Source organism: Geobacter psychrophilus (assembly GCF_056821595.1).
Window position 1 is genome coordinate 1,544,656 of sequence record NZ_JBXDTU010000004.1, and the last position, 56,846, is coordinate 1,601,501.

Annotated in this window: 56 protein-coding genes, 1 tRNA gene, 1 riboswitch and 1 other annotated feature (2 of these 59 only partly in view); of the genes, 36 read left to right on the top strand and 21 right to left on the bottom strand. The window is 55.2% G+C overall.

What is annotated here, in order from left to right; genetic code table 11:
- Positions 1-303, top strand: the 3' portion of a protein-coding gene (locus ACOCF6_RS09535) for a tetratricopeptide repeat protein (RefSeq protein WP_482460153.1). 99 nt of this gene lie to the left of the window's left edge; only the last 303 of its 402 coding nucleotides appear in the window; its start codon lies off the left edge, out of view; its stop codon occupies positions 301-303.
- Positions 304-312: 9 nt separating this feature from the next.
- The gene (locus ACOCF6_RS09540) at positions 313-1,980 is read left to right on the top strand and encodes a ribonuclease J (protein WP_482460154.1); all 1,668 of its coding nucleotides are present in this window, start codon (positions 313-315) and stop codon (positions 1,978-1,980) included.
- Positions 1,981-2,064: 84 nt separating this feature from the next.
- On the opposite strand, the gene tyrS is transcribed toward ACOCF6_RS09540, so the two are convergent.
- The 9 genes from tyrS to smc all read right to left on the bottom strand — a co-directional run bounded on the left by tyrS (position 2,065) and on the right by smc (position 12,681).
- Entirely contained in the window at positions 2,065-3,276 is a 1,212-nt protein-coding gene (gene tyrS, locus ACOCF6_RS09545; RefSeq protein ID WP_482460155.1) for a tyrosine--tRNA ligase, read from the bottom strand.
- 122 nt (positions 3,277-3,398) lie between these two features.
- Complete coding sequence (locus ACOCF6_RS09550; RefSeq protein ID WP_482460156.1) at positions 3,399-4,184, bottom strand: TIGR00282 family metallophosphoesterase; 786 nt, start codon at positions 4,182-4,184, stop codon at positions 3,399-3,401.
- Between the two features lie 142 nt (positions 4,185-4,326).
- Positions 4,327-5,892 (bottom strand): ribonuclease Y, encoded by a 1,566-nt coding sequence (gene rny / locus ACOCF6_RS09555; protein WP_482463314.1) that lies wholly within the window; start codon positions 5,890-5,892, stop codon positions 4,327-4,329.
- Between the two features lie 87 nt (positions 5,893-5,979).
- A complete protein-coding gene (locus tag ACOCF6_RS09560) occupies positions 5,980-6,546 on the bottom strand; it encodes a 5-formyltetrahydrofolate cyclo-ligase (protein WP_482460157.1) in 567 nt (188 codons plus the stop codon).
- A 396-nt stretch (positions 6,547-6,942) separates the two neighbouring features.
- Positions 6,943-7,215 carry a cell division protein ZapA gene (locus ACOCF6_RS09565; RefSeq protein WP_482460158.1) on the bottom strand — a complete coding sequence of 91 codons (273 nt, stop codon included), beginning with the start codon at positions 7,213-7,215 and terminating at the stop codon, positions 6,943-6,945.
- A 129-nt stretch (positions 7,216-7,344) separates the two neighbouring features.
- Positions 7,345-7,521, bottom strand: a complete 177-nt coding sequence (gene zapB / locus ACOCF6_RS09570) for a cell division protein ZapB (RefSeq protein WP_482460159.1) — start codon at positions 7,519-7,521, stop codon at positions 7,345-7,347.
- A 118-nt stretch (positions 7,522-7,639) separates the two neighbouring features.
- Positions 7,640-8,707 (bottom strand): signal recognition particle-docking protein FtsY, encoded by a 1,068-nt coding sequence (gene ftsY, locus ACOCF6_RS09575; RefSeq protein WP_482460160.1) that lies wholly within the window; start codon positions 8,705-8,707, stop codon positions 7,640-7,642.
- Entirely contained in the window at positions 8,707-9,063 is a 357-nt protein-coding gene (locus ACOCF6_RS09580) for a roadblock/LC7 domain-containing protein (protein ID WP_482460161.1), read from the bottom strand. The genes ftsY and ACOCF6_RS09580 overlap by 1 nt, the downstream gene beginning before the upstream one ends.
- Before the next feature lie 87 nt (positions 9,064-9,150).
- Positions 9,151-12,681, bottom strand: coding sequence for a chromosome segregation protein SMC (smc, locus tag ACOCF6_RS09585; protein ID WP_482460162.1), 3,531 nt, complete (start codon positions 12,679-12,681; stop codon positions 9,151-9,153).
- 744 nt (positions 12,682-13,425) lie between these two features.
- Here smc and ACOCF6_RS09590 point away from each other — a divergent pair.
- From ACOCF6_RS09590 to ACOCF6_RS09630, 9 genes are all read left to right on the top strand, one after another.
- Positions 13,426-13,863 carry a DMT family transporter gene (locus ACOCF6_RS09590; RefSeq protein WP_482460163.1) on the top strand — a complete coding sequence of 146 codons (438 nt, stop codon included), beginning with the start codon at positions 13,426-13,428 and terminating at the stop codon, positions 13,861-13,863.
- Between the two features lie 108 nt (positions 13,864-13,971).
- On the top strand, positions 13,972-14,157 hold the full coding sequence (locus ACOCF6_RS09595) for a hypothetical protein (protein WP_482460164.1): 186 nt from the start codon (positions 13,972-13,974) through the stop codon (positions 14,155-14,157).
- 295 nt (positions 14,158-14,452) lie between these two features.
- Positions 14,453-15,892, top strand: coding sequence for a tyrosine-type recombinase/integrase (locus ACOCF6_RS09600; protein WP_482460165.1), 1,440 nt, complete (start codon positions 14,453-14,455; stop codon positions 15,890-15,892).
- 95 nt (positions 15,893-15,987) lie between these two features.
- Entirely contained in the window at positions 15,988-16,485 is a 498-nt protein-coding gene (locus ACOCF6_RS09605; RefSeq protein ID WP_482460166.1) for a hypothetical protein, read from the top strand.
- Between the two features lie 119 nt (positions 16,486-16,604).
- The gene (locus ACOCF6_RS09610) at positions 16,605-16,892 is read left to right on the top strand and encodes a helix-turn-helix transcriptional regulator (RefSeq protein ID WP_482460167.1); all 288 of its coding nucleotides are present in this window, start codon (positions 16,605-16,607) and stop codon (positions 16,890-16,892) included.
- Positions 16,893-16,903: 11 nt separating this feature from the next.
- Positions 16,904-17,164: a DUF5659 domain-containing protein gene (locus tag ACOCF6_RS09615; RefSeq protein ID WP_482460168.1), complete on the top strand. Its 261-nt coding sequence runs from the start codon at positions 16,904-16,906 to the stop codon at positions 17,162-17,164.
- Positions 17,161-18,099: a hypothetical protein gene (locus ACOCF6_RS09620; protein ID WP_482460169.1), complete on the top strand. Its 939-nt coding sequence runs from the start codon at positions 17,161-17,163 to the stop codon at positions 18,097-18,099. Before ACOCF6_RS09615 ends, ACOCF6_RS09620 begins: the two co-directional genes overlap by 4 nt.
- 265 nt (positions 18,100-18,364) lie before the next feature.
- Positions 18,365-18,664 (top strand): hypothetical protein, encoded by a 300-nt coding sequence (locus tag ACOCF6_RS09625; protein WP_482460170.1) that lies wholly within the window; start codon positions 18,365-18,367, stop codon positions 18,662-18,664.
- Complete coding sequence (locus ACOCF6_RS09630; RefSeq protein ID WP_482460171.1) at positions 18,661-19,119, top strand: hypothetical protein; 459 nt, start codon at positions 18,661-18,663, stop codon at positions 19,117-19,119. The genes ACOCF6_RS09625 and ACOCF6_RS09630 overlap by 4 nt, the downstream gene beginning before the upstream one ends.
- A gap of 331 nt (positions 19,120-19,450) precedes the next feature.
- Here the strand turns inward: ACOCF6_RS09630 and ACOCF6_RS09635 are convergent, their stop codons facing one another.
- Positions 19,451-19,618 (bottom strand): hypothetical protein, encoded by a 168-nt coding sequence (locus ACOCF6_RS09635; protein ID WP_482460172.1) that lies wholly within the window; start codon positions 19,616-19,618, stop codon positions 19,451-19,453.
- Between the two features lie 161 nt (positions 19,619-19,779).
- Here ACOCF6_RS09635 and bamE point away from each other — a divergent pair, with 161 nt between their 5' ends.
- Both bamE and ACOCF6_RS09645 read left to right on the top strand, forming a co-directional pair.
- On the top strand, positions 19,780-20,085 hold the full coding sequence (gene bamE / locus ACOCF6_RS09640) for an outer membrane protein assembly factor BamE domain-containing protein (RefSeq protein ID WP_482463316.1): 306 nt from the start codon (positions 19,780-19,782) through the stop codon (positions 20,083-20,085).
- 51 nt (positions 20,086-20,136) lie between these two features.
- Complete coding sequence (locus ACOCF6_RS09645; protein WP_482460173.1) at positions 20,137-20,358, top strand: hypothetical protein; 222 nt, start codon at positions 20,137-20,139, stop codon at positions 20,356-20,358.
- A gap of 412 nt (positions 20,359-20,770) precedes the next feature.
- Here ACOCF6_RS09645 and ACOCF6_RS09650 read toward each other — a convergent pair whose 3' ends face one another.
- The gene (locus ACOCF6_RS09650) at positions 20,771-20,965 is read right to left on the bottom strand and encodes a hypothetical protein (RefSeq protein WP_482460174.1); all 195 of its coding nucleotides are present in this window, start codon (positions 20,963-20,965) and stop codon (positions 20,771-20,773) included.
- A gap of 343 nt (positions 20,966-21,308) precedes the next feature.
- Positions 21,309-21,385, bottom strand: a tRNA-Arg gene (locus ACOCF6_RS09655).
- Positions 21,386-21,579: 194 nt separating this feature from the next.
- Here ACOCF6_RS09655 and ACOCF6_RS09660 point away from each other — a divergent pair.
- The 9 genes from ACOCF6_RS09660 (at position 21,580) to ACOCF6_RS09700 (ending at position 29,124) form a co-directional block, all read left to right on the top strand.
- Positions 21,580-21,876, top strand: a complete 297-nt coding sequence (locus ACOCF6_RS09660) for a phasin family protein (protein WP_482460175.1) — start codon at positions 21,580-21,582, stop codon at positions 21,874-21,876.
- 4 nt (positions 21,877-21,880) lie between these two features.
- Complete coding sequence (locus ACOCF6_RS09665; protein ID WP_482460176.1) at positions 21,881-23,566, top strand: ABC1 kinase family protein; 1,686 nt, start codon at positions 21,881-21,883, stop codon at positions 23,564-23,566.
- A 102-nt stretch (positions 23,567-23,668) separates the two neighbouring features.
- Positions 23,669-24,100 carry a single-stranded DNA-binding protein gene (locus ACOCF6_RS09670; RefSeq protein WP_482460177.1) on the top strand — a complete coding sequence of 144 codons (432 nt, stop codon included), beginning with the start codon at positions 23,669-23,671 and terminating at the stop codon, positions 24,098-24,100.
- 213 nt (positions 24,101-24,313) lie between these two features.
- Positions 24,314-24,390, top strand: a riboswitch (cyclic di-GMP riboswitch).
- A 156-nt stretch (positions 24,391-24,546) separates the two neighbouring features.
- A complete protein-coding gene (locus ACOCF6_RS09675) occupies positions 24,547-25,776 on the top strand; it encodes a L,D-transpeptidase family protein (protein ID WP_482460178.1) in 1,230 nt (409 codons plus the stop codon).
- Between the two features lie 24 nt (positions 25,777-25,800).
- On the top strand, positions 25,801-26,145 hold the full coding sequence (locus ACOCF6_RS09680) for an Lpp/OprI family alanine-zipper lipoprotein (protein WP_482460179.1): 345 nt from the start codon (positions 25,801-25,803) through the stop codon (positions 26,143-26,145).
- 108 nt (positions 26,146-26,253) lie between these two features.
- Positions 26,254-27,267 carry a L,D-transpeptidase family protein gene (locus ACOCF6_RS09685; protein WP_482460180.1) on the top strand — a complete coding sequence of 338 codons (1,014 nt, stop codon included), beginning with the start codon at positions 26,254-26,256 and terminating at the stop codon, positions 27,265-27,267.
- 230 nt (positions 27,268-27,497) lie between these two features.
- Entirely contained in the window at positions 27,498-28,178 is a 681-nt protein-coding gene (locus tag ACOCF6_RS09690; protein ID WP_482460181.1) for a type 1 glutamine amidotransferase domain-containing protein, read from the top strand.
- 33 nt (positions 28,179-28,211) lie between these two features.
- Positions 28,212-28,499 carry a sll1863 family stress response protein gene (locus ACOCF6_RS09695; RefSeq protein WP_482460182.1) on the top strand — a complete coding sequence of 96 codons (288 nt, stop codon included), beginning with the start codon at positions 28,212-28,214 and terminating at the stop codon, positions 28,497-28,499.
- 79 nt (positions 28,500-28,578) lie between these two features.
- Entirely contained in the window at positions 28,579-29,124 is a 546-nt protein-coding gene (locus ACOCF6_RS09700) for a DsbA family oxidoreductase (RefSeq protein WP_482463318.1), read from the top strand.
- 134 nt (positions 29,125-29,258) lie between these two features.
- On the opposite strand, the gene ACOCF6_RS09705 is transcribed toward ACOCF6_RS09700, so the two are convergent.
- Positions 29,259-29,909, bottom strand: coding sequence for an outer membrane protein (locus ACOCF6_RS09705; protein ID WP_482460183.1), 651 nt, complete (start codon positions 29,907-29,909; stop codon positions 29,259-29,261).
- Positions 29,910-30,239: 330 nt separating this feature from the next.
- Here ACOCF6_RS09705 and ACOCF6_RS09710 point away from each other — a divergent pair, with 330 nt between their 5' ends.
- The 4 genes from ACOCF6_RS09710 to ACOCF6_RS09725 all read left to right on the top strand — a co-directional run bounded on the left by ACOCF6_RS09710 (position 30,240) and on the right by ACOCF6_RS09725 (position 34,555).
- Positions 30,240-30,656: a PaaI family thioesterase gene (locus tag ACOCF6_RS09710; RefSeq protein WP_482460184.1), complete on the top strand. Its 417-nt coding sequence runs from the start codon at positions 30,240-30,242 to the stop codon at positions 30,654-30,656.
- A gap of 40 nt (positions 30,657-30,696) precedes the next feature.
- Positions 30,697-32,607: an ATP-binding domain-containing protein gene (locus ACOCF6_RS09715; RefSeq protein ID WP_482460185.1), complete on the top strand. Its 1,911-nt coding sequence runs from the start codon at positions 30,697-30,699 to the stop codon at positions 32,605-32,607.
- A 238-nt stretch (positions 32,608-32,845) separates the two neighbouring features.
- The gene (locus tag ACOCF6_RS09720) at positions 32,846-33,070 is read left to right on the top strand and encodes a GSU3473 family protein (RefSeq protein ID WP_482460186.1); all 225 of its coding nucleotides are present in this window, start codon (positions 32,846-32,848) and stop codon (positions 33,068-33,070) included.
- Between the two features lie 228 nt (positions 33,071-33,298).
- Positions 33,299-34,555, top strand: coding sequence for a radical SAM protein (locus ACOCF6_RS09725; protein ID WP_482460187.1), 1,257 nt, complete (start codon positions 33,299-33,301; stop codon positions 34,553-34,555).
- Positions 34,556-34,758: 203 nt separating this feature from the next.
- On the opposite strand, the gene ACOCF6_RS09730 is transcribed toward ACOCF6_RS09725, so the two are convergent.
- Both ACOCF6_RS09730 and ACOCF6_RS09735 read right to left on the bottom strand, forming a co-directional pair.
- Complete coding sequence (locus tag ACOCF6_RS09730; RefSeq protein WP_482460188.1) at positions 34,759-35,145, bottom strand: response regulator; 387 nt, start codon at positions 35,143-35,145, stop codon at positions 34,759-34,761.
- 110 nt (positions 35,146-35,255) lie between these two features.
- Complete coding sequence (locus ACOCF6_RS09735; RefSeq protein WP_482460189.1) at positions 35,256-35,555, bottom strand: hypothetical protein; 300 nt, start codon at positions 35,553-35,555, stop codon at positions 35,256-35,258.
- A gap of 337 nt (positions 35,556-35,892) precedes the next feature.
- Here ACOCF6_RS09735 and ACOCF6_RS09740 point away from each other — a divergent pair, with 337 nt between their 5' ends.
- Entirely contained in the window at positions 35,893-36,015 is a 123-nt protein-coding gene (locus ACOCF6_RS09740) for a hypothetical protein (protein ID WP_482460190.1), read from the top strand.
- On the opposite strand, the gene ACOCF6_RS09745 is transcribed toward ACOCF6_RS09740, so the two are convergent.
- Together ACOCF6_RS09745 and ACOCF6_RS09750 are read right to left on the bottom strand one after the other, a co-directional pair.
- On the bottom strand, positions 36,002-36,400 hold the full coding sequence (locus ACOCF6_RS09745; protein WP_482460191.1) for an Hsp20/alpha crystallin family protein: 399 nt from the start codon (positions 36,398-36,400) through the stop codon (positions 36,002-36,004). The two genes, ACOCF6_RS09740 and ACOCF6_RS09745, sit on opposite strands and share 14 nt — an antisense overlap.
- Positions 36,401-36,452: 52 nt before the next feature.
- Entirely contained in the window at positions 36,453-36,902 is a 450-nt protein-coding gene (locus ACOCF6_RS09750) for an Hsp20/alpha crystallin family protein (protein WP_482460192.1), read from the bottom strand.
- A gap of 219 nt (positions 36,903-37,121) precedes the next feature.
- Here ACOCF6_RS09750 and rpoH point away from each other — a divergent pair, with 219 nt between their 5' ends.
- Together rpoH and ACOCF6_RS09760 are read left to right on the top strand one after the other, a co-directional pair.
- Entirely contained in the window at positions 37,122-37,973 is an 852-nt protein-coding gene (gene rpoH, locus ACOCF6_RS09755) for an RNA polymerase sigma factor RpoH (protein WP_482460193.1), read from the top strand.
- Between the two features lie 408 nt (positions 37,974-38,381).
- The gene (locus ACOCF6_RS09760) at positions 38,382-38,573 is read left to right on the top strand and encodes a GSU3473 family protein (protein WP_482460194.1); all 192 of its coding nucleotides are present in this window, start codon (positions 38,382-38,384) and stop codon (positions 38,571-38,573) included.
- A gap of 98 nt (positions 38,574-38,671) precedes the next feature.
- Here ACOCF6_RS09760 and ACOCF6_RS09765 read toward each other — a convergent pair whose 3' ends face one another.
- The 3 genes from ACOCF6_RS09765 to ACOCF6_RS09775 form a co-directional block, all read right to left on the bottom strand.
- Entirely contained in the window at positions 38,672-40,621 is a 1,950-nt protein-coding gene (locus ACOCF6_RS09765) for an HD domain-containing phosphohydrolase (RefSeq protein ID WP_482460195.1), read from the bottom strand.
- The gene (locus tag ACOCF6_RS09770; protein WP_482460196.1) at positions 40,618-43,584 is read right to left on the bottom strand and encodes a PAS domain S-box protein; all 2,967 of its coding nucleotides are present in this window, start codon (positions 43,582-43,584) and stop codon (positions 40,618-40,620) included. Before ACOCF6_RS09770 ends, ACOCF6_RS09765 begins: the two co-directional genes overlap by 4 nt.
- A gap of 84 nt (positions 43,585-43,668) precedes the next feature.
- On the bottom strand, positions 43,669-45,306 hold the full coding sequence (locus ACOCF6_RS09775) for an ABC1 kinase family protein (protein ID WP_482460197.1): 1,638 nt from the start codon (positions 45,304-45,306) through the stop codon (positions 43,669-43,671).
- Between the two features lie 394 nt (positions 45,307-45,700).
- Between ACOCF6_RS09775 and ACOCF6_RS09780 the strand changes: the two genes are divergently transcribed.
- From ACOCF6_RS09780 to ACOCF6_RS09790, 3 genes are all read left to right on the top strand, one after another.
- Entirely contained in the window at positions 45,701-46,978 is a 1,278-nt protein-coding gene (locus ACOCF6_RS09780) for an acetate kinase (protein ID WP_482460198.1), read from the top strand.
- 86 nt (positions 46,979-47,064) lie between these two features.
- Positions 47,065-47,964: a phosphate/phosphite/phosphonate ABC transporter substrate-binding protein gene (locus ACOCF6_RS09785; RefSeq protein ID WP_482460199.1), complete on the top strand. Its 900-nt coding sequence runs from the start codon at positions 47,065-47,067 to the stop codon at positions 47,962-47,964.
- Between the two features lie 72 nt (positions 47,965-48,036).
- A complete protein-coding gene (locus tag ACOCF6_RS09790; RefSeq protein ID WP_482460200.1) occupies positions 48,037-50,535 on the top strand; it encodes an EAL domain-containing protein in 2,499 nt (832 codons plus the stop codon).
- A gap of 66 nt (positions 50,536-50,601) precedes the next feature.
- On the opposite strand, the gene ACOCF6_RS09795 is transcribed toward ACOCF6_RS09790, so the two are convergent.
- The gene (locus ACOCF6_RS09795) at positions 50,602-51,228 is read right to left on the bottom strand and encodes an OmpH/Skp family outer membrane protein (RefSeq protein ID WP_482460201.1); all 627 of its coding nucleotides are present in this window, start codon (positions 51,226-51,228) and stop codon (positions 50,602-50,604) included.
- Between the two features lie 183 nt (positions 51,229-51,411).
- Positions 51,412-51,635: a binding site (T-box leader), on the top strand.
- Positions 51,636-51,732: 97 nt separating this feature from the next.
- On the opposite strand from ACOCF6_RS09795, the gene ACOCF6_RS09800 reads away from it, so the two are divergent.
- From ACOCF6_RS09800 to gspC, 4 genes are all read left to right on the top strand, one after another.
- Positions 51,733-53,292, top strand: a complete 1,560-nt coding sequence (locus ACOCF6_RS09800) for a 2-isopropylmalate synthase (RefSeq protein WP_482460202.1) — start codon at positions 51,733-51,735, stop codon at positions 53,290-53,292.
- A gap of 159 nt (positions 53,293-53,451) precedes the next feature.
- Entirely contained in the window at positions 53,452-55,824 is a 2,373-nt protein-coding gene (locus ACOCF6_RS09805) for a peptidase U32 family protein (RefSeq protein ID WP_482460203.1), read from the top strand.
- Positions 55,825-56,355, top strand: coding sequence for a thermonuclease family protein (locus tag ACOCF6_RS09810; RefSeq protein ID WP_482460204.1), 531 nt, complete (start codon positions 55,825-55,827; stop codon positions 56,353-56,355).
- Positions 56,356-56,491: 136 nt separating this feature from the next.
- Positions 56,492-56,846 carry the 5' portion of a type II secretion system protein GspC gene (gspC, locus tag ACOCF6_RS09815; protein ID WP_482460205.1) on the top strand. It continues 521 nt past the right edge of the window, so 355 of the gene's 876 nt are visible here — the first part of the coding sequence; the start codon lies at positions 56,492-56,494; its stop codon lies off the right edge, out of view.

The window sequence follows — 56,846 nt, forward strand, 5'->3', positions numbered from 1 at the left end:
CAGTTCGCTCTCGGCGAAGCTGCCCTGCAGCGCGGTGATTTCGCAGGCGCGGTGGCCGGCTATGAATCAGCCATCCATATGTACATTCCCTTCAACGGCACCATTGAAATTGCAGCACAAAAGCTGTGGAGCATCGCTGAAAACAACGAACGGCTGGGTGATATCAGCCGAGCGCTGATCGCCTATCGCTCCCTGCGCAGCTCGTTCTATGCTGACCGCTGGCTGGTGACGCCGGGCATGGAGTGGATCGCCCGTTGCGACAAAAAAATAGCCGCTCTCATCCCGCTCCAGAAAGAAAGGTAATCTGTGGACATGACACCATCATCAACAGCGCTCCAGATCATTCCCCTCGGCGGTCTCGGCGAGATCGGCATGAACATGATGGCCTATGAATGTGGCGATGACATCATCGTCGTAGACTGCGGCCTGATGTTTCCGGAGCCATACATGCTGGGGATCGATTACGTCATCCCCGACATCAGCTGGCTGCAGGAACGCACTGAAAAGGTGCGCGCCATCTGCCTGACCCATGGCCACGAGGACCACATCGGGGCCTTGCCGTTTGTACTGCAGGAGCTGAACGTACCGATCTACGGCACCGCTCTGACCCTGGGGTTTGTGAACGAAAAGCTCAAGGAATACAAGCTGGATGACCGGGTCGATCTGCGGGTTGTAAAACCCCGCGACACGGTTTCTCTGGGCTGTTTCAGTGTGGAATTCCTGCGGGTGGCGCACTCGGTCGTTGATGGCTGTGCCCTGGCAATCACGACACCCGAGGGGGTCGTGATCCACACCGGCGACTTCAAGATCGATCAGACCCCGGTCGATGGCGAATTGACCGACCTGCCCTCCTTTGCCCGCTATGGCGAACAGGGTGTGCTGGCGCTCCTGTCCGATTCCACCAACGTGGAGCGGGAGGGCTTCACACTTTCGGAGAAATCGGTCGGCGAGGCCTTTGACGAGATCTTCCCTACCTGCCAGGGAAGGATCATTGTGGCGGCCTTCTCCAGCAGTATCCACCGCGTGCAGCAGGTAGCCGATGCCGCCGTGCGCTGCGGCCGCAAGGTCCTGCTCAATGGACGCTCCATGGTGGCCAATGTGCGCATTGCCCGCCAGCTGGGCTACCTGCACATCCCCGACGATGTGTTTATGGACCTGAGAGAGCTGCCCTATATGCCCCGCGAACAGGTCTGCATGATCACCACCGGCAGCCAGGGCGAGCCGCGCTCGTCCCTGATCCGTATCGCCATGGATGACCACAAGCAGATCAAGCTCGAGCAGGGCGATACCGTGATCCTCTCTTCGCGCGTCATCCCGGGCAATGAGCGGACCATCTCCGAACTGATCAACCACCTGTACCGGCGCGGCGCCGAGGTTTTTCATGAAAAAACCTCCGAGGTGCACGTCTCCGGCCACGCCTGCCAGGAGGAGCTCAAGCTGATGCTCAATCTGGTGCGGCCGCGTTTCTTCATACCGATCCACGGCGAGTACCGGCATCTGATGGTGCACTCCAAGCTGGCGCAAAAGACTGGAGTCCCCGCCGAGCGCTGCATCCTTGCGACCAACGGCGATGTGGTTTCATTCTACTCCGATACAGCGGCTATCGTTGAAAAGGTCAATTCGGGGCGGGTCTTTGTGGACGGCAAGGGGGTCGGCGATGTGGGCAACGTCGTACTCAGGGACCGCAAGCACCTCTCCGAGGACGGCATGGTGGTGATCATTATCGGCATGAACAAAACCACGGGAGAGGTCATCTACGGACCGGATATCGTATCCCGCGGTTTTGTCTTCGAGGATGAGAGTCAGGAGTATCTTGAAACAGCGCGCTGCCTGGTTGTCGAGGCGCTGGAAGATCTGAGTGAAGAGATGCGCTGCGATTGTGAGGAGGTCAACACAACCGTCCGCCAGGTCCTGCGGCGCTTTTTCAAGAAGACCATCGAACGGCGCCCGGTGATCCTGCCTGTGATTATGGAGATGTAGTTCCAAACACACATTCTTGAACGAAACAAAAGCGGGACCGGCATTGTGCCGGTCCCGCTTTGCATTCAGCGATAACGTATCTGGTTATGAGATCACAATCCTCGCAAACCTGCGCCGGCCGATCTGGACGATATACTCGCCAGCCGCAATCAGCTCCAGATTGGTATCCGAGACCTTCTCGCCATCCAGCTTGACCCCGCCGCCATCGATGGCACGACGACCCTCGCCGTTGGACTTGGTCAGGCCGGCATCGGTCATGGCCTTGGCCAGCAGAATGCTGCCCTCGCTCAGGCTATAGCTGACCTGAGGCATCTCGTCCGGGATCTCGTTCTCCTTGAAACGCTTGACAAAGTTCTCCTCGGCAATTTCTCCTGCACCAGCGCCGTGGAAGCGGGACACTATCTCGCGCCCCAGGGCCTTTTTGGCCGCCATGGGATGCACAGAATGATCTTTGAGGTCGTTTTTTAGCTTCTCCAGCTCGGCCAACGTCATGTCGGAGAGCAGCTCATAGTAACGCAGCATCAGCTCATCGGAGATGGACATGACCTTGCCGAAGATCTCGTCGCCCGTCTCGCTGACGCCGATGTAATTGCCTAAAGACTTGGACATCTTGTTGACGCCGTCCAGACCCTCCAAGAGTGGCATGGTCAGTATGCACTGGGGCGACTGGCCCCACTCGCGCTGCAGTTCACGTCCCATCAGCAGATTGAACTTCTGGTCGGTGCCGCCCAGCTCAACGTCGGCTTTCATGGCCACTGAATCGTAGCCCTGAACCAGCGGGTACAGGAATTCATGGATGGCGATCGGCTGCTGGGTGGTAAAGCGTTTATGGAAGTCGTCCCGCTCCAGCATACGGGCCATGGTGCATTTGGAGGCCAGGGCGATCATGCCACCTGCTCCCAGTTCGTTCAGCCAGGTGGAGTTGAAGACGACCTTGGTCTTTTCCGGATCAAGGATCTTGAAGACCTGTTCCTTGTAGGTCTCGGCATTTCGGAGCACATCCTCGCGGGTCAGCACCTTGCGGGTCTCGGACTTGCCGCTCGGGTCGCCGATCATGCCGGTGAAATCGCCGATCAGGAAATTGACATCATGCCCCAACTGCTGGAACTGGCGCAGCTTCTGGATCAGAACGGTGTGACCCAGGTGCAGATCCGGGGCGGTCGGATCGAAACCGGCCTTGATAATGAGGGGTACACCTGTCTTGAGCGATTTCGCCAGCTTTTCTTCAAGTTCCTTCTCTACCAAGATTTCAACGCTACCGCGTTTGATGACGACCATCTGTTCAGCTACGGACATGTTCAACTCCAAAAACATAGTATCCACAAAGGACACGAATAATCACTAATAAATACAAATAGATATTACGATTGACATTAGTATTTATCACTCATTCGTGTACTTTGTGGACTAAGAAAGTATTAACAGCTCATATTGATGCGTTCGATACTGACCGCCTTGCCGCTGATTTCATCTACCCCGATCACCACACCGTTGATGCGCATATCTTTCTTGGGGATCTCGAACTTGACCGGCAATTGGGTCAGGAACTTGCGGATGGCCTCTTCCTTGCCGATGCCGATGACCGAGTCGAAGCTGCCGGTCATGCCGGCGTCGGACAGATAGGCCGTACCCAGGGTCAGGATGCGTTCGTCGGCGGTCTGGACGTGGGTATGGGTGCCGACCAGCGCACTGACCCGGCCATCCAGATACCAGCCTAAAGCGGCCTTTTCTGAGGTTGCTTCGGCATGAAAATCGACGAAAATAATGGGTGTTTCCTGTTTGAGACGCTCGATTTCCTTATCGGCAGCGCGGAAGGGACATTCCAGGTTTTTCATGTAGATGCGCCCTTCCAGGTTGAGGACCGCCACCTTGACCTTGCCGGGGGTCGTAAAAATGGCGCTGCCGACACCGGCTGCACCTTCCGGATAATTGACAGGACGCAGAATGCGCTTGTCCGCCAGGATCAGCGGCACCTGTTCCTTTTTGTCCCAGATATGATTGCCGCTGGTGATGCAATGCACCCCCATATCGAACAGCTCTTTGGCGGTATCGAGCGTCAGACCGAAGCCGCCGGCAGCGTTCTCGCCGTTGGCGATCACCAGATCGACAGCATGCCGGTCCACCAGGCGGTCCAGTTCCCTGGAGAGCGCCTGGCGGCCCGGTTTGCCGATGATATCCCCTATAAACAAAATCTTTACTGGCATAAAGCCTTTCGGTTGAACGGGAACGGAGGATTTTTCGCAAGATCAAGGCTGTCGAAGGATTGCGCGGAGGCGTACCCCAAGGTACGCCGCACAAGCGGTCCTGAAGACTTACGCAGATATTGCGGAAAAGAGCCGTTCCATTTTAACGGGCATATTCCACTGCCCTGGTTTCGCGGATGACATTAACCTTGATCTGGCCGGGATAGGTCATCTCGGCTTCGATCTTCTTGGCGATATCGCGGGCCATGATCACGGCTGTTTCGTCGGTGACCTGATCACTGGAAACCATCACGCGGATCTCGCGACCGGCCTGGATGGCGAAGGAGGACTGGACGCCTCCGAACGAGGTGGCAATACGCTCCAGCTCTTCCAGACGCTTGACGTAGGTTTCCATCATCTCGCGCCGTGCTCCGGGACGGGCTCCGGACAGGGCATCGGCCGCCTGTACCAACACTGCCAGAACCGTGGTCGGCTTCTCGTCCTCGTGGTGGGCCATGATGGCATGGACGATTTTCGGGGATTCACCGTATTTTCGGGCCAGATCGGCACCGATCACGGCGTGGGAGCCCTCGACCTCATGGTCGACGGCCTTGCCCAGGTCATGCAGCAGTCCGGCACGTTTGGCCTGCTTGACGTTGATGCCCAACTCGGCGGCCATGATGCCGCACAGGAAGGCTACTTCCAGGGAGTGCTGGTACACGTTCTGGGTGTAGGAGGTGCGGTATTTGAGCCGGCCGATCAGCTTGAGCACCTCGGGGTGGATGCCATGTACGCCCAGGTCAAAGGCGGCCTGTTCGCCGGCCTCCTTGATGGAAAGCTCCACCTCTTCAGTGGCCTTGGCCACAACCTCTTCGATGCGGCCGGGATGGATACGGCCGTCGCCGATCAGTTTTTCGAGCGACAGGCGGGCAACTTCCCGGCGTACCGGATTAAACCCGGAAAGAATAACAGCTTCGGGGGTGTCGTCGATAATCAGGTCAATGCCGGTAGCGGCTTCCAGGGCGCGGATATTGCGGCCTTCGCGGCCGATGATGCGCCCTTTCATTTCATCTGACGGCAGCGGTACGACCGACACGGTACGTTCGGCCACATACTCGCCGGCATAGCGCTGGATGGCGAGCGCCATGATCTCCTTGGCCTTTTTGTCTGCAGTTTCGCGGGCTTCCTCTTCGATCAGGCGGATGATTTTGGCGGCATCATGCTTGGCCTCATCCTCCATGACGTCCATCAGCTCTTTCTTGGCTTCCGAAGCAGACATGCCGGAGATGGTTTCCAGCTTTGCCTTCTGCACATCGGCAGCCTTTTTCAGTTCTTCTTCCTTGTGCCCAAGCGACTGTTCTCTCGTAGTAACAGACTGCTCTTTCTTGAGGATATCCAGTTCCTTCTGTTCAAAGATGGCTACTTTTTTGTCGAGGTTCTCTTCTTTCTGCTGCAGGCGCTTTTCAAGGCTCTGGAGATCTTTTTTCTTTTCCGTCATCTCCCGTTCATGGCCGGCCTTTGCTTCTAATGCAAGATCCTTTGCTTTGAGTTCAGACTCTTTGGTGATGGTGTCTGCTTCGCGGCGTGCATCGTCGATCATTTTCGCGGCCAGTTCCTCGGCCTGTCGAACGATGGAGCCTGAATCCTTCTTGTTTGACTTGCTGCCTGCCAAATAGGCCCCGACAACGGCTACCAGCAGTGCAATAACGACTCCGATCAATACTCCCATGTCCATATCAATAACCTCCTTTATGTGAATCCGGGCCATCGGGATGGCGCCGGTTACTTCCTCTGCCCCTCAAAATGCGAAGGTCTGTCAGTGTACTACATGGATGACGCGCCGGTCAGTAACGACCAGTTCCATCCGTATGTCATGCCCCTCGGCCGGAATGGCCCCTTCGATCAGCTGGAAATCGTGGCACAGTCCAATCAGGTGGGCCCTCCTGCCGGGATGCTGCAGGAACCGGTCATAAAAACCCTTGCCGTAACCGATCCGGTGGCCGGAGAGATCAAAGGCAACGCCGGGAACAACAATCAGGTCGGGCTCGTCTGCCAGGTGATCGCAGCCGGTTGAACAGGGTTCCAGGATGCCGAAACTGCCCTCGGAAAGACTTTCCAGGCCTTCAACCTGTCGAAATACCATGCGGTCGTCACAGACGGCCGGATACAGCACCCGTTTGCCGGCTGCGAAAGCCACTGCCAGAATATCGGCGGTATCGGTCTCATTGTGGGCCGGCGCATACAGGGCAATACAGTTGGCCCGCCTGAATTCCTCAAGAGAAACAAGCCGTTGCTGGGCCAACTGGCTGGCGGCTCGCCACTGGTCGTGGCTGAGGGCCCGGCGCCGGGCCAAAATGTTCTGGCGGAGCGTTCGCTTGGGCATAAGTCTTTTAGTAAGTTAGAAATTATTTCTGAGGCATTAATGCAGAAATAATTTCGTTAACTTACGTATCCTGTTTATCAGGGTTAGGGCACAAAAACGGGGTAATGCCCGGAGAGGTGTCCGGGAGGTCGGTCAGGGAGGATGAAAGTGGGGGAATGGCTCGTAAGTGCCGTGGATTGAGGGTGGTTCTCGGGTCCCTGTGCTTGAGCGATTCCTTCCTTTCCGTGATGGATATATTCAGCGGCTTTCAGATGCCGGCAAACAGCACTGCTATGCTGGCAAATCAGTTTTTACCGATTGAGGCTTCTAAGAATATATAATCAAGTCTCCCTGAAGAGACCGTGTAAAACCAGTTATCCCGAAAACAGCAGTGTTGCCTTTCCGGGTTATATATGATCAGTCTATTTCGAGCCTCGCGATGATTCGGCGAAGCCTGTCCGCGACGACCTGTTCCGATTCGCGCATGTCACTCAGGTTGAGCATTTCCTCGGTCGTGTTGAGCAGGGCCAGCGTCAGGACCAATTGGGCATCACCGCTCTTGAGGGCGCTGCCGATCTCCTGCAGCCTGGTATTGACGTAGGTCTCGACCGCCTGAACCCGTTCAGTCGGGGCCGAACTCCTGACCGATATTTCCCGTCCTAGGACCCTGACAACATGGGCTGTCTTCATGCGGAGTCGCCTACAATCACCGACCTAGTTGTCATTGCGAAGGCCTCCGTTGACCTGAACCTGAAAAGGATGGAAAAGATCGTTATCACAGCTATCTTCTGCTTCATCGCAGAATCTAACTCTAATGTACTAAATACCTTCCAGCTTGCCAAGGATTGCATCTACACGTGCTTTGAGACCTTCCCGCTCAGACTGGAGCCGGTGGTTTTCTTCAGCAAGACGGTTGTTTTCATCTTTAAGGGCAGTGTATTTTTCCAGCAGGCCGTTGACCTTGTTTTCGAGTAATTCAAGTAGTTCCTGATTCATAGTTTCCAATTCCTTTCGGGGGACATTACTGTAATCACTTGCAGCCGAGAAGTCAAGTCCTAATTGCGCGAAATCGCGGGGTTCGTTGGCAGCGGAGCGCGTAGAGGAGCCGTCTTTGCTAGACCTGGAAAAGGGCATCCGTGAACTCCCGCGGATCGAAATCACGCAGGTCATCGATCGACTCGCCGACACCGATATAACGAATCGGCAGGGCAAATTCATGGCTGACCGCCACCACGATACCACCCTTGGCGGTTCCATCCAGCTTGGTCAGGGCGAGACCGGTTACGCCGGCCGCCTCCTTGAAAAGACGGGCCTGCGAAACCGCATTCTGTCCGGTGGCGGCATCCAGCACCAGCAACGTCTCATGGGGGGCGCCCGGGATTTCACGGTCGATGACGCGGCGGATCTTCTTCATTTCTTCCATCAGGTTGACCTTAGTATGCAGCCGGCCGGCCGTATCGACGATCAGGATATCTACCTGGCGGGCCAGGGCGGCCTTGCAGGCATCAAAGGCAACCGCCGACGGGTCGGCACCCTCTTTATGACGGATGACATCGACCCCGCTGCGCTCTCCCCAGGCTTCCAGCTGCTCGGCGGCAGCCGCCCGGAAGGTGTCTGCGGCAGCCAGCAGGACCTTGGAGCCCCCGGCGGAATAGCGTGACGCCAGTTTGCCGATGGTCGTGGTTTTGCCGACGCCGTTGACGCCGATCACCAGCAGCACAAAGGGGCGCTGGCCGGTCATATCTAGAACCCCGTGGTGGGCTTCCAGGCGGCTGAGAATTTCTTCCTTGAGCGCTGCACGCAGCGCCTCACCGTCTTTCAGCTCATTGCGGCCCAGCCGTGTCTCCAGGGTGCGAATCAGTTCGACCGTGGTCTTGACGCCAATGTCAGAGGTAATCAGGATCTCCTCCAACTCCTCCAATGTATCGGCGTCAATCTCCTTTTTGCCCAATACCAGCGCATCGATCCTGCCGACCAGGCCGTCTTTGGTCTTCTTTAAACCCAGCTTGAGACGTTCGAAAAACCCGGGCTCCCCCTTCGGTTTTTCCTGGACAGCGGCAGGAGCTCCTGATGGCGCAAGCGGCTGATCGGCAGTCTCAGCCGCTTCATCAACCGCTGACGAAATACCGCCAATCTTGTCCATCAACCCACGGAAAAAACCTTTTTTACCCTGATCTGTCATCAGATCTCCTTCTTCAGTTCTGCAATTGCGCTGCGAAAGTGATACAGCGCCAGGCCGCGCGGACATTTCCTACCAACGCTTACCACCAGGGAATAGTCCTGGTCGATGCAGCCGATGATCAGATGACCATCGGTTGACGTGATCACCACATCCTCGACCTCACCAACCCGGCCGCTGTCATGCAGCTCTTTGAGCCGCGCCAGAATAATGCCCTTGTGAGCGGCGACAAAACGGATATCATAAGGGTCGCAGTGGCAGTATTCCTGCACCGCCTCCCCCTCCCAGTCCACCAGAATGGCACCGATGGAATCGGGTGTGCGGTCAACCAGTGACTTCAGAACATTTAGGAATGGCATATCTCCTCCGAGGTTCATGGCATACGGCTGTCAGCAATGTCGGGAGTGCAGCGCCCCAAGCATTCCAGCCTGTGCCTGTGTATAGTTTCAGTGCAGCCGGACCGACACCACTTTCGATGCTCCCGGTTCTTCCATGGTAATGCCGTAGAGCGTATCGGCAACCTGCATGGTGGCTTTGTTGTGGGTAATGATTATAAACTGCGAGACGGCGCACATCTCGCGGACCATATCGTTGAAACGGCCGATGTTGGCGTCGTCCAGCGGCGCATCGACCTCATCCAGCAGACAGAAAGGGGTCGGCTTAATCAGGAAGATCGAGAAGATCAGCGCTACGGCGGTCAGCGCCTTTTCACCGCCCGACAGCAGGGTCACGTTCTGCAGCTTTTTCCCCGGCGGCTGAACAATGATATCAATGCCGGTTTCCAGCAGGTCCTCTTCGTTGGTCAGCCGCAATTCGGCCTTTCCGCCACAGAACAACCGCGGGAAGACTTCCTGGAATTTGGCATTGACCAGGTCATAGGTTTCCTGAAAACGCTGCCGGGTGGTGCGGTTGATGCGCTGGATGGCCTGCTGGAGGCTGCGCAGCGAATCCTCCAGGTCCTCTTTCTGGGCTGACAGGAAGGTGAAACGCTCCTCCATGCCGGCACACTCATCGATGGCCATCAGGTTAACCTCGCCCATCTCGTCCAGCAGCCGCTGCAGGTCGGTCTGTCGAGTCCTGCGGACGACCTCATCGAATTCGACCGCTTCCAGCCTTGCCACCGCCTCGACCATGGTAACGCGGCTTTTCTCCAGCAGCCCTTGCTCCAGATGTTCGGCATGCATGCTTACGGTGGAAAACCTCAGATTGAGTTCGGCCTGGGACTGACGCACTCCGTCGCTCTCCTCGCGCAGCTGTCTGGCAAGTTTTTCTGCATCCGCCAGAGCGATGCCTGAGGCTTCGTAGGCGCTACGGACATCTGCCAGCCGCGTTTCAGCAGTCATCTGCTGTCGCAGCAATCCTTCCAGCCGACCTGTGCCCTCATTGATGGCAGTCTGCAGCTGCAGGCGCTCGGCAGAACCCTTTTGCGTATCCTCATGGTCAGTTGACATGCGCCGGAGGAGATCCTGAGACTGCTTCTCCAGGTCGGCGATACCGCGCAGATAGGCTTCATGCTGTTCCCGCAGGGTAGCCGACTGCACCCGGATGGTGGTGACCCGCTCGCGAACCGCTGCCAACTGCAGCCGGCGTGTATCGAGCCCGGATTTGAGGCTGGTCACGCCCTGTTCCAACTCCTGAGAGGAACTGCCGACCTCGGCCAGCCGTTCCACGGCCTGCTTCAATTCGGCCTCCAGAGTCTGCCGCTCTTCCTGGAGGTTTTCCGACTCCATAACCTGAACCGTCAGCCGCTCTTCAACCCGGCCGATCTCGTCGGCCGCCTGCTGACGATCCTTTCGCAGACCGGCCAGTTTGAGTTCGGCCTGATGCAGCAGTGCCCCCGCCGCTTTAAGTCCTTCCGCCACTTCCCGGGCTTGCTGCTGCAGGTCGCCCCGCTCTTTTCCCAGCTGCGCGACCTCCTGTTCCAGGGATGCCACCCGTTCCTCTAGGTCCTTGAGCTCCCGTTTCTTATGGATGATGCCCTTCTGGACCTGATCAACGGAACCACCACTGACAATGCCCCCCTGGGAGACCAGGTCACCGCCGCGGGTGACAAAGGAAAGCGCCGGATGCGATCGGGCCAGCTCGATGGCCTGCGGAATGCTCTCCACCAGCATGACGCCACTCAGCAGATGCCGGACCAGACCCTGGCACGAGCCGGAGGTCCTAACGAGATCGGCCAGCGGCGTGGCACCATCCAGGACCACTGTCGGCAGCTGCTCGCATTCCAGGGGTAAGGCCAATCCAACCCGGCCGCCGTTGCTTTCCTTGAGAAACGCAAGCGACCGCAGGACATTGGCCTCTTCATCGCACACAATGCATTGCAGATAGTCCGCCAGGGCCGCTTCAACAGCCGCTTCCAGTTCCGGGGCGGTCTCGATGGCATCCGCCAGCAGCCCGCTAAATCCCGGACGCAGCTCTTTGGCAGCCATCAGGTTTTTGACCCCCTGGCCGTACCCGGCAAAGCGGGCCTCCAGCTCTTTCAGGGAGTGCAGACGGGACGAGGTCAGGTTCAGCTCGTCACGCCGCGCCTGCCAGGCCTTTTCCAGCTCCGGCAAACGGCTCTTCAAATCATCTTCGCGGCCCCGCAGGCCGGCGATCTCTACCTTGAGCGCTTCCTGGCCCTGCTCAGTCCCGCCAACCTCGCTGTCCAGGGCCAGCGTGCGCCGTTGCGCCAGCTCCAGGCGTTCAGCCAGCTGCAGCCCCTCACGGGAATGACGCTCCAGACGCTCGGCCACACCCGCCAACCGTTTCTGGGCGTTTTCCTGGCGGCTTTTGAACTGGGCCGATTCAGCCAGGGCTTCAAACAGCTCCTTGCGACGCCCCTCCAGCAGGCGATTCAACTCTTCCTCGGCCTGCTGATGAACAGCCAGCTCTTCTTCGGCCTGCTGCAGATTATCGTTAATGGTTGCCGTTTCAACCGCGGAGGTATCCCGGCGCAGCTCCAGCAATTCACGCTGCGCAACGCATTCCTTCAGACGGGTATCCAGTTCTCCGGCCTCTAATTCCAGCCGCGACAAACGCCCTTCCAGACCGGCCAGTTCCTTGCGCTGGAACTCCAGCGCATGTTCTGCGGTGCTGAATTCGCTCCTGACGCGATAAATCTCCTCCTGGGCGGCGTTCAGCAGCTTTTCCGCCTCCAGCAGCCCTACGCGGGATTCCTCCATCCTGGATTCGGCCAGAGCCGAGGCGGCAAACACCTCGCGGATGCGATCATTGAGTGCTACCAGCTCTCGCTCGGCAGCCAGACGCTGGGCCTGTGTCTCGCAATACTCGCGGGCGGTGAAGAGCAGTTCGATCTCGCGCAATTCGTCCCGGAATTCGCGGAATTTTTCGGCTTTTTTGGCCTGTCGCTGCAGTGATGCCAGCTGACGGCGGATTTCTCCCAGCACATCCGCCAGGCGCGCCAGGTTATGGCGGGTGGACTCGATCTTCTTGAGGGCCAGCTGCTTGCGCGATTTGAACTTGGTAACACCGGCCGCCTCCTCGATCAGGAAGCGCCGTTCTTCCGGCCGTGAATGGAGGATCTGGCCGATCTTGCCCTGTTCGATAATCGAGTAGGCCCGGGTTCCGACCCCCGTATCCATGAACAGCTCGGTGATATCCAGCAAACGGCAGGGGGTCTTGTTGATCAGGTAGTCGCTCTCACCATCGCGATAGAGTCGGCGGGTGAGCTGGATTTCGGCATAATCCAGATATTTGGCCGGCGCACGCCCGTCCTCGGTCGAGAACACCAGGGATACTTCGGCAACCCCCAAAGGACGCCGATTTTCACTGCCGGCAAAGATCACGTCCTCCATGGATTTGCCGCGCAGGTGCTTGGCAGATTGCTCCCCCATGCACCAGCGGATCGCATCCACGATGTTTGACTTGCCGCAGCCGTTGGGACCGACCACGCCGGTCACCTCCTGCTGGAAATCAAGCACCACCTTGTCGGCGAAGGATTTGAATCCTGATATTTCAAGTCGTTTGATTTTCATGAATTGCGTACTTTATCAGAGGGGATGAAGACATGTCCAGCGGGATATTCTGTAAACAGTAGAGGATATGAGAACGCCCTCTGAAAACAGGTTTCAGGGGGCGGTTTTTTGGATTTCAGTGCCCTTGAGTCGCGATGAAGAGAGTGATCTGCAGGATCACAGAGCGGCCTGCCTTTGCTGTCGAGTCTGCGTCATTGGCCAACCCAGCTAAAGCCGCTCGCTCCCGTAGAAACGGATGATTTGCTGCTGTAGTAGTGCTCCTGCTTTCTCCAGAGCAATTGAGTGGCATAGTCCAGAGTCGTTTTGAGGTCCTGAAGGTTTGCACATGAGTGACGATTGGCGATTCTGTTCAAAACCTTACAGGTGATGACCGGATTTGTGTACCACGGCATATGCCTCACTTCCTTTCTATAATAGTCTGTACTAAATAAGCTGCCTGCCAAGATCAGATGAATTCAATGGGTGCGTGTCTTATATAAAGCATATTATGTGCCAGCTGCGTGGATTGGGCTAACTGCATTGAATTTCAGTGAATCTGCCGGCGCCAAGGGCTGGCCTGTTGGGATTCTTTACAATAATGGTTGTGCTGCTGTCGGGATTTTTTACAGCATGGGCTTCAACCTCTGCCTGACCGCTCTTTTTGCGTGACTGTACGGTGTTGTAATGCTATGGAATTACGCACGACACGGAATCACTATACGCAGGCACATCGCCGTACCAACTGAAATGTAAGGAGCTGTCCGGATGAACCACATCCTGTTGCTTGTGCTGATGTTCTGCGGCGGCATCGCCATCGCCTTCCAGCCCTCCATCAACGGCCGCCTGGCCCAGAAGATCGGTACCTTTGAAAGCTCCTGCATCTCCTTTGCAGTCGGCACACTATTCCTGGTCGTATTGGTGCTGGTCGCCGGCAAGGGGTCATTGAAGGGGGTCGCACACGCCTCCTGGTGGGAACTCTCCGGCGGCGTACTAGGCGCCTTTTTCGTCACCATGACCATCGTGGCCATCCCGCGCATCGGCACCACCGCAGCCATGGCCGCAGTCATCGGCGCGCAGCTGACCACCGGCGTTCTGCTGGACCATTTCGGTTTGTTCGGTTTCCGTACCATCCCGCTCGACAGCAAGCGGGCGATCGGTGTCGCCTTGCTGATGGCCGGCGCCGGCCTGATCATCCGGAAATAGCTGCAGTGCTGCGCCGCGTCAACCAGCCTTGAACAGCAAAAGGGAGGAGGCCTTGTCCCTCTGCTCGCCCCATATACGTGATATACTGTCGGATATGAGGTGATCGCCATGAAACTTCTCAGGACTAAAATATGGGCCTGGTACGATATCGGGCTGTTGAAGGGGTGTGTACTGCTCTTCGGTATAATTGTGGGGGCTTATTTCCATGAGCAAATCATGCCGTATGCCGGGGTGCTGCTTGCAGCAGCGGTCATCCTGGCTATCCGGCCGACCTACGTTTATTACAGGGATTAAACGGGCTTCTGTCCTCATGCGACCATAGCGCCAGAAATAAAAAAGGGGCTACAGATAAACTGTAACCCCTTGATTTTATGGTGCGCCTGGAGCGATTCGAACGCCCGACCTACGGATTCGTAGTTTGCAAAATGGCACTATAAACCCTCCTACTCCGTTCTATCTTCTTCTGTATACTCTTGACAATCAATAACTTGTCACATATTCTTGTTCTACGTAATTCATTGACCCTATATTGACCCTATAAGAATGTTTGACCCTATGTTGACCCTACGCAATGGAATGGAGGGAAGCCATGAAGAAAATCAAGCTGACCGATACCGAAGTTGAAAAGTTACCTTTTGCAGACAAGGGCAAGCAGGTTGATTATTATGATGCAGACCTGGATGGTTTCGGCTTGCGTGTCTCGGCCACCGGCAAGAAATACTTTGTCCGTGCCATGATCGCGGGGCGGCGTGTCAGGGTCATGATGAAGAGTGTCAAGCTGACCACGGCCACAGATGCCCGTAGAGATGGCAGGATTAAGCTTGGAGAAATGGCCGGGGGCATTGATCCGAACGAATCAAAGCGACAGGCACGGCAACAGGCAGAAGAGGGCAAACGGCAAGGAATCACATTACAGAAGGCACTTGATGAATATGTGATAAAAGGCAAGCTGAAACCTCGCACCGTGACAACTTATCAAGACCTGTTCCGGTTGTATCTTTCTGACTGGCTGGATAAGCCAGCGGCAGACATTTCCCGTGACATGGTGAAAGCTCGACACGCCGACATTGCCAGTGGTAAGCGGCAACGGCAAGCACTCACAAAAGAAATTGACAGCAAGAAGGGTCTCAAGGACAAACCAAAGTTGAAAGCAGTTACACCTCTTGACCCGAAGCGCAAAGAGGCGGCAGCTGATAATTGCATGAGGACACTCAGGGCCGTTTTGAATTATGCCTTTGAAGATGAAGAGGGCGGCACTCCCTATGCTAACCCCGTCACCATACTTTCAAGCAGGAAAAGGAAAGCATGGTTCAAGGTTGACCGGCGGCGAACACTTGTCAAAAACAGTGACCTTCCTGCTTGGTATAAGGCTGTGACAGGATTGGATAACAGCATAATGACCGACTACCTGCGTTTCTTGCTCTTCACCGGCCTACGGCGGCAAGAAGCGGCAACACTGACATGGAAACAAGTAGATTTTGAAGAGGGCTGTTTCACGATCACTGACACCAAGAACAAGACGCCCCACTCTCTGCCATTGTCTGACTACCTGTACAAGCTCTTAAAAGACCGGCAAGAGGGCCTGAAAACAGAATTGACTGAAGCGAAAGCGTCACTTGCTGGATTTGATAAAATGAACTTGAGACAACAGCAGGCAGCACATAACAGGCTTGCCCTGGCAGAGTCCCGGCTTGCTTCTCCCTATGTGTTCCCCGGTGAAGGAAAGACGGGGTATATCGTAGAGCCGAAACGTGCTATTGACGAAGTGACAGCAGCCACCGGAATAACATTCTCATGTCACGACCTGCGGCGAACCTTTGCCACCCTTGCTGAAAGTCTTGACTTGTCAAGCTACACGGTAAAGGCTCTCTTGAACCATAAACAGCAGACCGGAGACGTTACAGGTGGATATATCATCCTGAATGTTGACCGACTGCGGGAACCTATGCAGAAGATAACCAACGCGCTTCAAGAACGAATCAAGGTGCAGCATGGACAAGTTATACAGATCAAGGGCAATGCAGCATAGATAGTTTTCGATTTCCGGGGATAGGGTCGCTCCTGAACGCTGGTATCTCCACCAGCTTCCCCGGATTTATCTGGAGACCGTGAGGAGAAACGGACATGACACTACCAGAGAGGCATTGGTTCACTGTTGAACAACTGGCAGAAAGATGGGGAGTACCAGTTGACCGGATTAGACATTATGCCGAAGAAACAGGCCAACTTAACTACGCATGGGGTATGCCAAGCTTAGAAGGTGATCCGCATCCTTGCGTTATAGAAACTTATGGGGGGAGAGACTGTTTTCTGTTGCGAGAAGTTGAACGCTTTGAAAAAGAAAATGGAGTGGTTGTTATCCCTACAGCCAATGAATCTATAACAGCATCAAGTGGGCGCAACCTTTCTGATTCAGATAATCCAAAAGCTGTTGGAACTTTGCTTAAGCTTGTGGCAACTATGGCAATCAAAGGTTACAGCTATGACCCCAAAGAGAAGAAAAGCACCATACCTACTGATATTGTTGATGACGCTAGTTCGTTAGGAATTACAATTGATGTGAAAACCGTTCGTGAGTGGTTAAGAAAAGCTGTTGAGCTTACTGTACGTGAAAATCCATAATGATTACAGCTTGCAAACGGTAATTACCGAATAACAAACGGTAGTTACCGTACAGTGCAAAACATATCTGTTTTTCTCTGTCTCCATAGAAGTTAATCAAACGAGACAGGAGACAGAACATGAAAACGACACAACACTCCACTGCATTATCGCCCCCCGAATCATCCTCGCCGCCAACAGATCAAAACAACAAAGTCATTGCCTTTTCAGTGACCGTACTCACCACCCCCGAAGCAGCAGCATATTTACACATTCAACCAACCACCCTTGAACAGTGGCGCTGGAACGGCAGAGGACCACGCTTTATCAAGATGGGGCGATCCGTCCGGTATCGTATTGCCGACCTTGACGCATTCACAGGTGAAAGAATTTTCGGCAGCACGACTGAAGCACAAGCGGCAGCGTAAGGGGATCGGCCATGACAACGAGTCAACGAGCATTTGAGACTGAGAGTATCGACCTTGCATCCTACCTGGCTGCATACGGCGTAACCCCTATAATTGGACAGGCTCCAAGCGGTTCCCGTGCGCTCTTCACCTTCGCCGAAACACCCGACTTGCTGGCAGCGATTGTTGACTATGAAAGAGGCGCACTGCTCCCGGCCAAGCGCCTACTGAATGTCAGATCATGGTTGTATCGTCAAGCTTCCGAGATGGTGAAGCGAGGTGGGCGGCAATGACTGAATTCAGCACAATTGGTGTTTACGACCTCCGCACAGAGGCAGGGAAAAAGGCAAAGAGTACCGGCCAAAGGTTGAACCAGCGTAATAAATGGAACAAGCAAGAATGTCTTGATTACCTGAAGCTCGGCACTATGCCGGAAAGGTTCACCCCGGTTGTCATCGACAATCAGTTACCCATGTTTGACAGCACGCCCGATACAACCCCCGTTAAAACGTCTGTTGAGCCTGACGAAATTCCCTTTGACGATAGTGACCCTATACAGCTTGAACCACTTAAGACACCGTTAGCAGCAACAGACAATACCCCCGCCCCACTTAAGACCCCTTTACCAGCTGAAAAACCTCAAGGGAAACAGAAGGCCGTGCTTGCCAACGGTCGAAACACAAAGAGTCTTCCATCGTTCGACAAGTGGTTTTGTCAGATATTCCCGAAAGACATTACCTATCCGGCGTGGAAATACCTGTCAAAGACGGCAACCGATGTGGCCAACATTTGCAGGGCAAAGAGCAACAGGGCGGCACATGCAAACGAGAAGGATTCAACAGGACGCCCTGTTTTTTCTTTCACGTTCGCTGAAGCTGAAACCGTATTCAACATACCCTCTAAAACTTTCACTGATGCAATTAAGCGAGTTATTGAAATAGGCTTCATGGAGTGTTCACGGCCTGGAGGATTAGTAAACGGGGCCAGTGTCCCGGCTTTGTATCGACTTTCAGATAAGTGGAAAACATGGGAACCGCCTGAAAGGGATAATTCCAATATAGAGAAAGCAAGGGCAGCAAGAAAACAGAAGCCGAATAAAGGCACCTTAAGTGCGTACGCTAAAGGCACCTTAAGTGCGTACGCTAAAGGCACCTTAAGTGGTGAAGGTGGAAAAGTGACAAATTCCGCTAAAGGCACCTTAAGCGATAACCCCTATTTTCCCACTTAAGGCACCTTAAGACATTCTATATCTCTAGCCATGTACCACCAGAAAAGCAGGGGAAGCATGAAGGAGAAAAGCACGTGAAGAATTGCCAGAAGATCAAAAAAGGAAATCGACCACAGACACCTGATGAACTGTCAGTAATGACGAGTCTTTTATCTGGCCTCAAGAAGATCAGGAAGACAGTCACAAGGAAACATCCGTCCACTTCGTCAGAGTCCGGTAGACACGTTTCCACCACTTACCCCATACCATGACAAGGAGTCATCTAATGAACATACGATTCAACCTCAAAGATGGAGAAAACATTTTGTTACGTGGTGACCAGTTCAATTATGAAATCTGCAAGATCAACCACAGCACCAATGAAGAGACAGAACAGGTAACTGAAAATATTGTGCCGTGGAAATTCTTTCAATCACTTCCTCAAGCCCTGAGCAAATTACTCGACTTGAAAATACGATCCAGTGAAGCAACCAGCTTGAAAGAGCTTGCCTCTGATCTGGAGGCAGCGAGAAATGAAATCATGTCTGTATGGTCAACTACAATCAAAGGAGGGGTAAAGAAATGAGTAAATCAAATCAAGATCGAATTGCAAAGGAAGTGGATTTTTTCTCTACGGGATCAATGCACTACCATCGTGTCGATCGCGTTCGCCTGAATGGTCATGAGTTGGTAAACATCAGCGAGTTCACCTGTCACCCTGATAAGCATGGTTCTGTCATCAGCGTGAAGCTTCAGGACGTGAAACGGTTGGCCGCTGCTCTTACCCTTGCAGCTGAAACTGATTTACCAGATACATCGAGTACAAGACCGCCTGCATGGAAAGTACCTTACCAGAAGCCGAACCCGCCAGCACCATCACGAAAAAAATCAGCAAAGAGGAAAACCCGGGCAAGAACACCCGCCCCCGTATTAAAGCCGAATGCACTGGGGAAAGTGCCAGCTCGCAAACCGGCCAGCGTCATAGTGGTTGATGGTCTCCCCGGCCAGCCTCAGGAGCAAAAACCAGCGCCTCTTGAATGATCATACAGGCATGTGCAAGGCGGCAAGCTCTCAAGACACCCCCTCTTTTCTTGTCGCCTTTTTTTCTCACCAGTTCTTTTGCCTATCGAATCACCTTCATTCTAATTCCTCTCAATCCCTTATCTCATGCAGGTTTAAATATATATTGGTACCGACATTTATTTGACGCTATCTGTTTTGCATTACCCCTCAGAGTTGAACAAATGCAGCATTAACTATATAGTTAAGAGTTTATTTAAAGCGGGTTTTCCGCCCGTTTCAGGCGCTTATCCGCTCTACTCCTTGCCATAATATACCTGACTGTCAAAACAGGCTGAATCCGGCGAAGCTCTCAGAGGGTTATCCTTTCAGTGGGGGTGGCTTCGGTGTCAGGTTTCGCCTGCTCTTGCTCCATTCGTTCCTGCTGTAGCTTCACTGATAGATGTTTCACCACTTCCTCTTGTTGCTCCGGTGTCATCGACTCGATTTGATCCAATAGTTTTGTTGGAAGCTTGAACATGGCAGTTTCCTTTCACCGAATGGTTTGCAGCAATAATTAACTGCCTTCATCTGCATTAATTAGAACCGTATACATATACCCGTTATTATGCGATAGAATTCTAAAATTCAAAACCACTCAGCTTAGGGGGGAATATGAAAAGGTTATTTGTAGGATTGTCGATGCTGTGTTTATGCGGGTGCGCTTCCTCCTCCTCAAACATCAATAGGGTGTCAATAGGCATGAACAAGCAACAGGTAATTGAAGTTATGGGTGATCCGTCTTCAGTAAGCGCCATGCAGGGTAAGGAATATCTGAATTACGCCTTGGCTGAAACGTCAGAGGATATGATACATGGCAGAACCACCCCATACTATGTGCGTCTGATCGAAGGCAAGGTTGATGCTTACGGGCGGCATGGTGATTTCGGAACTACTCAAATGACACCTCAGAAGATCATCATTGAACAAACTATTGAGCGTAAATAATCTCTGACCTGTTTGTAAGATATTTGAAGGCCTGTCACGGAGGTTGTCACCATGTCAGCAAAGATGATTGCAGCGATTGCGGGTGGTTTTGTTTTGCTGGTGGTTGCTTCCGGTCTGTGGCTTTTCCGGTATGCTCCGCTTGGAAGTTTTGAAGGAAATGGCGGTGGTGTGTATGTCTACGATAGATTCAACGGAAATACATTCTGGATGATTGGTGACCAGAGGATTATTGTGAAGTCTGTACCATATAACGCTTCAGTTTCAGTGCGATAATTTCAGCAGAAAAAGAACCGCTCTCTTCAAAATTTCTGGGAATTTTTTCCGGCAGACACATTGCTTGAACTCAACGCCGCCCAATAATCAGGGGGGCAAGCTTTATGTGCGTACAGGAAACAAGCAAGTGGGGGGAGGAGGTACGCAGCGGCAAGGGGGGGAGTGGGGGGGGTCTGATGCCCCCCCTTCTTCCTGGGGGACAGGAGAGAGATTTAGCAAAAGGCAAAGGCAGGGGGTAGAGTGTAACAAGGCTGCACCCTGGCAGAGATCGGCGGTGGCCTCCTGTACCCCTTCAGTGTACCCCGGTGACCTTCTGTCTTGTGATCCGGGCCGAGTGAGACAATGCAGAAATGAGAAGGCCGGAACCTTTGCGGAACCGGCCTTCGTTCTGTGTTTGACTTCCTTTGCTTCGTTACGCGCCGACAGGTATTAGATCCTCAGCTTCAAGTAAGGTCTTTTCAATGTCCTTGAGACAGAGAGACAGACCATTCAATTCAACAGCGGTGAATGAAGGCGATTGCTCAAAATCTTTAACGGCTGTGACCTTAGAGAGAAAGGCGGCTTTGTGGCTGGCATCGGCAATCTTACAGTTCATTTCAACGTTCATAGTGTATTCCTCCTCCTGCTATATGTTTAAATCTGATGACCACCGTAATGAATTAAAAACGGCTTGTCAACACGTAACATGCTGTTTTTGCTCTGAATTATTATTCATAGTCTCTGAATCAGAGAAGCTGAATTTCAACGTCAGTATTGATCCCTTTCAGCAGGGGTTTTCTACCTTGGAAAAGAATTTAATTCAGAAACACTGAATAAAAAAAGAGCCGAAAACCTGTAAATAGGAATTCGGCCCTGAATAATTATTTTCCCTACCTGTGACCCTATATTGACCCTACGAAGGGCAAAAAAAGCAAAAGGGCTACAGAATAAACTGTAACCCCTTGTTTTTATGGTGCGCCTGGAGCGATTCGAACGCCCGACCTACGGATTCGTAGTCCGTTGCTCTATCCAGCTGAGCTACAAGCGCAAAACGATATTGTCCGGTCAAGAAGTAGAATAATTAGCAAATAATCCGAGCTTGTGCAAGCTAAATTTTACATGATGGAGAAATTGACCCGCAACTGGGGAACCGGCCGGCACGTAATGCTACCCGTTTGCATCGTAAAGCGGGTATGCTAGACTATGATAAATGTGACAATAACAGGATCAGGGAGGTATACCATGCTGGAGCTGCTTGAAAAAGTTGTCATGACGACAATCGGTGTAGCGGCCATTACCCAGAAGAAGGCTGAAGAGCTGGTGGCGGAAATGAAGGAGCGCTACAAACTGAGTGAGGATGAGGGGAAACACCTGGTTGACCGGATCCAGGAGATTGCCAAGGAAAACAGGGAAAAGGTCATGGAGATGGCCGAAACCGAAGTAAAAAAGGTCGTCGACCGCCTGGGCCTGGTTTCCAGAGAAGAATTCGACCGGCTTTCCAAGCGTGTTCAGGAGCTGGAATCCAGCTGTAACGACTAGCTCTATGCTCAGGTTTCTGAAGATCAACCGCAACATACGCAGCATCAGGCGCTATCTGAACATCGTTCGCGTGCTCAGCACCTACGGCTTTGACCAGGTCCTCGAGATGCTGGGGCTGGCCGATATGGTGGTACGCAGCCGGCGCCTGTTCCGGCGCTCTCTGCCCGATCTGGCCAGGCTGACGGCCGCCGAGCGGATGCGACTGGCCCTGGAGGAGTTGGGGCCGACCTTTGTCAAGTTGGGGCAGATTCTCTCTACCCGGCCGGATGTCATCCCGCAAGCCTTTGTGCGCGAGTTTGAAAAACTGCAGGACGATGTCCCCAGCTTCCCGTTTGAAGAGGTGCTGGTTCAGATATCCACCGAACTGGGTGGCCCCGTCGAGCAGTTCTTCGCGGCGATCGATCCCACCCCCCTGGCGGCGGCATCGATCGCCCAGGTGCACCGGGCCCGCCTGATCAGCGGCGAGGAAGTGGTCATCAAGGTGCGGCGGCCCCGTATCGTCCAGATCGTCGAGTCAGACATCAGCGCCCTGATGGCCCTGGCCAGTCTGGCCGAGCGGCACGTATCCGGAAGCGAAATCTATGATCCGGTCGGCGTGGTGCGTGAATTTGCCCGCACCATCCGCCGGGAAATGGATTTCTCACGCGAAGGGCACACCATCGAGAAGTTCCGGGACAATTTTGCCAAAACCCCCTGGATGTACTTCCCCCGCGTCTACTGGGCACAGACCTCCCGCGGCATCCTGACCATGGAGTATATTGCCGGCGTCAAGGTGTCCGACCAGGATAAACTCATCGACCAGGGGCTGGACGGAAAACTGATTGCAAAGCGCGGATCGGATGCCTTCCTGGAGATGGTGCTCACACATGGATTCTTCCACGGCGACCTTCATCCCGGCAATCTCCTGATCCTTCCGGACAACGTGATCTGCCTGCTGGATTTCGGTATCGTGGGGCGCCTGGATGAAAGCCTCAAGACCTTCCTGACCGATATCCTCTCGGCCATCGTCAATCGGGATATGGATGAGATCGTCTCGCTGCTGCTCTTTGCCGGCGACATCTCGGACTCCCTGGATATCCGGGCCCTGAAACGCGATCTGTTCAATTTCATCGACGGCTACTACGAAATCCCCCTTAAGGAAATTGAAGTCGGCCGCATGCTGATGGAGTTCATTGAAATCATCACCCTCTACAATATCAGGATACCGACCGACTTGATGCTGCTGGCCAAATCGCTGGTGCTGATCGAGGGAATGGGGCGGTCACTCGACCCGGCCTTTGATATGGTAGAGCATCTGCGCCCCTTCATCGTCAAGGCGCTCCGCCAGAAATTCTCCCCCCGGCGGGTTACCCGCGACATCAATCAGCTCCTCTTCTCGTACCTGAACCTGGCGCGCAACATCCCGCGCGACCTGAAAGAGATCATCAACCGCATCAACCGCAACAAGTTCAAGATCGACCTGGAACACCGCGGCCTGGACAAATTCACTGCCGAGTTCGACCGTTCCATCAACCGCCTCTCAACCAGCATGATCCTGGCGGCCATGATCATCGGCTCCTCGATCATCATGCAGACCGACAAGGGGCCAAAATTCATGGGCTTCCCGGTACTGGCCTTTATGGGGTACACTGTGGCGGGGATCGTCGGTCTCTGGCTGGTCTACGCCATCATCCGTTCCGGCCGGATGTAGGGTGGTTCCGCTTTCATTGCTGAGATGAAAAGACACCCTTGCCGTACCAATCGTTATGATGTAATCTCCATCCATATATTTTGCACAAGGGGGACACATTAGATGGCAAGTCTTAATAAAGTTATGCTGATAGGGAATCTGGGCAAGGATCCGGAAGTGCGTTTTACCGGTTCGGGCCAGGCTGTGGCAGGATTCTCCCTGGCAACCAGCGAAAAATTCAAGAACAAGAGCGGTGAGTGGGAAGAACGCACCGAGTGGCATAACATTACACTCTGGGGCAAACTGGCCGAAATCGCCGGTGAATACCTTTCCAAAGGCAAGACCGTGTATATCGAAGGGCGCCTGCAGACCAGAAAATGGCAGGACAAGAGCGGCAACGACCGTTATACTACTGAAATTGTCGGCGACAAGATGCAGATGCTGTCACCCAAGGGTGAAAGCCGCCGCAACAATGACGTCACCTCCGAACCGACCAATGGCGGCGGCAGCAATTATGAAGAGCCCCCCTTCCAGGATGACGACATTCCCTTCTGACCCAGGAATAACACAAAACTGCAAACAAAACGCCGTAACCATCCGTGGTTACGGCGTTTTTGTCTTTACAGTCTTTTATTGTGTTGGGCACAAAAGTGCACGTTGTAAGGTGACACGCGGGCAATATCCCTCTGCCTTTTTACATTTTTCTTGACAAGTTTCCCTGTTGAGGCAACTATGCTCGCGTATACAGCATAGTTACATACAGTGATAATCCGATAATACTAAACCATTCGCAAGAATGGGACGGAAAGCCTACAGGGTCTCATAGAGACAGCCGGGTCGCCGAAATATCCAAAAGATATTCGGCCCCGGTTTTTTTTGTGCCATCACTTCGTATCCAAGGACCTTAACCCATGTGCCGAATCATTCAGCTGTTACCCTTAACCCATACGCTCCGTCTTATAGCTCTTTTTGCCGTCATAATGACTATCAATGGATGCGCTATGACGAGAAGCGTTCAAGAGGAATACCAGCCTGTTTCACGACATGTGGATGAATACATCGAACGCAATGAATTTTCTGTTGCAAAAGGTGATGATGTTGTTGGCCGGTTGAGATTCATCCGCCTGAAAAAGGGGGATACGCTGCCGGATATTGCCAGGCATTTCAGCCTGGGACTCAATGGGGTCAGTGCAGCTAATCCGGGGGTGGATATATGGGTACCTGAGGCCGGAGAACGTATTATCCTGCCTCTGAATTTTATTCTGCCGGATGCCCCCAGAAAAGGCATCGTGATCAACCTGGCCGCAATGAGGATTTTTCAGTTTAAAGGTAACAGTGAGTCACCGGCGGTAGTGACCTTCCCGGTAGGCGTCGGCACCGAAGAGCGCCCCTCGCCCATGGGGCAAATGCATATTGAGCGCAAGGTACACCGGCCGACCTGGCATGTGCCCACCTCAATTGCCAGGGATCACCTCAAAAAAGGTGATCCCCTCCCCGCTGCAGTTCTGCCGGGACCTCAAAATCCCCTGGGCGAATACGCGCTCTATTTAAGCAAGCCGAGTTATCTGATCCATGGCACCAATAAACCGGCCAGCGTTGGTCTTCGGGCGACCAATGGCTGCTTGCGTCTCTATCCGGAAGATATAAAAAAGCTCTATGAGAACACTCCGGTCAAAACACCGGTGAGCTTTGTTAACCAGCCATATCTCCTGGGTCTAAGCAATGGGGTGGTGTACCTGGAAGTGCATGGGTCCACGGAGGACCTGGACACTGCCGAGCTTGATAAGGTCTACAAAAGATTGCGAACCCTTGAAAAGGAATCAGGGCGCACGCTTGACTGGAGTAATGTCAAGAAAGTATTGGCCGAGGCACGCGGGATTCCCGTTCCTGTCTTCGAATTCAGGCCGGGAAGTGGAAAAGGGGTTGCGGAACCCAAGGAAGTCAGGCACCCGGGCGAATTACTCGGCAGACCGAAGATAGCAGAACTGAAACCGGATGCCTGGTCTGTTGTGGCTGCTGACCTGCGTGACGAGACGGATGCCGTGAGGCTTTCCGCCATTATCAACCACCAGGGTCCGCAAATCCCGGCCAGGGTGATAGCAAAGGACTCCGGCTACCGTGTTGTTGCGGGGCCTTTCACGGATATCAAAGAGGCCAAAGATGCAATCAAACGCTTGAAAATTGATCTGGAACTGGATGCCAGATTGATTGAACCTGTCAGGAAGAAATAGTCGAGAGAGGGGAGGTGAAAAACGATGAAGAAGAATCTTTTGGTGATCTCATTGATGCTTGTTCTTGCTGCTACGTTTGGAGGTTGTGCAACAACAGGTGACCTTGAGAAAGTTCAGTCGCAGCAGATGATGACCGGAGCAAAAGCCGATCAGGCCGCGCAGGATGCTCAGGCTGCCAAGGCGGCAGCTGATGCGGCCACGTTAAAGGCAGAGGCGGCTGCAACCCGGGCAGAAAATGCCCTCAAGATGGCAGAAGAACGGGCGAAGATCGCCGATGAAAAGGCGAATATCGCAGACGAAAAGTCGAAGATGGCAGATGAAAAGGCGAAAAAGGCTGATGACATTTTCCGCAAATCAATGCGGAAGTAAGTCAAGTTCATGGTGAGCTGCTGACTTTGACGTCAGGGCTCCGGAAAGGAAGTGGCAGGGTTTGATGCTCTGCCGCTTCCTTTATGCTTCCGTCAAAGGATGAAGAGGATGAGTGAGTTGAGAATCTTTCCGCCGATTAGAGGCAAGAAGCAACGCAGGATGGCTTGGCATCTGAACCTGTTCTTTGCCTGCATCCTGCTGGCGCCCATGCTGTTTTGCGGCTGCAGTCATAATGATGGATTCCAGGCCAAGGCGACCTTTACAGAAGCGAATGATTTGTTCAGCCAGGGAAACTACACAGCCTCTCTGGGCAGATATCAGCAGATACTTGAAAAAGAGCCCGCGGCGGGAGACCGGGTGCTGTTCGAGATGGGTATTATCCATGCGTATCCCGGGAATGAGCACAAGGATTACCAGAAGTCCCTGGAATGTTTTCAGAAACTCATCAAGGATTACCCGGGGAGTGGATACCGGAAGGATAGTGAGTTGATGGTATTCAACATCACGAATGTCATTCTCAAGGATACAACGATTACAACGCAGCAGAAACATATCGAGACGCTCCAGCAGGAGCTTAAAAGCAACGGGAATGAGATTCATTCACTGCAAAAAAGGATTGAAGCGCTTGAACAGGAGGTTGCAAGCAAAGAAAACGGGATTATTGCACTGAAAAAAGAGGTTTTCTCTCTCCAGAAGGGACCGGTAGACAGGATTCTGATTGAAAAGAAAGATCGACGATTGACGTTGATCTCAAAGGGCAAACTGCTCAAGACCTACCAGATCGCCCTGGGTGGAAACCCGAATGGTCCCAAGGAACGGCAGGGAGATAACAAAACCCCGGAGGGGACCTACGTTATCGATTCAAGGAACAAGAACAGCCGTTATCACCTGTCACTTCATATTTCCTATCCAAACGAAAAAGACAGAAAACGGGCAAGAGAACTGGGTGTTTCTCCGGGCGGCGACATCATGATCCACGGCATCAAGAATGGATTATCGTGGGTCGGTGATTTGCACACAGAGGTTGACTGGACAAAAGGGTGTATTGCCGTTACAGACGAAGAAATCGAGGAAATCAACAAATTAGCGCCAAATGGTACGATCGTTGAGATACGGCCATGAAGACAGGCTGGAGAGCAGTGATTCGCTGATAAGCGTAACCGGTTGTGGCTACGCATTTTTGTCCTTACCGTTTCAATCAATAAGCAGGCATGGCCGCTTCCAAGTTAATTAAAATTCCAGCTACAAAACCCCTCGACAGTGCTACACTCTACATAGCAGTACAATGAAAGTCATCCGCTCGCAACGTAACGGCCAGCGCTGTTTTCGGCCGGATATGAGGAGTAGCACCCATGAAAATTCTGATCGTACTGACATCGCACGACAAACTGGGAGACACCGGCCGGAAAACCGGTTTCTGGCTGGAGGAATTTGCCACTCCCTATTATGTATTCAAGGATGCCGGCGCTGCCATCACCCTGGCGTCCCCGAAAGGGGGACAGCCGCCCCTGGATCCGAAGAGCGCAGAATCAGATTTCCAGACCGCGGCTACGGAGCGGTTCAATGCCGATGCCGAAGCACAGGCAGCCCTGGCGCACACCGTCAAACTGAGTGAAGTTTCACCCGATGACTACGACGCAATGTTTTACCCCGGCGGCCATGGCCCCTTGTGGGACCTTGCGGAAGACAGGCACTCCATCTCCCTGATCGAGTCCATGTTTGTCCAAGGCAAGCCTGTAGCCGCAGTGTGCCACGCACCCGGGGTATTTCGCAACACCAGGCTGCCTGACGGTACGCCGCTGGTGCAGGGAAAATCCGTCACCGGCTTTACCAATTCGGAGGAAGAGGCTGTTGGCTTGACGGGAGTCGTGCCGTTTCTGGTTGAAGATGAATTGCGCAAAAACGGCGGGAAGTATTCCAAGGGTGCTGATTGGCTGCCGTATGCCGTCCGTGACGGCAGCCTGGTCACCGGCCAGAACCCCGCTTCGTCAGAGGCCGTGGCGCAGGCGCTACTGGAACTGCTTAACCTGTGAGGGGCACCACCTTTTGCACAAAGGAGACAATCCATGAACAGCAGAGATGAATACGTCCGCAAGATGCAGGCAAAACTGGAAGAATGGAATACCGAAATCGACACGCTCTCCGTCAAAGCCGGCAAAGTCACGGCCGACGTCAGGCACGAGTATGGTGAGCAGATCGAGGCGCTGAAAGTGAAGCAGGCCGTTGCCCGGCAAAAGATCGAGGAGCTTCAGCATTCCGGCGAACACGCCTGGAAGGATCTGAAGGCAGGCATCGATCTGGCCTGGACCGCCATGGGCGAGGCCATCGACTCGGCCAGATCCCGCTTCAAATAACGCTGCACAGCAGAGGTGAGCCATGAACACAGCCCCCGTGGTAGAGGTTTTCTTCGACTATATCTGACCTTGGTGCTACCTGGGTACCGTGCGTACCGAGCGTTTGCAGCGTGAATACGGGGTCCGGCTGCAGTGGAGCGTTTTTCCGCTCCACCCTGAAACCCCACAGGAAGGGATGGAGCTTTCCGAACTTTTCAGCGGCCGCGAGGCCGAGATAGAGGCCATGCAGGTGCGGCTGTCCAACGCGGCTGCGGCTGAAGGGCTGCCGCTGGCACGGCGGACACGCACCTGCAACAGCCGGCTGGCCCAGGAGCTGGGTAAATGGGCCGAGTCGCGGGGGGCGGGCGACCTCTTCCGCCATGCCGTATACCAGGCCTATTTCGTCGAGGGATACAACCTGGCGCTGGTTGAGGTGCTGCTGCGGATCGCCGGGTCCGTCGGACTGCCGGCCGATGAAGCGCAGGCGGTCCTTGCGGAGCGGAGCTTTGAGGGAGCGGTGGATGCGGACTGGCACCGGGCCGGCGAACTACACTTAACCGCCGTGCCGACCCACCTCTGTAACGGCAAGCGGCTGACCGGATTTGCTCCCTACGATGATTTCGTACGGCTGATCGGGAAAGGGTGATTACGGCAGGTCCGGCATGAAACCGATATTTCATGATCTGCCCCGGGAAGGACATTGAGGGGAGGATTTTGGGTCGTCAAAATAGCCCGCTCGAACAGAGCGGGCTTTCTCATATACTGTTTCCGCAAGCTGGCTTAGAAGTTGTAGCGTGCTCCGATGATGAAGTTGTGGCTGGAAAAGGCCATTTTCACATCGTTGTTAGTGGCTGCGGCTTCAAAGGAGCCTTCTGTCGTGCCAAAATAACGGTACCCGAAGTCAAGTGTGACCTTCGGTACTACATCATAGGCAATACCTACGCCAGCCTGGTAGGCAAAAACAACATCAGCACTGTCGTTGAGGATTCTGCCATCAAAAGTGTGTGCATCGCTTGTCATTAAAACCGCCACTCCGAGTCCGCCACCAAAATAAGGCGTAAATCCAACGAAAGTAGCTGTTTTGATATCATAATAACCGTTGACCATGAAATTTGCGAGACTCACGGTCGAATCATAATTGTCATGCGTTGAAGTAGCAGCCCAGATCTTGTCGGTCGTTACACCTTTTTCGCCTATCTCACCCTCGATCCGGAAGTTATTGGCAAATTTGTAACCACCGACTGCGCTTAAGGTGTACCCTGGATCGTACGTAATATTGGCATCGACATTTGTGAACTTGGCAGTACTGTCATCCGGTAAAATCAGGCCGGCATTGGCGCCGACGTAGAACCCGGGATCAGCGGCAAAGGCGGCAACCGCCAGGGAAGAGATAAACAGACAAGCCAGCGTGGTAACAATGTACTTCTTCATTGCATTCTCCTGAAATTGGGTGCGAACGAATTCGCGGATTAATCCGTGAGACACGGAAATGGTCTGTAACGGTGCCGGAAATGGCACTGTTCTTATTTCAACAAGCAGCCTGCCACTTAACCTACAGCATCCGGATCACAATTCCCACCCTTATCAACATTATAAAACTGCCACGATGGATCACCGGCAGTTGCTTATGTATGTGTAATCCCTGTTTGACGCCCCCTGTTTGAGGGCGTATACATAAGCTTTCGTAATCATTGCTGCTTTGAAGCAGCACGAGGAATGCAAAATGGTTGAACGTTACAATTTTGCGGCAACGACAGGAAGATGAAGAAAGGGAGCACTGTGCAGGTACTTGATGACAATCGCTGTTTCATCTGCGGCAAGGACAACCCTATCGGTTTCAAAGCCGAGTTTACGATAGACCCCGAATGTCGCCGGGCGGAAACCCGGGTGCGGATCGACGAAGTTTTTCAGGGATGGCAGGGGATTACCCACGGCGGCATCATCTCGGCCCTGCTGGACGAGATCTGCGCCCAGGCCTGCATGGGGAGCGGACTGATGGTTGTCACCAGTGAAATGAGACTCCGCTACCGGGCACCGGTCCCGACCGGATCAATCGTAACCGTGATTGGCAAAGTGGTTGGAGAACGCCGCAGGTTGGTGGATGTGAAGGCCTGGCTCGAACTGGACGGCAAGGTCATGGCCGAAGCCGAAGTGACCATGTTCCGAACCGCTGCATAAATGATACGGAAGACGATACTGTGATCATCAAACAAGCACTATGAGTGAACAACCCCAATTTGACATAGTCCTGCAGGAGCAGCAGCGTCTGGCCGACGTACTCACCTCCATCGAAGAAACGGCACGGCAGAACAGGGCCAAGATCGCCACACATAATTCCTATGCGGCTGAATTGAAGAAGGAACGCCTTGATTCGGTCAGCTGGCGTGAAAAGAACTCGTTGACCGAGAAACTTATCGAAAACGAAAAGTTTGATCCCGCCCGGTATCTGACCGCCTTTGAAATGACTGACAGCCCATACTTCGGGGTGGTCGGGATCAACGACAACGACAAACGGATCGGCGCCAAGGAATACCTGATCGGTAAACAGGGCTTCATGTCCCATGACAACCGGGCCTTGGTCGTCGACTGGAGAAAAGCCCCGATCTCGCGCTTCTTTTATGACTACGACCTGGGAGATGAATACTTCGAAACCATTCAGGGTCGTGACCGGGAGGGGTTGATCACCCGGCGTGACTCGGTGGAGATCGTGAAACGCACTCTGCGGCGCATGGAATGCGGCGAGGATCTGTACGAACTGGCCGGTGACAGGTGGGTGAAAAACGCCAGGCAGTTTCATACGACCACCGATACCAAGACGGCCAACCATGACCACCGCATGGTGGATATCGTCTCGCTGATCACCCCTGCGCAGTTCCATATGATTACTGCGGAAGCCACCGACGGCTGTACCCTGATCACCGGCGGCGCCGGCAGCGGCAAGACGGTGGTCAGTCTGCACCGGTTGTCGTGCCTGCAGTTCAACGATCCCCAGCGATTCGCACCGGAGCGCTGCCTGGTGCTGATGTTCAACAAGGTGCTGCGCAACTATGTCCGGCAGACTTCCTCTGACCTGCTCGGCAGCACGAGGGTGGATACCTTCAGCGCCTGGGCCCTGAGTGCCATCACCGCCCTGACCGGCAAGGTAATCAAGCCGGTGCTGGGCGATACCCTGACGGCGCAGAAGAAGTCTGCGCTGCTGTCCGGCCTGCTGGCCCGCTATGTCGCCGAGGTGCAGGAGGCCGAGCCGATCCAGGACCTGTGGCGTTTTTACGGCCAGCCCTATGTGCTGGATGTCCTGTTTGCCGCAGAAAATGGAAAAGAGACCTTTCTGGCCGATCTGCGCCGGCGCTACGCGACCAGAAGCCAGGCGGTGTCGTTTGCCGACCTGAGTGTGCTGCTGCGGCTGTGCCAGCTGCGTGAGCAGGACGGGCCGATTCGTGAGGCCCTCGGCTGGTACGCCCATATCATTGTCGATGAAGGGCAGGACCTTGCACTGCTGGAGCTGGAGGCGATTCTCGCCGCAACGGACAATCGCAACAGTATTACGCTCAGTGCTGACAGCAAGCAGAAGATCCTGTCGTGGGTCGATGCAGCCGACTTCGATATCTTCCACACCAACCTGAAGGAGGTCGGGGTCAGCAACGAGGCCCTCACCGTTTCCTACCGCTGCCCCCGGGAGATCATGGCGCTGGCAGCCCGGATCAGCAACCGCGAGAGCGAGCAGGTCGGCCGCCATTCCGGCGTGCTTGAGTACCACCAGGCCGCGGATGAGGAAAGCGCCCTGCTGCAGCTGCGCCAACTGGTCGAGAAACTGGCGGCCGAGGACCCCTACGGCCTGACGGCGGTTATCTGCAAGAAGAAATCGGACGAGAAGATGCTCCACACGGCGCTGGCCGGCATACCCGGGCTGCATCCATCGGGTGAGTTGACCTTCGAGCCGGGAGCCCTGGTCACGATCGCCCATCAGGTCAAGGGGGTGGAATTCGCAAATGTCATCCTGTACGACCCGAATGCCAAGGACTTCCGCAAGACGGCCCTGGACCGCAATCTCCTGTATGTCTGCGTCACCCGGGCCTGCCGGCGTCTGGACATCGTCTACTGGCGGGAGCTGGCCGCAGGGCTGGCGTAAGACGGGAAATTGGATCTTCCTGCCGGGTAGGCGTCTAGGTTGTAAAGTTGTTCGACATTTCGGCGGCACAAATTGCCCTGATTTTTGTCGGAACTGTTTACAGATTCAACCGTTTTTGCCGAGTACAGACAATTGACTCAATAATTTAAGGTACATATAAAATGGCGCAGTAAATGCACTAAAATTAAAAAAAACTATTTATTGGGCGGTGCATACATTACATAGAAAGGGGATTCTCATGCTGATCAGAGTCAGATACGTCGATGACCGCTTTGACATGGTTCGTCCGGAAATACTTGATAGTCTTCTTGATGCTGGAAAGGTGCGAGAATTTGAACGAGGAGACGGCTGGGTTATTCCTGGCATAAGCAATATGCGTCACATGAACAGAAGCGGCTATTCAGGAATTGAACGGCGCACGGGGATGGCAGGAAAAACAGCGCAGCCAGGAGTAGCTGCATAATGCAGCCAGTCGCCACCTGTGAATAGCATCTCGACGTGGAATAACGGTGGGCACCCCATGGGGCCGGTCCTGGCGGAGTAACTATTTCCGGAGCGCTGCGTTATCTCCTATGCGGTTGATCGCTAACAGTCTACAATAAAACTCGTTTCACGCTCTTTGGGTCCGGGAAATCAAGACGGATGTTGTTGCTTCTGCTCCATCAACTCCGTCTCATGAAGGGATTTCCGCGTGCCCGTATTACCGCTCCTCTCCATCCCGTCTGATCCCGGTCTGCTTGTCCAGCAGCAGCTGATCGAATCCAACCGCCGTGAATACGGCTTCCGCTATGACCTGCTGAATTTTGCCACCCCTGAACAACTACTGGCCGCTGCTGCCGAACGTACGGAACTGCTGCGCTGGCTGGAACAACACGCCCTGTTCGGCTGTGCCGGAACCAAGGTGGATTGCAACGGGCTGGCACCCGGCTGCCGCGCGTGCGTTGCCGGCAGCTGGTCCTGCCTGTTCGTCAACGGTCGCTGCAATGGACGCTGCTTCTACTGCCCCACGGAACAGGACGATGACGGTCCGCCGGTGACCAATGGCCTGGCGTTCGCTTCACCCGAGGAGTATGCCGCCTATGTGGCGGCCCTTGGATTCAGCGGCGTCAGCATCAGCGGCGGCGAACCGCTGTTGACACCCGAGCTGACCATCGCCTACCTGAGTGCCGTGCGGAGGCGCTGCGGTGACGCGGTGCATCTCTGGATGTACACCAACGGCACCATGCTGACGCCGGATCTGTGCCGTCGACTGCGGGATGCCGGGCTGGACGAGATCCGCTTCGATCTGGGAGCGGTGCGCTATAACCTGAAGAAACTGCGCCTGGCGGTGGGGTGCATACCGACGGTGACGGTGGAGATTCCAGCGGTGCCGGAGGACGAAGCCCTGCTCAGGCTGAAGATGGTGGAGATGGCCGAGGCGGGCGTCAACCACCTCAATCTGCACCAGATGCGCCTGACACCCTACAACTTTACCCCCCTGACCGAGCGGGGCTATATCTTTATCCATGGCGAGAAGGTCACGCTGCTGGAATCGGAACTGTGCGCCCTGCGGAGTGTCCGCTTTGCGCTGGAACAGGGCATCGGGCTGCCGGTCAACTACTGTTCCTTCCCCTACAAGCGGCGCTTCCAGCATGCCGCTGCCCGGCGTCGAGCGGCACTGACAGTCTGCACTGCCGGCGAATCGGTTACGGAGCCGGGCTATCTGCGGACCCTCTCCGCCAGTGGTGTCAGTTACAGCGAGGCCGTGCTGCTGCAGAATCCCAGTTACCGCTATTCGTTTGAGAAGGTCGTGCTGGAAACCGGCCGCGCCCTCTATCTGGAGCGCCGGCCGCAGTCACCGGAACTGGAACTGTCGGATGCGGAACAATCCGCCCTGCAGTCCGGCCAGCCGCCTGAGCGACTGGCCCGCTTTGAGCGGATCGTGAGCGGCCTGGCCGACTATTTCTAACGCTTGCCGTGCAGTTAACTTCCACCCCCTTCAAAGGGAAGGTCAGAAAGTGGGAAGCTTTCAAGCAAACCCAAAACCCACCTCTTGCTAATAGTGGCGCTTCTAAGCAAAGCGGAGGGAGTATTTATACTGATCGGGAGATTATCCCGGTAAACGTTGGCGATCACGATGCCGTGTATTGATTTGGATGTTTCGGCTGTTGCTTAAGCGATGGCAGAGGCCCATACGCTTTGTGCGCCCATCACATCCCTGATTGAATTGATCAATTCACCCGGGCGAAAGGGCTTGGCCAGAACCCTTGATATGCCGATTTCCTTCGCCAGGCTGGTGATCTGCGGTGAATTCTCGCCGGTGTCCATGATGATGGGCATGAGAGGCGCCAGCTTCAGACCTTTTCTGGCCAGTTCGAGACCGTTCAACCCCGGCATGTTGTAATCGGTAATCATCAGGGAAAATGTTCGATTCCTCATCTGCTCAAGCGCTTCCTCCCCGCTCGCTGCACAGTGGGCCACAATCCCTTCGTGTTCCAGAATCTGCCTTACCAGCTCCAGTATCAGCCTGTCATCGTCTACTACAAGGACGTCTTCCATCTGCTTCACCGCCGTTAGCCTGGTATGAACAGGCCGGATATTATTTTGGACCATAAAAATGCGCAGGTTCAGCGTGGCCACACGAACTGTCAGCACACCACGCCGCAATGCTAGAGGGAACAGCTCTCCGTACATGCGCTGCGGGCGCTCTGTTTTGCCCTGCTGGCTGTTCCGGCATACAGCGGCGCTTCCGTGTAGCCGGCTTCCTCATCGTTAAAAACACTGTCAAAACCGGAAGCATCTATGCTGCCGATATCCGCCATGACGACAGTAATATTTGCGGGGTTGTTCAGACCGGATTCGCCAACAAGATCTGCGGCCGCGCCACCGGCTGCCGACGTCGTATTGACGTTGACGGGGGTATCCGAACTTGCGTATCCCGTTCCGCACAACAATAAAAAACTCAGCATTGAAAAACATGCCGTATGTACGATCGCGTTAACCGTCTGATTAGTTTTCTGTCCCTCATGTTTTTTCATAAAAATACCTTTCGAACGTCTTGTATCCTGATTATCAGGGCTGCTGCGATGATCAGGTCATACGTTAGAGAGAGCAAGGAGCCTGCCAATAAAAGCATCACGACAACTATAATGGATTAGTTCCTTAAAAACAGGATGTTGCGTAGACAGGAACGTACAGGAGCGAGAAGTGAAAGGGGTCGTAAGGCCTCAGTTTTTTGTGGGTACCTCAGGTTGTTGAGGATATCTTTGACTGGCATCTGCCAGGACGGGTTGTGCAGGTGGTGACGTGAATGTTTCTGCTGATGGCGTGATACCCAGACCGGACCAGACAACAGGGGCCGCCATGGCGGCCCCTGAGTTTACGCTGGGCACCTTCACACACTTCGGCGACCGCGTCATGTTACCTTGATTTCTATTTTACGAGGTTTGGCCGCTTCGGACTTGGGCACACGCAATTTCAGTATGCCGTTGCTCAGGTCAGCACTGGCTTTTTCGTGATCTAGAATTTCCGGAATCGCGAACTGTCGGTAATAGGGCGCCAGCTCAAATTCGGTATAACCGGCTGTTCCGGGCATGTTCCAGCTTACCGGTGCATGGATGGTAAGTATGCCCTTTTCCACATTAATATCGAGTGTTTCCCGGGAGGCACCCGGAATATCTGCTGTCAGGGTCAGTCCGTCTTCCGTTTCAATAATGTTGACAGCGGGTGTGATGTATTTATCAAGTGAACGGGTCTCTTCGCGGGTCTGAAGATTCCTCTCTTCGTTCCTTTCGGTTAAGCTGTTGGCTGTCATCGTAATGACCTCCTTTTCTTGGATATGTAATATTCCCGGGCAGATGCCCCGCTTACGACAGTTTTATTTCTATCTTTTTCGGCTTGGCGTGTTCAGCCTTGGCCAGGGCTATGCGCATGATGCCGTTGCGGCATTCGGCAGAGATCTTGTCCGGGTCGATATCCACCGGGAGCTCCAGGGTGCGCGAGAAACTGCCGGATCCGAGTTCGCTGCGGTGTATAATCTGCCCCTGCCTGGCTTCGAACGGTTTGCGTTCTCCGCTTATGGTAATGGTATTGCGCATTGCCGTCAGATCGATGTCCCGAGGATCGACACCGGGGACAAGCGCATCCACATAGACATGCCCTTCGTCGTCGCTCAGATTGACCAGCGGAAATCTTCGCGTGGTCACCGGAGACAGGAACGAGGAACTAAACGGCCGGCTATAGCCTGCTCCCCGGAATGCCTCGTCAATTTCCCTTCTCAACGTGTTCAGTTCTCTGAACAAATCCCAGCTTGCCATGATGAGTACCTCCTTTCGGTGTGTGATTCTGACATATACATAATTCCGTTTTTTTAAAAATCAAGGGGGGTGGATAAAAAATTTATTCCATTCAACATGCCGGTATTGTTGTATTTAATCTGCTTGGTCGACTTGATTTCGGAAATATTTATTGTTATAGTATTAGCAGTCAGGGCATGAGAGTGCTAACTGAGAGCTTGTACCGATAGGAGGTGCGCCATGGTCACTAACCTTCCTGTTGTAACCGACAGCCTGACACTGTATCTGGCTGAAATCCGAAGGTTCAGGGTACTGAATGAGGCTGAGGAGCGCATGTATGCACAGAAATTCTTTGAAGAGAAGGACCTGGAATCAGCGCACACGCTGATTACTTCCAACCTGCGCTATGTTGTCAAGGTCGCGTCGGAATACCGGCATTATGGCTTAAAGCTGCTGGACCTGATTCAGGAAGGGAACATCGGACTGATGATGGCGGTACGCAAGTTCAATCCCTACAAGGGTGTACGCCTGATTTCATATGCCGTCTGGTGGATTCGGGCCTATATCCAGAAATACATCGTGTCGGCCTGGAGCCTGGTTAAAATCGGGACCACTCAGGCCCAGCGCAAGCTGTTCTATAACCTGCGCAAAACCAAAGAGGCCATTCAAAAGATGACCGGCAGTGATCCTGATGTCTCAGCAACGGCACATCTGCTGCAGGTTTCGGATCAGGATGTAACGGACATGGAGCAGCGTCTGAAAGGAGAAATTTCCCTGGACGGGCAGATTGGCGAGAATGACAAGGTAACAGTTCTTGACACCATCCCGGACGACAGGATGAACCAGGAAGAATTGCTGGGAACCTGCCAGCAGGAACGTGAGCTGAAACAGCATGTCATCAAGGCCCTGGCGGTTTTAAACGAGAAAGAACGCTATATCGTCGAGAACCGGGTGACGAGCGACACACCTCTAACCCTGCAGGAGATTGCCGATCAATTTTCAATCTCACGTGAGCGGGTACGTCAGATTGAAGAACGGGCTCTGGCCAAATTGCGGCAGACACTTGTACCTCAGGATGGATGGGCGGCGTAATCAGCAGACCGCGTTTGAAGCCTTTATCTGACGCAAAGCAAAGGGCCCTGCTGATGCGACGGTCTGCACCTCGCGGCTCTCCCAATGCTTACCAAAATACTATAGAAAACTGATATCATTCGCTTAAACGCCCCGTCATATGTGGCGGTTTTATTGCATGTAACGGCCGGTTTTGACGGTTTTCCCCAGGCCGCATATTTCACCTTTCGCTTAAAACCTTTTATAATCGGCATGTTACCCCTATACCATCCGCACTGCTTTTCCGGCACGATCATCGCAACACCCATCAGTGGCAAACCCACCAGTGACGGTCAAGTTTCCGGTTCAGCGACGTACAGGTTCCGGCCAGATCATACCGGGCCCTCAAAAACATGCTGGTTTATCCAGCAATCAAAGGGAGTTACAACAATGTTAATACCGATTCTTCGTACCGACAACCATTACGACTACGTCAAGGAATTCATCCTCGACAACCTGATTGAACTGAAAGAGGTTGTGAAATTCAAACGCATTACAGGCTGGGTGACAATCGGTACTGACCGGGTGCGGGAAATCAGGAGAAGCAGCGGAGTTGACAGGAGAAAGGCAGAAAAGCGCTAAAAATTCAGTACGCTTGATCCTGCTGTTTTAAAGGATGTGAACTGGTCCGTTGACCACACCTTCTGTGCGGGACATCACTTCCGTATCCCTCCAATGCCTCAATCCACCAGTATGTCCGAATCAAGACAGATCTTCAGAACATGCGGATCAAAGTGCGTTCCAGCCAGTGAGCGCAGGTGCTTGCGCACCTTTGCCACGGACCAGGAGGTGCGGTAGCGCCGATCGGACCTCAGTGCATCCCAGACGTCAACCACCGCAAATATGCGCGCCACCAGCGGGATCTGTTCACCCTTCAAACCGAGCGGGTAGCCGCTGCCGTCCCATTTCTCATGATGGGCGTAGGGGATATCGAGGGCCATGCGCAGGTAGCGGATGGGTGAAAGCATCTCATAGGCGTAGACCGCATGTTTTTTCATCACGACCCATTCCGCCTCGGTCAGCGCTTCGTGTTTCAGCAGAATTTCATCAGGGATACCCATCTTGCCGATGTCATGCAGCAGAGCGCCCCAGCGCACCTGCACCAATTCCGCATCGCTCAGCCCGAACAGCCGCGCCAGCTTGACGGTTAACACCGCCACCCGCTGCGTGTGCCCTTCGGTCTCGTTGTCGCGCAGTTCCAGTGCCCGCGACCAGCCTTCGATGGTGGCGTCGTACGCCTGGGCAAGCTCCTTGTTGGAGCGCTGCAGGTTGTCGAACAGGGTGACATTGTCGATGGCAATCGCAGCCTGGGCCCCCAGGGCCTTGAGGAAGTCGTGCCAGGCCTTGTCGTGGCCGAAGCGGGTACGCTGAAAGACCTCCAGCACCCCCACAACCTGGCCTTTGGCGATCAGCGGCACGCCGTGGTAGCTGACGAAATTCTCACCCGCCAGCAGCATCTTGCGCAAAAAGCTGTCATGCTCCTTGGCCAGATCAGGGATATGCACGATGCTGCGCTCCTGCGCGGCGCGGCCGGCATAGCCCTCGCCCAGGGGTTGGCGGGCGTGTTCGATGGCTCTGGTGTGAAAACCACGCCCGGCAACGTATTCCAGCGTTCGGGAGTGGGGGTTGAACATCAGCACGTCGGCGGCATCGACCCCCAACTGGACAATGACATGGGTCAGGAGTGTTGTCAGGCTGAGATTCAGGTCGAAACTGAAATTGATGGCGCGGTCAATCTCAACCAGGGCGGTCAGATGTTCAAGATGCTGCCGCATTCTGTCATCGGCGCACTTGATGTCGCTGATATCCGTAAACATCACCACAACCTGGCGCAATAGCCCGTTGCCGTCAAACTCGGGATAGGCATTCACCAGGCCCCACCTGAATTCTCCCTCAAGACCGCCGGCAACCCCCATAACGAAATTCTTCAGCATACGCCCGCTGGCGATGACCTGATTCGCGGGATACTCTTCAATGGGCAGCGGGGTGCCGTCCTCACGCACAAAGTGCCACTCCGGATCACGGTTGTCCCTGCCCAGAATCTGATCCGCCGACATCCCCAGCAATTGCGAGGCTTCGGGGTTGCATTGCAGAATGCTGGTATCGGGAGCATTGACAATAATCCCGACCGGCAGATTGTTGATCCGTAAGCGGTGATCCTCCTCTTTTGTTCCTGGCAAGGTATCTTCGGCCCGCTTGCGGTCACTGATGTCCCGGACGCTGCACTGGATGACCTTTTCGTCGCCGACCGGATACACAGTGCAGGTGAAATCCACCAGAACCGGGCAGCCGCCTTTCGTCCTGAGCAGCAGGTTTTTGCAGCGGACAAATTCGTTCTTCCGCAATGCCCGGAAGGCATCCCGGATGGCCTTGATTTCCTTGAAGGCAGCAACTTCCCGGAACCTCTTTTCCACGAATTCTTCCCGCGAAAAGCCCAGCATATCAATCAGGTACGGGTTGACGTCGTTGATCACACCTGTCGTGGCATCCAGCATCAGGATACCGTCCTGGGCGGATTCGAAGAGGCGGCGGTAGCGCAGCTCCGGGTTGAGGAGCGCATGTGCCGGCTCTGTCCGGCCGTTGGCCGGCATGCCGGCCAACGCCTGTTCTTTTGTGGCCGTGGGCTTCATGTGCATAGGTCCGGGCCGCTTGGCCCCGCTCCCTTCTGTGCCGATTTTTCCCGATACATCATCTCGTCACTGAGCTTTAATGCGTCCTCAAGCTGATCCCTGTTTTCTGCGGTTGCAATCCCGAAGGCAATACTCACCTGGCCGGTACTGATTTCAGGGCAGCTCATAATCCTCCTGACAGCCTCCTCCGCTATGTCTTTGTCCGTTCCCGGGAGCAGAATGGCAAACTCGTCCCCCCCGATACGGGCAACGATATCCTCCGCCCGGAACGCTTCCAGAATTATGCGGGCCGCCAGGCAGATCAACTGGTCACCCGCGGCATGCCCCAGGGTGTCATTGACTGCTTTCAGACCGTTGACGTCCGCCATCACGATACTGACGGGGAACATCCTACCATGGGCAAACCGTTTCAGCTCTTCCTCATAAAAGGCCCGGTTATAGAGACCGGTCAACATGTCGTGGGTACTGTCGTGACGGAGCGTAATCTCGACCTCTTTGCGGCTGGTAACGTCATGGGTGATGCCGATGACCCCGATGACGCCCCCCGCATCATTGAAAATGGGCGTTTTGATCTTCTCCACGTAGCGCAGCTTCCCCTTGCTGTTGACAATCGTCTCCTCGAAATAGGTGCGCGCTCCGGTCTCTATAACAGCCCTGAATTCTTCCTCGTATTTCACTGCCAGCTCGTGCGGATAGATATCGTGATCGTTCTTCCCGGTCAGATCCTTGGGTGCCAGACCGAACAGCCTGCTGAAGGGATTGTTTACCGCAACATACCTCCCCTCCCTGTCTTTTAGCCAGGCGACATTGGGGATATTGTCAAGAATGGCCTGCTGCTGACGAATGACTTCGCCGATCCGCTCCTCCACCAGCTTGCGCTCCGTAATGTCTTCCATGGCCAGCAGGATGATGTGCGAGCCGATCTTTTCGCGGAAGATCTGGCGGGCATTGAGCAGGATGGTCTTGGGGCCGATACCGGGAAAATCGTGCTCGACTTCATAGCCATTGATCACCGTATCATGGGGCAGAATCTCCTCAACCAGCACCCGCAACCCGGGGATGTCCCATTGCCGGTTGCCGAGATCATAGATGAAGTTCCCGATGGTCGCCTCAGGCGTTACCTTGAAGGTTCCATAGAAGCTGTTGTTGGCGGTGAGCACCTTCAGGTCGGCATTCAGTACCACCAGCGGCTCGCGCACGGTCTCGACGATGTTCTCGGCATATTCCCGGGCATCCTGGATCTCCGCTTCCAACAGCTTGCGGGCGGTAATGTCCTCCATGGCCAGCAGGATGATGTGCGAGCCGATCTTTTCACGGAAGATCTGGCGGGCGTTGAGCAGGATGGTCTTGCGGCCGATACCGGGAAAGTCGTGCTCGACTTCGTAGCCGTTGATCACCGTATCATGGGGCAGGATCTCATCAAAGAGTACCCGCAGCTTGGGGATGTCCCACTGGCGGTTGCCGAGATCATAGATGAAATTCCCGATGGTCTCTGCGGGCGTGACCATGAAGATATTGTAGAAACTGTGGTTGGCGGTGAGGATCTTCAGGTCGGCATTCAGTACCACCAGCGGCTCGCGCACGGTCTCGACGATGTTCTCCGCATATTCTCGGGCATCCTGGATCTCAGTCTCCAGCTTCTTGCGTGCGGTGATGTCCTCCATGGCCAGCAGGATGATGCGCGAACCGATCTTTTCCCTGAAGATCTGACGGGCATTGAGCAGCATGGTCTTGCGGCCGATATCGAGAAAATCATGCTCGACTTCATAACCGTTGATCACGGTATCATGGGGCAGGATCTCCTCGACCAGCACCCGCAGTTTGGGGATGTCCCACTGGCGGTTGCCGAGATCATAGATGAAGTTCCCGATGGTCTCTTCGGGCGTAACCTTGAAGGTCTCGTAGAAACTGTGATTGGCGGTGAGAATCTTCAGGTCGGAATCCAGTACCACCAGCGGCTCGCGCACGGTCTCGACGATGTTCTCGGCATATTCCCGGTCATCCTGGATCTCCGTTTCCATCAGTTTGCGTGCAGTGACATCCCTCATGATCCCGATGGCATTCCACTTCCCCTGTAATTTGAGGGCCGAGATGGAAAGCTCCATCGAAAATTCCGTCCCATCCTTGCGAACTGCGGTGACCTCGGTCCTCCTGCCGATTAACGGTCCGGTCCCGTGACCCCTGAACAGGGCAAACCCCTTTGTCTCGGCACCCAGGTGGCGTTCGGGGATGAAGAGCCGGTGGAAATCCCGGCCGGTGATCTCTTCGGCAGTACAGCCGAACATCTGTTCTGCCGAGGCATTGCAGAACGTAACGGTCCCGCTGTCATCCAGCATGATAATGGCGTCAACAGCCGTTTTCGCCAGCCGGAACATCCGCTCTTCAATATCCCGCAGGGCATCTTCGGCCTGCCTGCGCCCGGAAATATCGATCATGGCGAGGCGGCAGCCCTGCTCGGGAACGGTAACCAGGGCTTCGAGCTGCACCAGGAGGGGCAGGCCGCCCTTGTTCAGGAGCGTCACCTCGCATGATTTTATGCCCTGATCAACAAAGACCCCGTCGAGAAAGGTGGTGAAGTCGGGACGATGTTTTTCCGAGATGAGCTGCACGAAATTCCGGCCGACCAATCGGCTGCGCTCACTATTCAGGAGCTTGGCGCCGATGAGGTTCACGGCACTGATGACCGCGCTCCGGTCGAGGGTAAAATAGCCGACCGGGGCAAAATCGTAGAGATCGGTATAGGTTGCCAGGGAATTTTCCACCACGCACCTGGCATGACGCAGCTCCGCGTTCTGCATCTCCAGCCCGATCTGATGAACCTCAAGTTCATGGACGAGTTTCTGCATCGCTTCCTCGGTCCGGAGCGGCAGCAGTTCAACCGCATTCGACCGCAGTCGCTTTTCCGCATGGTGACGCAGTTTAACGACCGGTGTTGCCTGGCTCATGTCTTTGTGGATTCCCATTGCTGATCCCTTTTTTCAGGTAGTACCTGAAGGCAGATGAGTGTCAGGAAAAATTCAGCCACCGCCGCCTTCATCCTTCCGTCTTCAGCGCCGGCCGCTGCCGCGGCCATGATCGTGTCGCAGAATACCGAACCAGACGAACAACGTGCCGAGCCCTCCGGCCATAACCAGTGCCTGACCGGCAGTATGATGCCAGCCGGCGTCCTGGGGAGCACCTACCAGCATGGCGCCGCCAATCACGAGCCCCGCGGAAGCGATGGCGCCAGTGAGCCGTTCCAGGTTGCGGCTGACACGCCCCCCCAGGGCCTCAATGGCCGGCGCCTGCAAACGGCCCAGGTTACCTTCGGCAATACGCCGCAGGACACGACGCGTGTCGCCGGGCGCATCCGTCAGCAAGCGTTCCATTTCACGGGCCAGCTTGCCGGTCTTTTCCTTGATCCGCTCCAGCGAAAAGTGCTTCTCGGTCAGGCGCCCGATCTCTTCCCGAAATGATTTCAGATAGTCATGCTCCGGGTCCAGTTCACGGATCATGGATTCCAGGATAACGAACGTGCGCGTCAGCAGGAAGAATTCGCCGGGATTATGGACCCCGTGCCGGCTTCCGGCACGCAGCAGCGAATCGAACGAATCCCCGATGGAGACCTCTGCCAGGTCGCTGCGGTGGATGTCATAGAGCACCGCCTTGATATCCAGCAGCAGTGCTGCCCGGATGACCTTCTCGCTGCCGTGCGGCGTCATTTCCAGATAGGCCTCGGTGGCGGCCCGCGCATCACCTTTGACGACCGCTTCCAGCAGCAGGGTCAATGATGTGCGCATGGCCTCGTCAAGCTCGCCGGTCATTCCGAAATCGAGCAGGGAAAGCCGGCCGTCGGGCAGAACCAGCACATTGCCGGGATGCGGGTCGGCGTGGAACAGCCCTTCTTCGAAGATCGTCTGCAGCGTCAGCCGCACCAGGGTGTTAATCAAACGCGGCATCTCTTCAGGATGCTGAATGGCATACAGGTCCACCCGCTCGCCGTCCGAAAACTCCATCGTGAGCACGTTTTCACTCGAACACTCCGCCACGACATCCGGAATCCAGAGATCGGGGATATCGGTCAGAGCGGCGCGAAAGAGCAGGATGGAACGGGCCTCGTGATTGAAATCGGTTTCCCTGTTCAGGCTGTCGGCAAATTCACTCACCAGAACAGGGAGGTCAAGTGCGCGCAGACGAGGCGAGAGGTTTTCCCCCAGCGATACCAGGTAGGTCAGTGCCGCGATATCCGTGGAGATCATTTCTTCCAGATCGGGCCGCTGCACCTTGACGGCCACGTGACGCCCGTCCCGCAGCGTAGCCTCATGCACCTGGGCAATGGTGGCGGCGGCTATCGGCGCCTCATTGAAAGAGGCGAACAACTCCTCAAGCGGAGCGCCCAGCTCGATTTCAACTGTTTCGCGCACGGCGTCGAACCCCAGCGCCGGCAACTGGTCGTGCAGCGACTCCAGCTCCTTGATGTAGGCATCCGGCAGCAGATCACGCCGCATGGCAAGCACCTGACCGAACTTGAGAAAGGTCAGCCCCAGTTCCTCGAAGGTTTCCCGCACCTTTGTGGGCGGCGGCCAATGTTTCTTGCCGCGCAGGGCACCCAGGAACTTGTGGCGGGCCAGCACGCGCAGTATCTGCAACAGGCGCGGCGCTGCTTTCAGCAGGCTGCTTTTCTCCGGGTCGATCAGTACCGCCATACATCCTCCAACCAGCCGGTTTTTCTGTCCATCAGCCCACTTGAATCCAGTCCGGCAGTTCGCGGGTCAATCATATTTTCTGCCGCAGGGCGTATGTTCAAGCGGACAAAGACACAGCGAGCATATTCCAGCCTGATATACTATTAATACTACTCTCCTTTTGTCAGGAATGCGCTCCTTTTGTATTTCGTGCATCTGCAGGGAATCACGGCAGGGCCAGAGTGAAGGATCTGCTCAATACGACACCATCACTACGATTCCCGAAACAACTCCGGGAACTGCATCTATTTCTTGAGCTGGTGACGATTGGAGCGTACGATGAGTTCGCGCAGGCGTACAGCGGTACCAGGCGGGCTGTCCGGAAGTCTGTTGCGGCAGTGCCAACGGAGTGTACATGAATATTCTGACCTTGAGCTGCTGGAGCCATTCAATAAAATATCATCTCTTCTCTTGGGGAGGACAGTCGCTGCTGGCGGCAGGACGGGTCAAGCGGGTCGGACTCGGCGGAGCCTCCATCAGCCTGAAGGTGTCGGGGCTGGCGCAGGATATCCAGGCAGTGGAATATGTCGATCACCGGGGTGCCATACAGCTGATCCTGGAAACACTGGCCGACCCCCGGCAGGGTGTCAGTGACGAAGCGCAACGGATTGCGGCTGTCGGCCACCGGGTGGCCCATGGCGGAGAATCATTTCAGCACTCCATGGTCATTGATGGTCAGGTGTTTGAGACCATCCGGCAACTCCGGCAGCTGGCGCCGCTCCATAATGCCGCCAACCTGGCCGGGATTGCAGCTGCGATGGATCTGCTTCCGAACATCCCCCAGGTGGCCATATTCGACACCACCTTCCACGTCACAATCCCGGAATGTGCCTACATCTATCCCGTGCCCTACGAGTGGTACACAAAGTACGGTGTGCGCCGCTACGGTTTTCACGGACCGTCACACATCTATCTGTCAAGACGGGCCGCCTGCCTGCTCGGCAAGCCGGCCGATGCCTGCAATCTGATCACCATCCATATCGACAAGGGTGTGTCGCTGTGCGCCATCCGGAACGGGATCTCTGTTGATACCAGCATGGGACTGACCCCTCTCGAGGGAGCGGTCATGGAAACGCGCTGCGGCGATATCGACGCCGGCATACTGCCCTACATGATGCAGAAACTGAATCTTTCAGGACTGGAAATGGAACAGGTCCTGAATCAGAAATGCGGAATTCTGGGCATCACCGGATGGAATACGGAACGCAGGCATATTCTGGAGGCGGCCATTGCAGGGAATTCGAAATGCAGGCTGGCCCTGGAGATTGAAGCCTACCGCCTGAAAAAATACATCGGCGCGTATCTGGCAGTCGTGGGACCGCTGGATGCCGTGGTCTTCACAACCGGCTCCGGCGAAGGAGAGTGGTTTGTGCGGGAGCTGGTCCTGGAAGGTCTGGAATGTTTCGGTATACTACCCGACTGCGCTAAAAACCGGGCCGTCCGCCCGGACCGGAAAGAAGCGCTCATTTCCAGCGGGAACTCAACAATCAGGCTCTATGTCATTCCGACCAATGAGGAGCTTGTCTTCGCCGAGGATGTGACCGCCATACTCTCCGCCAACAACAGCAACCATCGGCAGTATGAGTATTCGTTTGCCTGCAGCGGTTTCGTTCCCCCGCAGTATGAGGAATAGTCGTTTTTTTCGGCTGCAATCACAATGCTTTTTGCTGATCATTAAAGTTGTGGTATGTTCCTGAAAATTACAACTGGGGGAGCGACATGAGATTTATTCTGCGTTCAATCATTCTCAGCAGCGTTATTTTCGCCCTGTGCAGCCCGTTTCCCTCCCCGGCACAGGCGTCACAGCAGAAGATCCTGATCGGCATCCTGCCGGAAATGAACGTCTTCAAGCAAAAACAGCGCTTCAAGCTGCTTGGCGAGCATCTTTCAAAAAAGACCGGCCTGCAGGTGGAGTTCACGATCCTGAGCCGCTATGGCAATATTGTCGAGCGCTTCTCCACCGAAAAGATGGACGGCGCCTTTTTCGGCTCCTTTACCGGCGCCCTGGCCATCAAGAAACTGGGCGTTGTCCCGCTGGTTCGCCCGGTGAACCTTGACGGCACATCCACCTACCATGGGTTCCTGTTTGTGAGAAAGGACGGCGGCATCAGGAAAGCAGCTGATATGAAGAACAAAAGAATGGCCTTTGTCGATAAGGCCACGACCGCCGGATACCTTTTTCCGCTGGCCTATCTGAAGGAAAACGGCATAAAGGATCCGGAACATTTTTTCCGTGAAACACTGTATACCGGGAGCCACGATGCAGCGATCAATGCGGTACTCAACCGACAGGCGGATGTGGGCGCGGCCAAGCACAGCATATATGAGAGGGTGCGGGAACTGGACCCGCGGGTGGATCGTGAGCTGCTGATTCTTGCGGAATCGCCCCGCGTACCGTCGAACGGACTCCTGGTCAGAAGCAGCCTGCCGGAAGCAATCAAGAGCAAACTGAAGTCGGTGCTGCTGGGTTTGCACGCCGACCCTGACGGGAAGGTGGTTCTGATGCAGTTCGGAGCATTAAAGTTCATTGAAACCACCGCCAGCGACTATCTGCCTGTCTTCGAGATGTCCAAAAAAAGCGGGATCGATGTTATGTCCTATAACTACAATAACAAATAGCCAATGGATGCTTGGGCAAGAATCCGTATGCAGCCCCCTGCCGGGATGTGTTTCGAGAAGGTGGCCGAATAAATGAAGCGAAAAATAATGTTGTCATTTCTCATGATCTTTCTGATCTCTTCGCTGGGAGCAGTGTTTGCCTATCTGCACGTCAAAAACACGAACGACATGCTCAGCCGTCTCATCAAACTTCACCAGATCGAAAACCTCCGGCAGCAGCTGCTCAGGTCGATCCAGACCGTGCAGTCAGACCTGTATACCGTCAATACCGAACTCGGCAACAAACTGGATTACATCATCGAGAATGTTGCGAATCTCGAACAGGCCGCCCAGAACTGCACCTCCTGCCACCATGCCCCGGAAATCACCCGCCAGATCAGCGAGCTGCAGACCATTATCGGTGACTACCAGGAATCCTTAAGCTACTACATAACCGCCTCCGCCAACAAGGAGCAGATCAACAGAAACAAACTGGAAGCAGCCCGTATCGGCAACAAGCTCCTCGTCAAAACCGAGGACATGTCCATGCAGGCCAGTACCAGGCTCAAAAGCGTGACAATGGAAGCGATGCAGAAGGTGCAGAGGGTCACGGCAATTCTTGTCGCAACCATGCTGCTGGCACTGCTGCTCGGCATCATCGTCGCCCTGTACCTGACCAAGGCCATTACCCGGCCGATTGATGCACTGCTCGAAGCCACGCGGATGATTACGTCGGGGAAGCTCGGGTATACGTTCGACTATAGCGACAAAACCGAGTTTGCTGAACTGGCTTCGCATTTCAATGATATGAGCAAATCGCTGCATAACGGTTATGCCAAACTTGAGATGGAGATCATAGAACACAAAAAGTCCGAGGAAGCACTCCGGGAAAGTGAGGAGCGCTACGCCCTGTCGGCCCAGGGCGCGAATGACGGCCTGTGGGACTGGGATTTGCGGAATGCGGTCATCTTTTACTCCAGTCGCTGGAAATCCATGCTCGGCTATGCTGATGATGAAATCGGCAATCAGCCGGAGGAGTGGCTCGGGCGGGTCCATCCCGATGACCGCCCCGAATTGGAAGCCAGGATCGCCGCCCATATCAGCGAACGCAACCCTCATCTGGAGGGGGAGTTCCGCATCAGGCACAAGGACGGGACATACCGCTGGATGCTGACCCGCGGGCTGGCTGTCAGGAGCGAGTCCGGGCAGGCCTATCGCATGGCCGGATCCCAGACTGACATTACGGCGGGTAAAACGGCCACAGAGCAGCTGGTGTATAACGCCTTCCACGATGCCCTGACAAACCTGCCGAACCGCTCCCTGTTCATGGATCGCCTGCAGCAGGTGATCAGCACATCCTCACGACGCGGCAAACCGCTCTATGCCGTTCTTTTTCTTGATATTGACCGTTTCAAAACCATCAATGACAGTCTTGGCCACCTGGTTGGGGACAAACTGCTCGTTGCGACCGGCTTCAAGCTGACTGAGTGCATCCGACCGGGGGATACGGTCGCCCGGCTGGGCGGAGACGAGTTTTCGATCCTGCTGAAGGACATCAGCGGACTGAAGGACGCCGTCGAGGTCGCCGACCGGATCCATCTCAAGCTGTCAATCCCCTGCATGATCGATGATCACGAGATCTATGCGTCCGCCTCTATCGGGATTGCACTGGGTTCGGATCTCTATGATCAGGCAGAGCAACTGCTGCGGGATGCCGACATTGCCATGTATGAGGCCAAGAAACGGGGCAGCGCCTGCTCGGAAATCTTCGATGCCCGACTGCATGCCAGCGTCCTCGACCGGATCAGGCTCGAATCAGAATTGCATGCAGTGCTGGATCATGACGAGCTGACCCTGGTCTATCAGCCCATTATTGATCTCAACTCACATAAGCTGGTCGGCTTCGAGGCGCTTGTGCGCTGGAATCATCCGACACGGGGTCTGGTCTATCCCGCCGAGTTCATCCCTCTGGCCGAGGAAACCGGACTGATCATCAGGATCGGCGAATGGATCCTGCGGGAGGCCTGCCGTGAGCTGGGGGTGCTGCAAAACCGTTTCCCTTCTCAGCCGCCGCTGAGGATGAGCATCAATATCTCGGGCAAACAGTTTGCCCAGGAGAATCTGGCCGATCTGGTGGCCGGGATTATTCAGGAATCAGGGGTTGTGCCAAACAGCTTGGCAATCGAGATAACCGAAAGCATGCTGATGGAAAATCTGGATGTGGCCATCGAAACATTGAACCGGCTCCGCGCCATGGGGGTGCACATCCACATTGACGACTTCGGCACCGGCTATTCGTCGCTCAGTTATCTGCACAGCCTCCCGATCGACGCGCTCAAGATCGACCGCACCTTCATACACAACCTGACCGCCAAGGGCGAAAATGCAGAGATCATCCTGTCGATCATGTCCCTGGCCAAAAGCCTGCATTTTGATGTCATTGCCGAGGGCGTAGAACTGGACCACCAGCTGCAGCAGATGAAAGGCATGGAATGCCGGCTCGGCCAGGGATTTCTGATCTCACGACCGATGGAACCGGCCGCAATCGACGCCTGGATACAGGCGGAGGAGTTCAAGGGCAGGCATCAGTAACAGCAAGGCCCGCGAGTTGCGGGCCTTGTGTTTTCTCTCAGAAGATGCGCACGAATCAATTGCGCCTTATTTCTTCGTTTCCTTGCCATCAATCAGCGTGATAACGCCATCCGTTACATCCTGAGTATCAACACCGCCCCCCAGATACAGCAACTCCCTCTTGATGATCACAAGTGCCAGCCCTTTTGCTTTACCCAGCTCGGCGCTGGCTTGCTCAATCGCCTTAAACATCCGGTCGCTGAATTCTTCCTGTTTGACCTGGAGTTCCTTTTCGGCATTCAGACCAAATTTCTGGAATTCCTCGACCTTTTTCTGAAACTCTTTGGCCTTGGCCTCCCGTTGCTGGGCAGTCAGCGTTTTCAGTTTTGCCTCAATGGCGGCCTGCTGCTTCTCCAGGGATTTCCGTTTGGACTCGATCTGGCCCTGCAGTTTTTTCTTCAGCGCTTCAATCTGGGATTTTCCGGCTTTTCCGGTCTCCGATTCAGCAGCGATCCGGGCAATATCCACATGACCCAGGCGCATGGATTGCTGGGCAGGAGCAGCTTCCGATGTTTTTTGGGCAGGTGCCGGTAGTGCTTGAGGAGCAACCGGCAGTGGAGCCGGTTTGTCGGACGTGGTGTCGGCTGCATCGGCAAAGGCGGACAGAGAGCACACCAGCAGGGTGAGCAGGATCATTCGTACGGGTTGTTTCATTGGCTATAACCTCTCTGGTTTATATTCCTGACGGCGGGTATACGTCTGAGATTAAAGATAGTGTGTTTCCGGGTCTGAAACAAGGCTTCATTTTTGTGCACCCTTTTTTTTGGCGGCAAAGGGCGGGGAAAAATAAAACAGCTTGACTTTATCCGCTTGATTTTTCTAAACTGTCTAACAATTGTAAAAGCCGTGAAGAGGAGTAGTAATTGTTTCGGGCTTTCCAGAGAGCCGGTGGGTGGTGTGAACCGGTAAGCACGGATGATGAACTCGCCTTGGAGCTGTTCCGGTGAATGAATGTAGCCGGGTCCGTTTACCCACGTTACGGGAGCACGAGGCCGATCGGGAAATCTCCCGATCGGTGAATCGGGGTGGTACCACGGAAGCGTTCAGCCTTCGTCCCTTTTGGGGCGAAGGCTTTTTCATTTTCAGGGCTGTAATTTCCCGGATATCCGGCATACTCAGGAACATCATCGAGCAGTACACGAAAGGAGTGCACAGCACATGGCAAAGGCACCGGCAAAGAAGAAGGACGACAAGCAGATCATCACGATTTTCGACACAACCCTGCGGGACGGCGAGCAGGCCCCCGGCAACAGCATGAACATCGAGGAAAAACTGCGGATTGCCAAACAGCTGCAGAAGATGAACGTCGATGTGATCGAGGCCGGCTTTCCGATCGCTTCCGATGGCGATTTTGAAGCCGTCAAGCTGGTGGCGCAAACCATCAAGGGACCGCAGATCGCCGGTCTGTGCCGCTCCAGCGAAAAGGATATCGACCGGGCCTGGGAGGCCTTGAAATATGCCGGCGAGAAGGGACGCATCCACACCTTCATCGCCACCTCCGATATCCATATGAAATACAAGCTGCAGATGGAGCCGGCCAAGGTGCTGGCCTCGGCGGTCAAGGCGGTCAAGCGCGCGGCTTCCTATACCCCCAATGTGGAATTTTCCTGCGAGGATGCCGTCCGTACCCGTCTGCCGTTCCTGGCCGAGGTGGTCGAAGCGGTCATCGCTGCCGGCGCCACTACGGTCAATATCCCGGACACGGTCGGCTACACGATCCCCTTTGAGTACTTCAACATCATCAAGTACCTGAAGGACAATGTCCCCAATATCGACAAGGCCATCATCTCGGTCCACTGCCACAACGACCTGGGACTGTCGGTTGCAAACTCGATCGCCGCCATCCAGGCCGGAGCACGCCAGGTGGAATGCACCATCAACGGTATCGGCGAGCGGGCCGGCAACTGTTCCCTGGAAGAGTTTGTCATGATCCTCAAGACGCGCGGCGACATCCTGCCGTTTTACACCAACGTTGCCACGGAACAGCTGACCCCCTCCAGCCGCCTGCTTTCCACCATCACCGGCATCGGGGTGCAGCCCAACAAGTCCGTAGTCGGCGCCAATGCCTTTGCCCACGAGGCCGGCATCCATCAGCACGGCATGCTGATGGAAAAGTCCACCTACGAAATCATGACACCTGAGTCGGTAGGACTTGCGGCCAGCGCCCTGGTGCTGGGCAAGCACTCCGGCCGCCATGCCTTCAAGAAGCGGCTGGAGGAGTTGGGCCATGACCTGGATGATGAGAAGATCAACCGGGCCTTTGACCGCTTCAAGACCCTGGCCGACCTGAAGAAAGAGGTTTTTGACGAGGACCTGGACGCGATTGTTGCCGACGAATCCCGTGAGGACCTGAAATACAAACTGGGACACATCACCGTGACCTGCGGATCCTTTGCCGTGGCCACCGCTACGGTTCAGCTGGAGATCAACGGCGCACCGGTCCGTACCGCCGAGCTGGGCGATGGTCCGGTTGATGCCACCCTCAAGGCCATCAAGAAACTGACCAAGACCAAGGCCAAGCTGCTGCAGTACAATGTCGGCTCCATCACCGGCGGCACCGACGCCCTGGGCGAGGTTACCGTACGGGTGTCCGAGGGCAATCACATCGTGGTCGGCAAAGGTTCTTCCACCGACATCATCGAGGCCTCGGCCAAGGCCTACGTCCATGCCCTCAACCGGCTCAACCTCAAGCAGAAGCGGGTCACCGAAGGGGTATAGTCACTTCACATAACCGTTCAAAACCTGTAAAGCGGCATCCGGGACACATTGGGACCGGATGCCGCTTTTTATTTCGATTGCTGCTGATTCCTAAAACCTTGCAATTATAAGGTCTCACAGATAAAGTAATCCTTTAATTTCAAAGAAATGTGAGCTGAAATGACGTCTAAGGAATTTAAACCCGAACTGTTGGCCCCGGCCGGGTCGCTGGAATCGTTCTTTGCCGCCATGGAAATGGGCGCCGATGCGGTCTATGCCGGACTGCGGGAGTTCTCCGCCCGGGCCCGCGCCAAGAATCTGACCCTGGGCCAGATGGAGCGGATGCTGGGGTATGCCCATGGCCTGGACCGCAAGATCTACATCACCCTCAATACCCTGGTCAAAGAGCAGGAACTGCCGCTGCTGGTGGATACCCTGGCGGCACTGGAGGCCATGCGGGTCGACGGTGTTATCGTGCAGGATCTGGCCGTGGCGCGACTGGTCCGCAACCACTTCCCCTCTATTCCGCTGCACGCCTCGACCCAGATGACGATCCATAATACGGCCGGGGTGCGGATGCTCCAGAAGCTCGGTTTTTCGCGGGCGGTACTGGCCCGCGAACTGGCCATCGATGAAATCGCCGTTATCGCCGAGGCCACACCGGTAGAGATTGAAACCTTTGTCCATGGGGCGCTCTGTTTCTCCATCTCCGGCCAGTGTTTCTTCTCCTCCTATCTGGGCGGCCACAGCGGCAACCGCGGGCGTTGCGCCCAGCCCTGCCGCCGGCTGTACGATCATCGCGGCAAGCAGGGGCATTTCTTTTCCACCAGCGATCTCTCGGCCATCGATATGCTGCCGGAACTGATACAAGCCGGGGTGAAATCGCTCAAGATCGAAGGGCGCATGAAATCGGCTGAATACGTGGCCAGTGTGGTGGAGGCCTACCGGCTGGTGCTGGACGCTCCTGAAAACTCCCGCAAAGAGGCCCTGGCAAACGCCAAGGAGATCCTGAAATTCTCCTTCGGACGCACGCCGACCAAAGGATTTCTGGCCTCCCAGCAGCCCGATGATATTGCCAACCCCTGGCAGAAGGGGGGCACCGGACGTTTTGTCGGCCAGATCAAAGCTATCCGCGGCAAGCGCCTGACCTTCGAAACCCGCGATGCCCTGTTTGTAGGCGACCGCCTGCGGGCCCAGCCCAAAACCGACATGGCCGGCCAGGCCTGGACCGTGCGCGAGATCTTCGTCAGCAACAAGAAAACCATGGAAGCCCGGGCAGGCAGCACAGTAGAGGTGGAGACCCCCTTCCGCTTTGAGGTCGGCGATTCGATCTACAAGGTGTCATCCAGGGAAGCCTTCACCCTCAGCGAAAACGCCTGCCTGCGGCGGCTGGAATCGGCCCGGGGATACAAACTGCCCTGCCGGCTGCAGGTTCGTCTGGAGGAAAGCACGCTCCATATCCAAGCCGACGTGGCCGGCGCGCAGCACGGATTCAGCTACCCGCTGGGCGCGCTGGAAGCGGCCCGCAGCAGCGACATGACCGGGGTTCTCAGCAGCCAGTTCGCCAAAACCGGAGACACCCGCTTCAGCCTGGAAGCGCTGGAGGCCCCGGATTTTCCCCCGGTGTTGATACCTTCGGGCGTTTTCAAGGAGCTGCGCCGCCAGTTCTACCGCTATCTGGAGGATGCCGTAACAAGTGCAGCCCGCGAACGGAGCGCTGCGGCCCGCAGCCAGGCGCTTCGCGATGTGCAGTCCATCCAGACGGCTGCCGCCCGTCCTGCTGCCAGAGAGAGCCTGGCCGTGGTCATGGACCTGCCCCGCGACTGGCGTTTTCCCCTGCAGCAGGGTGCCGACATTACGATCCTGCCGCTGTCCAAGGCTGCCATCCATCAGCTTCCCTCCGCTGTGCCCCGCATGCGCGGCTTCGAACAACAGGTGGTCTGGCAGCTGCCGTTCATAATCTTCGACCGCGACATCCCGCTCTACCAGGATACGCTGCGCCAGCTGCACGGGGCCGGATTCCGCCACTTCGAGGCGGCCAACCTTTCCCATTTCGAGCTGCTGCGCGGCCTGGAACAGATCCACATCTCGACCTGGCATCGCTGCTTTTCGCTCAACTCCCAGGCCCTGATCGCCTGGCAGGAGCTGGGTGCCGAAAGCGCTACGCTGTATATCGAGGATGATGCCGTCAACCTGGCGGCCCTGCTGGCTGCGAATACCACCATCGAACGCCGGATCATTGCATACGCCCCACTGCCGGTCATGACCACCAAGATCCGCATCAAGGACGTGCACAGCAACATTCCGCTTCACTCGGACCGGGGTGAGGCCTATACTGTCACGACCCGTGACGGCCTGCAGACGATCTCTGCTGCGACGCCCTTCTGCCTGACGGCCCGACACAATGAATTGCGCAGCAAGGGGTGCAGCTCCTTCCTGATCGATCTGCGACAGGCACCGCGGGATGCATGGAGCAACATCATGGCCGCGTTCAAGAGCGGACGGGAGATCCCCGGCACAACCGAATTCAACTACCCTGCGGAGCTGGTGTAGATGAGGCTCCTGCTGGCCGCCCTGGCCCTGATCCTGCTGGCCGTTGCAGACGGGTATGCGGCCCGGACCATTGAAGGTGTCGTGCGGGCGGTCTACGATGGTGACACGATCCTGCTGGCCACCCGCGAGGAGAGTCGTCTCAAGGTTCGCCTGTATGGCATCGATGCCCCCGAAACCGCCAAGCCCGACAGGCCGGGGCAACCATTCGGAGCGATCGCCAAACGGACGCTGATGTACAAGATCATGGGGCGGCAGGTCTCGGCCGAGATCATTGACATCGATCAGTACAAGCGTGCCGTGGCGGTCATTCGCTACAACGGGCGGGATATCAATCGCGAGATGACGGCCGAAGGCATGGCCTGGGCCTACCGCCAGTATCTGCAGGGACCGTATGCATCGGAATACATCGGTGCCGAGAGCCGGGCCCGTTCCCGGCGGGCCGGACTCTGGCGCGACCCCAACCCCCGGCCACCCTGGGAATTTCGACAGGCCGGCAAGCGCGGCCCGCACACCGGCCGGCAGCAGTGGTAACCAGCAGCAAACACGGCATAAATTGCAAATCCGGCCAAGTCGGGGTATAACCTAATCCACAGGTTTTTCTGCGGGCCTGGATATTCGGGATTACTTCGTTACCAATAAATTATTGCAGCACCATGTTCAAGGTCCCATGCCACGTACCGTTACCATCATAAACTGCCTGCTGGGGATTGCCATAATCGCACTGCTGGCCGCCATCGCCGCCAGCGGGCTTTCCCGCAAACTGGACCTGTCACAGCCTCCACCGGGGGGCAGGAGTGTTGCGCCCCCCCCCGGCGCCAGTAAGACGGAGGATCTGCTCTTTTACTCCCCGATCCTCAGCACCGGCCTGTTCGGCAAGGCAACCCAGGGACAGCTCTCGCCGATCGTGAATGCCGCCACGTCAACAGCGGCGGCTCCGGCCACGGCACCGACCGAACTGCTGCTGCTCGGCACAGCCACCGGATCGTTTCGTGAAACATTCGCCCTGGTCCGCCATACAGCCA

Excerpts from the sequence above, each read along its gene's own strand:
- ACOCF6_RS09540 (WP_482460154.1), top strand. The coding sequence starts at position 313 with ATGACACCATCATCAACAGCGCTCCAGATCATTCCCCTCGGCGGTCTC.
- tyrS (WP_482460155.1), bottom strand. The coding sequence starts at position 3,276 with ATGTCCGTAGCTGAACAGATGGTCGTCATCAAACGCGGTAGCGTTGAA.
- ACOCF6_RS09550 (WP_482460156.1), bottom strand. The coding sequence starts at position 4,184 with ATGCCAGTAAAGATTTTGTTTATAGGGGATATCATCGGCAAACCGGGC.
- rny (WP_482463314.1), bottom strand. The coding sequence starts at position 5,892 with ATGGGAGTATTGATCGGAGTCGTTATTGCACTGCTGGTAGCCGTTGTC.
- ACOCF6_RS09560 (WP_482460157.1), bottom strand. The coding sequence starts at position 6,546 with ATGCCCAAGCGAACGCTCCGCCAGAACATTTTGGCCCGGCGCCGGGCC.
- ACOCF6_RS09565 (WP_482460158.1), bottom strand. The coding sequence starts at position 7,215 with ATGAAGACAGCCCATGTTGTCAGGGTCCTAGGACGGGAAATATCGGTC.
- zapB (WP_482460159.1), bottom strand. The coding sequence starts at position 7,521 with ATGAATCAGGAACTACTTGAATTACTCGAAAACAAGGTCAACGGCCTG.
- ftsY (WP_482460160.1), bottom strand. The coding sequence starts at position 8,707 with ATGACAGATCAGGGTAAAAAAGGTTTTTTCCGTGGGTTGATGGACAAG.
- ACOCF6_RS09580 (WP_482460161.1), bottom strand. The coding sequence starts at position 9,063 with ATGCCATTCCTAAATGTTCTGAAGTCACTGGTTGACCGCACACCCGAT.
- smc (WP_482460162.1), bottom strand. The coding sequence starts at position 12,681 with ATGAAAATCAAACGACTTGAAATATCAGGATTCAAATCCTTCGCCGAC.
- ACOCF6_RS09590 (WP_482460163.1), top strand. The coding sequence starts at position 13,426 with ATGAACCACATCCTGTTGCTTGTGCTGATGTTCTGCGGCGGCATCGCC.
- ACOCF6_RS09595 (WP_482460164.1), top strand. The coding sequence starts at position 13,972 with ATGAAACTTCTCAGGACTAAAATATGGGCCTGGTACGATATCGGGCTG.
- ACOCF6_RS09600 (WP_482460165.1), top strand. The coding sequence starts at position 14,453 with ATGAAGAAAATCAAGCTGACCGATACCGAAGTTGAAAAGTTACCTTTT.
- ACOCF6_RS09605 (WP_482460166.1), top strand. The coding sequence starts at position 15,988 with ATGACACTACCAGAGAGGCATTGGTTCACTGTTGAACAACTGGCAGAA.
- ACOCF6_RS09610 (WP_482460167.1), top strand. The coding sequence starts at position 16,605 with ATGAAAACGACACAACACTCCACTGCATTATCGCCCCCCGAATCATCC.
- ACOCF6_RS09615 (WP_482460168.1), top strand. The coding sequence starts at position 16,904 with ATGACAACGAGTCAACGAGCATTTGAGACTGAGAGTATCGACCTTGCA.
- ACOCF6_RS09620 (WP_482460169.1), top strand. The coding sequence starts at position 17,161 with ATGACTGAATTCAGCACAATTGGTGTTTACGACCTCCGCACAGAGGCA.
- ACOCF6_RS09625 (WP_482460170.1), top strand. The coding sequence starts at position 18,365 with ATGAACATACGATTCAACCTCAAAGATGGAGAAAACATTTTGTTACGT.
- ACOCF6_RS09630 (WP_482460171.1), top strand. The coding sequence starts at position 18,661 with ATGAGTAAATCAAATCAAGATCGAATTGCAAAGGAAGTGGATTTTTTC.
- ACOCF6_RS09635 (WP_482460172.1), bottom strand. The coding sequence starts at position 19,618 with ATGTTCAAGCTTCCAACAAAACTATTGGATCAAATCGAGTCGATGACA.
- bamE (WP_482463316.1), top strand. The coding sequence starts at position 19,780 with ATGCTGTGTTTATGCGGGTGCGCTTCCTCCTCCTCAAACATCAATAGG.
- ACOCF6_RS09645 (WP_482460173.1), top strand. The coding sequence starts at position 20,137 with ATGTCAGCAAAGATGATTGCAGCGATTGCGGGTGGTTTTGTTTTGCTG.
- ACOCF6_RS09650 (WP_482460174.1), bottom strand. The coding sequence starts at position 20,965 with ATGAACGTTGAAATGAACTGTAAGATTGCCGATGCCAGCCACAAAGCC.
- ACOCF6_RS09660 (WP_482460175.1), top strand. The coding sequence starts at position 21,580 with ATGCTGGAGCTGCTTGAAAAAGTTGTCATGACGACAATCGGTGTAGCG.
- ACOCF6_RS09665 (WP_482460176.1), top strand. The coding sequence starts at position 21,881 with ATGCTCAGGTTTCTGAAGATCAACCGCAACATACGCAGCATCAGGCGC.
- ACOCF6_RS09670 (WP_482460177.1), top strand. The coding sequence starts at position 23,669 with ATGGCAAGTCTTAATAAAGTTATGCTGATAGGGAATCTGGGCAAGGAT.
- ACOCF6_RS09675 (WP_482460178.1), top strand. The coding sequence starts at position 24,547 with ATGACGAGAAGCGTTCAAGAGGAATACCAGCCTGTTTCACGACATGTG.
- ACOCF6_RS09680 (WP_482460179.1), top strand. The coding sequence starts at position 25,801 with ATGAAGAAGAATCTTTTGGTGATCTCATTGATGCTTGTTCTTGCTGCT.
- ACOCF6_RS09685 (WP_482460180.1), top strand. The coding sequence starts at position 26,254 with ATGAGTGAGTTGAGAATCTTTCCGCCGATTAGAGGCAAGAAGCAACGC.
- ACOCF6_RS09690 (WP_482460181.1), top strand. The coding sequence starts at position 27,498 with ATGAAAATTCTGATCGTACTGACATCGCACGACAAACTGGGAGACACC.
- ACOCF6_RS09695 (WP_482460182.1), top strand. The coding sequence starts at position 28,212 with ATGAACAGCAGAGATGAATACGTCCGCAAGATGCAGGCAAAACTGGAA.
- ACOCF6_RS09705 (WP_482460183.1), bottom strand. The coding sequence starts at position 29,909 with ATGAAGAAGTACATTGTTACCACGCTGGCTTGTCTGTTTATCTCTTCC.
- ACOCF6_RS09710 (WP_482460184.1), top strand. The coding sequence starts at position 30,240 with ATGAAGAAAGGGAGCACTGTGCAGGTACTTGATGACAATCGCTGTTTC.
- ACOCF6_RS09715 (WP_482460185.1), top strand. The coding sequence starts at position 30,697 with ATGAGTGAACAACCCCAATTTGACATAGTCCTGCAGGAGCAGCAGCGT.
- ACOCF6_RS09720 (WP_482460186.1), top strand. The coding sequence starts at position 32,846 with ATGCTGATCAGAGTCAGATACGTCGATGACCGCTTTGACATGGTTCGT.
- ACOCF6_RS09730 (WP_482460188.1), bottom strand. The coding sequence starts at position 35,145 with ATGGAAGACGTCCTTGTAGTAGACGATGACAGGCTGATACTGGAGCTG.
- ACOCF6_RS09735 (WP_482460189.1), bottom strand. The coding sequence starts at position 35,555 with ATGCTGAGTTTTTTATTGTTGTGCGGAACGGGATACGCAAGTTCGGAT.
- ACOCF6_RS09745 (WP_482460191.1), bottom strand. The coding sequence starts at position 36,400 with ATGACAGCCAACAGCTTAACCGAAAGGAACGAAGAGAGGAATCTTCAG.
- ACOCF6_RS09750 (WP_482460192.1), bottom strand. The coding sequence starts at position 36,902 with ATGGCAAGCTGGGATTTGTTCAGAGAACTGAACACGTTGAGAAGGGAA.
- rpoH (WP_482460193.1), top strand. The coding sequence starts at position 37,122 with ATGGTCACTAACCTTCCTGTTGTAACCGACAGCCTGACACTGTATCTG.
- ACOCF6_RS09760 (WP_482460194.1), top strand. The coding sequence starts at position 38,382 with ATGTTAATACCGATTCTTCGTACCGACAACCATTACGACTACGTCAAG.
- ACOCF6_RS09765 (WP_482460195.1), bottom strand. The coding sequence starts at position 40,621 with ATGAAGCCCACGGCCACAAAAGAACAGGCGTTGGCCGGCATGCCGGCC.
- ACOCF6_RS09770 (WP_482460196.1), bottom strand. The coding sequence starts at position 43,584 with ATGGGAATCCACAAAGACATGAGCCAGGCAACACCGGTCGTTAAACTG.
- ACOCF6_RS09775 (WP_482460197.1), bottom strand. The coding sequence starts at position 45,306 with ATGGCGGTACTGATCGACCCGGAGAAAAGCAGCCTGCTGAAAGCAGCG.
- ACOCF6_RS09780 (WP_482460198.1), top strand. The coding sequence starts at position 45,701 with ATGAATATTCTGACCTTGAGCTGCTGGAGCCATTCAATAAAATATCAT.
- ACOCF6_RS09785 (WP_482460199.1), top strand. The coding sequence starts at position 47,065 with ATGAGATTTATTCTGCGTTCAATCATTCTCAGCAGCGTTATTTTCGCC.
- ACOCF6_RS09790 (WP_482460200.1), top strand. The coding sequence starts at position 48,037 with ATGAAGCGAAAAATAATGTTGTCATTTCTCATGATCTTTCTGATCTCT.
- ACOCF6_RS09795 (WP_482460201.1), bottom strand. The coding sequence starts at position 51,228 with ATGAAACAACCCGTACGAATGATCCTGCTCACCCTGCTGGTGTGCTCT.
- ACOCF6_RS09800 (WP_482460202.1), top strand. The coding sequence starts at position 51,733 with ATGGCAAAGGCACCGGCAAAGAAGAAGGACGACAAGCAGATCATCACG.
- ACOCF6_RS09805 (WP_482460203.1), top strand. The coding sequence starts at position 53,452 with ATGACGTCTAAGGAATTTAAACCCGAACTGTTGGCCCCGGCCGGGTCG.
- ACOCF6_RS09810 (WP_482460204.1), top strand. The coding sequence starts at position 55,825 with ATGAGGCTCCTGCTGGCCGCCCTGGCCCTGATCCTGCTGGCCGTTGCA.